The organism is Roseomonas sp. HF4, from assembly GCF_005222755.1.
Taxonomy (GTDB): domain Bacteria; phylum Pseudomonadota; class Alphaproteobacteria; order Acetobacterales; family Acetobacteraceae; genus Neoroseomonas.
The window spans coordinates 1-53,189 of the sequence record NZ_STGD01000020.1; the positions used below are offsets into that span (position 1 = coordinate 1).

The window sequence follows — 53,189 nt, forward strand, 5'->3', positions numbered from 1 at the left end:
GTGGATGCCGGTGATGATCTCGACGCGCTCGATGGGCTTCGACATAGGCGTGCGCCTAGGCTTCAACCTAGGCCCTCCGGGCTATGCCACCTGTCCGGTCGAATTGGGGGCCGCTCCAATTGCGACGCGCCGACCTGCTTCTTCAAGCTCGGCGCGCCAGGCTCTACGACGTTATCATCCACGCTAACTTCGCGGTTTCTATTGACCCACGATCGACCATAAGGCGGTGGCCACCAACCTAATTTCTGCGGCCTCGAAATGGAATCAGTGTCGCTGATTCAGGCGCGGTTTCGCCAGCGGGCGGCTGCCGTTCTTTGATGCGCGGTAGCGTCACCAGATCACCGCCGCTGGAGGTCATGAAGCCGCGCGGCAGACCGCACAAGGATTCCACGTCCGCAGCCGGAAGTCGGAGGTCATCCAGCAGCTGTTCGCGCGTGCGGATGCCTTCGTCGATCAGCAGCCTCACCGAGCGGCTCAGGAGACGCGGGACTTCGACGGGCATGATGTCATCGAGGGGCTCAGCCTTTCGCCACCCGCGTGAGCTGTAGTGCTTCCACAGCCGCTGTTCGTACTCGTCATTGATCATGCTGAGCGTGCGGCAGCGCTTGATCATCGCGCCCAGCGAAACCTTCCACCTCTCCTTGAGGGGCAAAAAGCCATTCAGCGTCGGCGACCAGACTTCGGCCGCGAAGGTTTCGCCAGGGAGAAGGAAAGCGCCAGCAAACAGAAAGGCCTGCCGTTCAACTTCCTTGAACGCTGCGGCATCGGCGAGGGTCTTCTCCTTGACCCGTGCATGCAGCACCAGATGGCCGAGCTCATGTGCGGCGTCGAGCCGCGAGCGCGCGCATGTGTCCTTGTCCGCAGCAATCAGCACATAGGGCCGATGATCGGCGTCCGACCAATGCGACAGCCCATCCATCGCCGCGCTACCGACCTCCTCCTTCACGACACAGATGCCGGCATTCTCCATCACCAGAAGCACGTCGGAGATCGGACCGCTGCCAAGTCCCCAGGCGCGTCGGCACTCGGTCGCCATCCGCTCGATATCGGCCTCACGAATTTCTCTGTAATCGACCACGTCGAGACGCGGGACGTTAACCGCGGGAAGATCGAGCCACTCCTGAAGGGTCAGCGCAATCTCCTCAGCCCAATGCAGCCGCCCGCAGGTGCGCCGACGCAAGGCCTGCGTCGTGCTCGCCATGGAGCGGAAGAACATCGGATTGTCGCCGTGCTGCAACTTTGGGCGAAGGAAGAAGGAAATCGGCAAATTGAGAGCGCGCGCCAGCGTCTCCAGGGCTTCGGGCTCTGGCGACTGGTTGCCTGACTCCCAGCGCGAGATGCTGGAGCTGGTCCGGTTGATCAGATCGGCAAGCGCGACCTGCGTGAGGCCGCGCGAATCCCTTGCTTCCACCAGCCGTTCCGATTGGAACCCTGGTGTTCCGTTACGCATCTTCTCCCTCCTGTCCCGTTTCGGGGCTTCTGGATTGTTATCCTGCGTCGGGCCGCTTCTTGAGGCGCGGGATGGCCACGTCCTTGACTTCGACCGGCGCCTCGCTGGGCTTGCGAGCAGCAGAATCGGCGTCGTGGTACAGTGCCAGAAGGTCCGTGAGCGCGATAAGGCGAACCCAGTCGGTCAAATCCGCATTGGGAATGCCCAGGCCAACGAATGCGGGGACAGTCGGTTCGCCACGACGCGGATGGGCGGTGATCACCAGCATACCGCACATCCGATCAGTCGATGGCGACCGGATTTCCCGCAGCAAATCCGGCTGCAGCGGGCTCAGCCAGGCGTTGACCTCCGCCCATTGCTGCCGAAAGGCAGTCGCGCGCGGGGGCCCGCAGTGGCGCTGGATATTGCTCCGTATCAAGTAGATGCCACCGGCCTCGACCAGGCTATAACGACCGCCAGCCGGCTCGGTATGGGGCGCAAGAACGGCAAGACCGTTGTCCCTGGCCGCTTTACGGAACCCGGCTTCGCAACGGGCGTGGCGAAGCTGGCCGAGCATGTTAGCCCGTTCCGGCTCCTCCGCGTGACGAGACGCCAGCGCCCATGCCTCGCCGAAGCCCGCGTCGGCGTACTCTAGGCTCTGCCTGAAGAAAGTGGCCGGATAGCTGTCCAGGATGCGGGCGATCGGAGCTAACATGCGCGACCCAATGCGGTTTGCGTTTTACAGCATATAAGCTAGAATTTTTGCGTTATCAAGCAATCTCACGCTTGGGGGATGGCCGGACCTGTGGAACCTCCGAGCCCGATGGTGGCTGTTCCCCTCGCCGATCCGACAGTGACGCGGGTGCATGACATCGAGACAGGCGCGCCCGCTGCGCGCCCCATTCGCCCGGGAGGGGCTCCATCAGCCTTGAAAGGCCCATGGAGTGCGGCTGTCGACCGTTGATGATGCCGTCTGTGATGTCCGGCGCCAGCAAAGGAAGGCGCAGCAGCCGCCCCAAATAGCCCCGGTCCAACCGCTCCGCCCCTGCCATCTCTGTGATGGACTCGTAGAGGCCCTGATCGAGCATACGCTGGTACCGGAACGCCCGAGCCAGCGCCTTCACCAGCGCCGGATCGGCGTGCGTCACGGCAGGCGACACGCCGTTGGTCATCGGCGTCACAATCGTCTTCCTCCCTGGGCGCCGGCGGATCGTCAGCGGCACTCGGACCGTGACGCTGGTCGCGGCCGTCATGCCGCCGCCCTCAGGGCATCCGGCCGGATGGCGGTGAGGTCGTGGACCAGGCCGCCGAGCCCGTCCAGCCGCAGCCGAATGTCGGCGCCGGCCGGGCCGACCACCACCCGCTCCACCAGCGACCGCACAATCCGCGCCTGCTCCGCCGGGAACAGGTGCTCCCACAGCGGGTCAAGGCGATGCAGCGCGTCTTGGACCTCGCCCTCGGTTAGGTCCGGCGCGTCCTTGCGCGCCGCGCGCCAGGTGCCGACCACGATCTCCGGCTGGCGCAGCAGCGCACGGACCTGATCCACCACGGCGGCCTCGATCTCCGCCGCCGAGACCCGGCGCACGATGCTGTCGTCGCCAGCGGCATCGCCCTTCAGCACGCGCTGCGCCACGTAGTATCGGTAGAGCCGGCCATTCTTCCTGGCGTGCGTCGGCGACAGCGCCCGCCCGTCCACCCCAAAGATCAGCCCCTTCAGCAGCGCCGGCGTCTGCGCCCGATTCTGGTTGGCGCGGACCCGAGGGCTGACCTGCAGCACGGCTTGCGCCCTATCCCAGAGCTCTCGCGGCACGATGGCCTGGTGCTCGCCGGGATAGATGTTTCCCTTGTGCGCGACCTCTCCGACATAGGTGCGGTAGCTGAGCAGCTTGTAGACATCGCCCTTGTCCAGCGGCCGGCCCGCCTTGCTGGCGAGGCCCTCCTCACGAAGGCGCTTCACCGTCTCCATGCCCGAGCCCGTTTCGGCGAAGATCTCGAATACGCGGCGCACCCGCGGCGCCTCGTCCTCATTCACCACCAGCTTCCTGGTGACGACATCATAGCCCAGCGGCACCTTGCCCCCCATCCACATGCCTCGCGCGCGCGAGGCGGCGAACTTGTCGCGGATGCGCTCACCAATGACCTCTCGCTCGAACTGGGCAAAGCTGAGCAGGATGTTCAGCGTCAGCCGCCCCATGCTGGTCGTGGTATTGAAGCTCTGCGTCACGCTGACAAACGTCACGCCATGCGCGTCCATCACCTCCACCAGCTTGGCGAAATCCATCAGCGAGCGGGACAGCCGGTCAATCTTGTAGACCACGATGACGTCGACCAGGTCTGCTCGGATGTCGCGCAGCAGGCGCTGCAGCGCCGGCCGCTCCAGGGTCCCGCCGGAGAAGCCGCCATCGTCGTAGCGGTCGCGCACCAGCACCCACCCCTCGGCGCGCTGGCTGGTGATGTACGCTTCGCAGGCGTCGCGCTGTGCGTCGAGCGTGTTGAATTCCTTCTCCAGCCCCTCGTCCGTGGATTTCCGAGTGTAGACCGCGCAGCGCAGCTTCTTCGTGGTGGCCGGCATGGCTGGCTCGATGCGGGCGCGGCGGGTCATGCGTCACCCCGCGCGCGCAGCCCGAAGAACGTCCAGCCATTCCAGCGGGTGCCGGTGATGTGGCGAGCGATGGCGGACAGGGACTGATACGGCCGCCCCTCAAATTCGAAGTCGTTAACGCGCACGGTGACCACGTGCTGCACGCCCTGCCATTCCCGGATGAGGCGCGTGCCGGCCAGTGGGCGACTGTCGGCGCGAATGCGGCGCAGGACGACGTTGCCGCCATCTAGTTGCTCACCTAGCGCCACCAGCCGGTCGACGGTCTCGGGCTTCAGCCCGCCATAGGCCAGCTCCTGGATTCGATACGCCAGCCGGCTCTGGATATAGGCGCGGTTCCAGGGCGGCGGCTCCTTGCCGAACAGTTCCCGCCACTGATCCTTCAGCGTGGCGGTGGGCGCCGCCTGCAGCGCGCCGAGCCGGCTCAGCACCTGCGTCGGCGGGATCTTCGGAATGGTGGGCGCCGGCGGCGCGGTCTCCTGCTGCTTCGCCTTCGTAGTCGATCGTCGGGTCATGCGACTCCCTCTCTCCTGGGGTTCGCATGACGGCGCTGCCTGGCGGTGGAGTGTAGGTGAACGTCTCTCCGCCCCCGGGCCTGTTCCGCGTCGCGCGCGAGATCGTCGGCAGCGCGGCTGCGCAGCCGCAGCAGGCCGCGGGCGAGGAGGTCGCAGACCTCGCGTAGATGGGGTGGGAGATGATGGTTCAGGGCGCGGGGCGATGAATGCTGCACGCGGCGCTGATGGCAGAGGCGGCGCTAGCCGCGCAATGCACTCATTGCAGCGATTTCGGCGTCAGGCCCCGACCTGCCGCCCGAGCCAGGTCACGCGGCCCACCACGGTGATGTCGTCCGGTTGGAGGTCGCTGAAACAGGGGTAGTGCTCGCGATTGTCGGAGATGACGGTGACCAAACCGGTGAGGGGATTCGCAGCCACGCGCTTGGCCTGCAGGCCACCCGCGGTGCGGAGCAGATAGATGCCGTCCTTCTGCTGCGGTCGCCGGCTGCCCATGTCCACCAGGACACGATCGCCATGGCGTAGCGTCGGCTCCATTGCATCGCCGTCGATCACCACGACAATGAGATCACCGATTTCGCCCTGCGAGACCTGACGGAGCCAGTCGACGCGGAACGCGGTCCGATACAGTGGCGCTTCAGGCAGTTCATCATCGCCGGCCACGGGCGACGCGGCGTCGTAGACTGGGATCATCGCGTATCGGTCGCCGCCGATCTGCACGATATCCGGCATCGCTGCCCGGCTTCGACCGGCGGCCGATCCCCCGCCTGATTCGAGATAGGCCAGGATCTGCGGCACCTCGTGCACGCGCAGCGGACGCTTGCCGGTGAGCAGACGGCTCACCGTGCTGTTGTCGACGCCGAGCACCGCGGCGAGCCCCTTCTGGGACTTGCCGGGTCGTGCAAGCCCCTCCTTAATCTGCTCGACCGTGACCAAGGCCGAATAAGGGGCCTCGGGCGCAGGGGCGGGGCGCATTCGGCCCATCGGCTCACTCCATTCTGGCCGCGCGGCGACACGTGTCACCGATGGATGAGAGCAACGATGTTGCGAAAAACGCAACACATGATCTCTCATGCGGAATTATCGAGAATAGTGCATTGCCCAGCGTGCGACGCGCTGGTTAAGCGCAACTCATGATTGAACCCGCAAGCACGATCATCACACGATTTGGTGGGTCCGGACCACTCTCCCGCCGCCTCGGCCTCGACCGCAGTGCGGTCCACCGCTGGGCGCTCCCGCGGCACCGCGGCGGCAGCGACGGCTTGGTGCCGGCGAAGTATCACCAGCGTCTACTGGCCATGGCGACGGCGGAGGGGATCGTCCTCACCGCAGCCGATCTGGTGGGTATGTCCCCTGTCAGCAGCACGCTGCCCAATTCGCGCGCCGACGACGGATAGCCGTCTGGCGCTTCACGCGCCGCTCCCTCGCACATCCCCATCCCGCCACCGCCCGCATCGGAGCATCGACGCATGCTGTCCGCACGATCCTGCATGTCCGAAATCCAACTCGCCGCCGCAGTCATCCATCGCGCGCTGGAGGACGCCATCACGCCCAATGAGCGCCTGGCCAAACCACGCATCATCCAATGCGCGCACGGGCGCCGTCAGGTCTTCACGCCCGGCCTCAAACCCCGCGATCGCGAGGAAGCCGTCCGCTTCCTGCTCGACGACGGCGAAGGCTGGACCGGCGCCCGTGAAGCCTGGTGCGAGCAGGCCGACCTTGATCCGTTGACGCTGCGTCGCCGCGCGCTGCAGCGGATCCCGATCGAGCACATCCCTGCCGAATTGCGCGCGCGACTGCTGTCCATGCCCGCGCCGGCGGGCATGCACCGCCACCCACTTCCGGCGGCAGCCTTCGTCGCATCCGCAACGCCGCCGTCCCTGGAGGCTGCATGATGGCCGCATCCATTCCGAACCGCCTCACCCTTGATGCCGTCCGCCGCCTGCCGGTTGGCGACGTTATGGGCCTACCGTCCGAGCACCTCGCCCTGCTGCAGGCGGATGCGCGCGAGGCGCTGGAGGCTGCCAAGCGCACGGCAGACTGGGTCGAGGGGGCGATCGCGTTGCGGTACCAGCAGCGTGCCGTCGCCGCGCGGGCCGTGGCCGGTAAGGACACCGGGACGGTGCGCTTCGTGGACGGCACCGTCGAGGTCACGGCCGATCTGCCGAAGAAGGTCGAATGGAACCAGCCCCAGCTGGCCACGCTCGCCGAGCAGATCCGCGCCGGCGGCGAGGATCCTGGTGAATATGTCGAGGTCAGCTTCCGGGTCTCGGAGCGCGCCTATGCCGCCTGGCCGGAGCGCATTCGCAGCGCCTTCGAGCCGGCACGGACGGTGCGCACCGGCAAGCCGACCTATCGCCTCGCCATCCTCTCCGACATCGAGCTGCGCGACAGTCCGCATACCGGCGTCCCCGCCGCCTTGGTGAGGAACGGCTGATGGCGCTGCGCATCGTCACCGCCGACGAACGCCTATCGCGCGCGGCCAACAAAACCACCATGGCGCTGTTCGGTCCGAGCGGCGTGGGCAAGACCACGCAGCTCAAGACCCTGCCCGCGGCGGAGACGATCTGCATCGATCTCGAGGCCGGCCTCAAGTCGGTGCAGGATTGGCGCGGCGACAGCATCCCGGTGCGCTGCTTCGAGGATGCGATCGACATCGCCTGCCTGGTCGGGGGCGTGAATCCTGCGGCCGATCCGCAAGGGTTCTTCTCGGAAGGGCACTATCAGCACCTCGCCGCGGCGCATCCGGACCTGGTGCGGCTGATCGCCAGCAAGTCGATCGTCTTCCTCGACAGCATCACGGACCTCACGCGCCAGGCCATGGCCTGGGCCAAGACGCGGCCCGAGGCCTTCTCCGACAAAACCGGGAAGCCCGATACGCGAGGCGCCTATGGCCTGCTCGCCCGCGAGGTCATCGGCCTGCTGAAGCACCTGCAGCACGCGCCGGGCAAGACCACGATCATGGTCGGCATCCTGGAGAAGGTCACGGACGAGTTCGGGAAGGTCACCTGGCAGCCGCAGATGGAAGGCGGCAAGGCCGCGCGCGAGCTCCCCGGCATCGTCGATCAGGTGGTGTCGATGGCGCTGTTCTCCCGCGACGGTGACGCCTGGCGCCACGACCCCGAGCGCGGCAGCGAGCGTCGGCTGGTCTGCCGCGCCGGCAATGCCTGCGGCCTACCAGCGAAGGATCGCTCCGGCCGGCTCGACGAGACCGAGCCGCCGGACCTCGCCGCCCTGCTTCGCAAGATCAACGCCCAAGCCAGCACCCAGGGGTGATGCCCATGTACGACATGAACGATGCCGAACTGCCGCGCGGTTCCGACCTCATCCCGGACGGCAGCTTCGTCAAGGTGACGATGGCCATCCGCAAGGGTGGTCTCGACGGCCAGGGCGAATCGGATCGCGGCCTGCTCAAGGCGACCAAGAGCCCGGGCAGCGACGTGAAGATGTTGGACTGCGAGTTCACGGTGATCGCCGGCCAGCACATTCGCCGCAAGTTCTGGCAGACCTTCACCGTCATCGGCGGGAAGGTCGACGAGCAGGGTGTCTCCATCGGCTGGAAGATCTCGAAGGGCATCTTCCGGGCGATGATCGACAGCGCCCTCAGCCTCGATCCGCAAGATATGGGCGAGGCGACCAAGGCCAAGCGCATGCTGCGGGGCCTCGCCGACCTGCATGGCATCACCTTCGCCGCCAAGGTGCGGGTCGAGCCTGCCGACGACCCGCGTTACAGCGATAGCAACCGCCTGGACCGCGTGGTGCTGCCCGGTGAGCCGGAGTACCGGCGTATCATGGATGGCGAGGCGGTGCCGGCCTCACCCACCCAGCGGGCATCGCGGCCGGCGGCGGCCGCGGTCGCACCAGGCGGCGCGCCTGCCTGGGCCACGCCTGCCGCGTCCCAGGTGCCCGCGGCGGCGACCCGCAGTTGGGAACGTCCGGCGCCAGCCGCCCCCGCCCAGACGGCGCCGCCGCCTGCCCCAGCGCCCATCTCGGGCGGCCCGGCCTGGCTGAACGGCTGATGACGGCATGGCCCGACGACGCTGGGCAGGGGCGCGGCCGACACTGCGCCCCGCGGCAGCAAACCTGCCGCCCCTTCCTGGGTGCACGCCATCTGATCAGGTCCGCCGCCTCACCTGCGCCCTGTGCCGGCGCGAGGCGAAGGGCTTCGGCTATGTGCATGAGCTTCGCGTCGGTCTCCATCCGAAGCTGTCTTTCTGCTCGATGCGCTGCTGCGAAGCCGGCAGCGCTCTGGCGCGGCGGAGCGGCGGCGTGATCGATAAGACCCCGATGGAGGTGCGCGCGGTGAAGGACGCGCGACGCCCGCTCGCCGCTGTGCTGGTGGAGCTGCATCTCATGGCGCCGTTCCATGACCGCAGCGCGATGGAGATCGATCGCATCATCGAGGCCTGTGTCGATGGCTTCCAGGCATCCATGCAGCGTCAGGCCGCCGAGCGGGATCCGCTCGACGACCCGATTCCTTTTAGCTGAGGGAGCATTGCCATGAGCACCGGAGAAGTTTGGCGCGATGTTCCCAGCCTGCCTGGCGTGCTGGCCAGCAGCGAGGGGCGCGTGATGATCACGCCCTACCGCGGGCTCATGCCGAACGGCGGAGAGCGCCCCTATGGCGGCACCCCAACCTTTGGCGTTTGGAACAAGCTCGACGCGCGCTTCGTCACCACCGTCGGCGAACGCACATGGAAGGTGGCGCGCCTCATCGCCGAGGCGTTCCACGGACCGCCGCCATTCGACGGCGCCGTCGTCATGCATCTCGACGAGAACGCGGTGAACAACCGTGCGAGCAATCTGCGGTGGGGAACGCAGAAGGAGAACCTCAACGCGCCTGGCTTCCTCGATTACTGCCGTTCGAGAACCGGCGAGGACAATCCATTTTGGAAGGGTCGGCGGAAGGTCAGCGCCCGATGATCCTCGACCTGAACCACGGCTCCAGGCTGGTCTACGGCCGCGTCGCAGCTGACACCGCCAACACCACTGCGCGCATCAATGTGCACGTCGACGCCGCGCTGGTCGCGCGGAACCGTCAGCAGCGTCCGCGCGACTATCTCGGCGGCAGTCGGGTCGGCGAGGCCTGCGCGCGCAAGCTGGTCTATGAGGTGGCCCACACGCCGAAGGATGCGGGCCGGGACTTCGATGGCAGCATCCTGCGCATCTTCGATGCCGGACACCAGTTCGAGGCGTTGTCCATCCGCTGGCTCCGCCAAGCGGGCTTCGATCTGCGCGATCGCGGTACCGAGGGCGAGCAGTTCGGCTTTGCCGCAGCAGGCGGAAAACTGCGTGGCCATGCCGACGGCGTCATCGTGGCCGGGCCCGATGTCGGCATCCGCTGGCCCTCGCTCTGGGAGCATAAGGCGCTCGGCCAGAAATCGTGGAACGACCTCGTCAAGCACGGGCTGCGCCAGTCCAAGCCGATCTACTTCGCGCAGGTGCAGCTCTACATGGCCTATCTCGAACTCGAGGTGGCGCTGCTCACCGCGCTGAACCGCGACACGCTGGCGCTGCACCACGAGGCGGTGCCCTTCGACGCGGCCGAGGCGCAGCGCCTGTCCGACCGCGCCGTCGACATCCTCCGCGCTGCTGACGGCGGCGAACTCCCGCCGCGCATCGCGCAGGCCCGCGATTTCTACCTTTGCCGCTTCTGTCCCTATGCCGCGCGTTGCTGGGAGGCGCCCGCATGAGCTTCACCCCATCTCCCCAACAAGCGGACGCCATCCGCGCCATCGTGGACTGGTTCCAGAACCGGACGCACCAGCAGCAGGTGTTCCGGCTGTTCGGCTATGCCGGCAGCGGCAAGAGCACCGTGATCACTTACGCCATGCAGGCGATCGGCATCGACGTCGCAGCCAGCGGTGACGAGGAGGATGCGGCACCCCGCCGCATTCTCTTCGCGGCCTTCACCGGCAAGGCGGCGCTGGTCATGACCCGCAAGGGCACGCCTGCCTCCACGATCCACTCGCTGATCTATCGTGTCTCGGAGGCGACGCCCGAGGAGATTGACCGCGTCGAGCGGGACCTCCTCGATCTGCAGCGTGGCCTCGGCCGCATGGCACCCGCCGAACGCGCCTTCGCGGAGATTCAGATCAGCAAGCTGCAACTGCGCCTGGCCGACATCCACAAGCCCACCTTCCTGCTGAACGAGCAATCGCTGGTACGGGATGCCGATCTCATCGTGCTGGACGAGGTGTCGATGGTCGGGCCCGAGATGGCCGCCGATCTGCTGGCCTTCGGCAAACCTATCCTGGTGCTGGGCGATCCCGGGCAGCTGCCCCCCATCAAGGGCACCGGCGCCTTCACGGAGGCAAAGCCGGACATCATGCTCACCGAGATCCACCGCCAGGCCGGCGAGAGCGCGATCATCCGCCTCGCCACCATGGCGCGGCAGGGCATCGACATCCCGCCCGGTGAGCATGATGCGCATGTCTGGAAGCTGCCGCGCAATGCGGTACGACCCGAGCAGATGCTGCGCGGTGGCCAAGTCATCTGCGGCCGCAACGACACGCGGCGCTGGCTCAACAGCCAGATCAAGCAGGCCGCCGGCTTTCCCGCACCCTATCCCGCGGGCCAGGACGAGAAGCTCATCTGCCTGAAGAACCGTCACGACCTGAGCCTGGTCAACGGCATGTTCCTGTCGCTGGCGGAGATCCGGCACGAGAGCGATCTGGCCTTCTCGGCCACCATCACCACGGAGGATGGCGTCGCCATCTCCGGCCGGCACCGCTTCTACAAAGGCCACTACGACGACCACGTCCGTTACGACCGGGAGCGGCTGACCCGCGACTACCGCGAGATGCGCGGGTTGATTGAGAGCAGCTGGGGCTATGCCATCACCTGCCACAAGGCCCAGGGCAGCCAGTGGGAGAACGTCGTCGTCTATGACGATGGGCTGAGCCGCACCGCGGAGGACCGCAACCGCTGGCTCTACACCGCCATCACGCGCGCGGAACGCGGGCTGGTGATCCTTGATTGACCTGAACGACGCGGCGGCGCCCGCGCCCGCCCTTCGCTATGACCTCGACGCCATCGCGGCCAGGCTACGCGACACGGCCCATGCGTGGGTGCCTGGGCTGTTCCCCAATGGGCGGCGCCAGGGCGACGAATGGCGGCTGGCCAATATCCAGGGCGCACCGCCGCGCCAGTCCGGCTCCTGCGTGATCATGCTGGCCGGCGAGCATGCTGGCGACTGGCACGACTTCGATGGTGCTCAGGGCGGTGGGCCGTTCAGCACGCTGGAGCACGGCACCGGCCTGTCCGGGCGCCTGCTATTTGCCGAGGCGGCGGCGCGGGTCGGTTGGACGGGCGAGGCACCCGCGCGGCAGGAGCCACCGCCGCAGCGCAAGGCCGAGCGCGACATGACGCACGAGATCGGCTTCGTGCGGGAGCACGCGGTGCCGATCGCGGGCACGCCCGCCGATCACTACCTTCAGGGCCGCGGCCTGACCGTGCCGCCCGATGCCGACCTGCTGTTTCATCCCGACCTGACGAACTTCGAGACCAAGACCGGCTATCTGGCGATGATCGGCCTGGTGCGTGATGTCGCCGGCGAGGTGATCGCGCTCCATCGCACCTATCTCCAGCAGGATGGCGGCGCTGTCCGCAAGGCCGATGTCCCCAAGCCGCGCATGATGATGGGCAAGGTTGGCGGTGGCGCGGTGCGGCTGGCGCCAATCGGCGCGCACGGCGTGCTCGGGCTCTGCGAGGGTATCGAGACCGGCCTCGCCGCCATGGTCGCCTGCCCCGGCCTGCCCGTCTGGGCCACGCTCTCCACCTCCGGCCTCGAGCAGGTGCAGCTGCCGCCCGAGGCCCGGCGCATCGTGATTCTGGCCGACCATGATATCTCGGGCGCCGGCATGCGCGCCGCCGATGCACTCGCCGGCCGCCTTCGCCGCAATGGCATCATCACCGCCATCGCCATGCCGCCGCAGCAGGGCGACGACTTCAACGACATGCTCGGCCGGGATGGTGCTGAGGCGCTGGCCACTTTGGTCGATGCCGCGCTGCGCGGTGCCGCCACGCCGCCGTCCGCAGCGGAGGACGAGACGGGCCGGCACCTTCCGCTCGGCTTCCTGGAGCCGACGACGGCTTTGCCCGTGCTGCGCGCCGATGAGGGCAATCTCCGCCGCGCCACCGACCACGCCTGGAGCGCAATTCTCGCCTCCAATCGCACGCCCTGGCTATTCCGCCTCGGCGGCCTGCCCAGCTGGGTCACGCCGGATGATGAGGGCCTGCCGGTCGCCGCCACCGTCTCGGAGGAGCGGCTGCGCCACATGCTGGCCAAGCTGGCGGATTGGCGGAAGGTCAACGTCAAGGGCGATGCCATCCCCGCGCCGCCGCCCACCGGCGTGGTGAAATCCCTGCTCGCCACCCCGGATCCCGGCCTGCCCATACTCGCCGGCATCGTCACCACGCCGGTGTTCGGGCGAGGCGGGGTGTTGCTCACCGAACCGGGCTACCACCCGGACGCTCGCCTGCTCTATCGCCCGACCATGGGCTTTCGCCTGCCAGCGGTTCCCGATCGGCCTTCGTCTCAGGACATCACCGCGGCGCGCTCCCTGCTGCTGGATGACCTGCTGGGCGACTTTCCCTTCACCAGCACCGCAGAGCGCGCCCATGCGCTGGCGCTGCTGCTGCTGAGCTTTCTTCGCGCCATGATCGATGGCCCGACGCCGCTGCATCTGATCGAGAAGCCCACGCCCGGCACCGGCGCCACGCTCATGGTGGACGTGATCGCCACCGTGCTGACCGGCGTCGGCGCCTCCGTCATGACCGAAGGCCGCGACGATGAGGAATGGCGCAAGCGCCTCACCGCCAAGCTGCGGCAGATCCCCTCGCTAATCCTGATCGACAATCTGCGCGAGCAGTTGGACAGCTCCGCCCTCGCTGCGGCGCTCACCGCGCCCTTCTGGGAGGATCGCATCCTCGGGCAGTCCGACATGACGCGGCTGCCTATCCGCTGCGTCTGGGTCGCCACCGGCAACAATCCCACCTTCTCGAACGAGATGGCGCGGCGCCTGGTCCGCATCCGGCTCGACGCGCACACCGACCAGCCCTGGCGCCGCGACAGCTTCCGCCACCCCGACCTCATGGTCTGGGTGCGCGCCAATCGCGGCCGGCTCGTCGCGGCCTGTCTCACCCTGTGCCAGGCATGGCTCGTGGCAGGCCGGCCGCGTGGTGGTCGCAGCCTTGGCAGCTATGAAATCTGGGCGCAGACGCTGGGTGGCGTGCTGGAGGTGGCCGGCATCGAGGGCTTCCTCGGCAACCTCGACGAGATGATGGCGGCGTCCGACAGTGAAGGCGGCGCCTGGCGCTCGCTCGTCGCCACCTGGTGGGATCGCTTCGGCACGGCAGAGGTCACCACCAGCGACCTGATCGGTCACGCGCGAAACATCGAACCCGCACTGCCGATCTCCGCCAAGGACGAGCAGGGGCAGAAAATCCGCCTCGGTCGCGGCCTCAGCAAGCTGCGCGATCGTGGCTTCCGCGTCGCCGGCCGGCTCATCCACCTGCGGCAAGGGCAGGTCTCACACGGCGCGCAGCGCTGGAAGCTGGAGGTCGCGCCCCAGGGTGGCCGCGATTCATCCTCCCTTTCCTCCCCGGGTGCCGCTCAGGCGGGGAGGATATTGGGCCCTGAAGGCATATCCTCCCCTTATTCTCCCCGGAACGATCGCGCTGTAAGCCAGGAAAAGCCTGGGGCCGGGGAGGAAGGGGAGAAAGGGGAGGATATTTCCACCCCCTACACATGCGCGCACGCGCGCGCACACATGAAGGGAGAGCCGGGAATTTCCTCCCCTTTCTCCCCTTCCTCCCCAAACGCTGCTGAAAGCTGGGTTTCCGGCGGGGAGGATATGTCGGAGGCAAGAACGCATCCTCCCCATCCTCCCCGACCCCCTTCCTGGCTGGACGGGGTGCCGTAATGCGCCGCCCGCACAGCACCGGCCCACCCGTGATGAGCCCAATCCCGAAAGCCGGGCAGCGACGACGAGCTCCGCCAAGAACCGCGCCGTCGCCGCCCTCACCAGGATCATCCCCTCTCGGAGACCACCATGGCAGTCGCAACTCTCACCATGCCCGCCGCCCATGCAAGCGGCCCGCCCATCACCCTCCCGCCCGCAATAAGCCTCGGACACCACGCCGTGCTCGCCTTGGATCTCGGCACCACCACCGGCTGGGCCCTGCGGTCACACGACGGCGGCATCACCTCCGGCACCATGACCTTCAGGCCGACTCGCTTCGAAGGCGGTGGGATGCGCTTTCTGCGCTTCCGCGGATGGCTGGCCGAGGTCGCCGCTCTGTCCGGCGGCGTGGCGCGGATCGTATTCGAGGAAGTCCGCGCGCATGCCGGCACCGATGCGGCGCACATCTACGGCGGCTTCCTCGGCATGCTGACCGCTTGGTGCGAGGAGCACGACGTCCCCTACGAGGGCGTTCCGGTCGGCACGATCAAGCGCTACGCCACCGGCAAGGGCAACGCCGACAAGGTAAAGATGGTCGCCGCCATCGAGGCGCGCGGCTTCGCGCCAGCCGACGACAATGAAGCGGATGCCATCGCGCTGCTGCTCTGGGCGACCGACCCCACAGGAGGCCGCGCATGAGCATGCACGGCGCACCGCTGCCGCCCCGCTCCTGCCTCGACCGCGGCACGCGCAGCCCCACCAACGATAGCGAAGTGAACGCCATGCGCGCCGCCGCGTGGCATCGGCATGGCGTGGTCGCGCTGCCAGTCGCAGACATCACGGACGATTGGCTGCGTCAGGCCATCACCAACGAAGCCAATCGGCGCTGGGGGCGTCGCAATGGGGAGAACCACCATGGCCGGTAAGCGCAAGCCCAAGGTGCCGAAGCCGAAGCACGACGATCTGGCGACGCCGTCGAAGTGGCGGCTGCAGCATGGCCCGGTGGGCGAGCCTGTGCGCGAAGCCGACCCCGAGACAGGATTGCCGGTCGTGCATAGGCGCGCAATCGACACGCTCGGGCAGATGCTCGCCAACGGCACCATCACCCAGGACATGCACGATGCCGGCGCGGTGTTCCGCTCGCAGTTCCGCATTGCGGCACTGGACGTCGTGCGGTCGATGCCGCTGATCCGCGTACCGGGCAGTGGCGAGGCCATGACGGATCGGCAGATGGTCGCGCGCGAGCGGGTGGCGCGCGCGATGACGGCGTTGGGCGGTTTCGACAGCGCCGCCGGGTCGATCGTCTGGCACGTGGTCGGCCTCGAGTGTTCAGTCCGCGAATGGGCGCAGCGCCAGGGATGGGGTGGGCGCAGCGTCGGCCACGCCCAGGCGCAGGGGATGCTGGTGGCCGCGCTGGGCGTGCTGACTGTGGTGTACGGGCTCGCACCACGGCAGCGGGCTGCTTAGGGCGCTCGTCGCGCGAAGTGATTCACTCCGCCTCGACCCGCGCGAGGCGTATCATGATTCGACCGCAAGGAGATCCACAGCCGTGACGACGCCAAGCGATGCCCCGATCTTCATCGACATCGAGTCCTCAGGGATCGCACGGGGATCCTTCCCGATCGAGATTGGCTGGGCGCAGCCCGTGGTCGAGAACGATGGCCGCATTTTGCTGGACGTCCGCAGCATTCTGGTTCGACCGTCCGAGAACTGGCTGGCAGACCCTGCTCGCTGGGACTCATCCGCTGAGCCAGTCCATGGGTTGTCGCAGGAAATCCTGCTGCGGGACGGGCGCGCATTGAGCGACATCTGCGAGATGCTCGATCAGACCTTCAATGCCGTTGAAGTCGCGAGCGACACCGGCATGGGCGGCTGGGACGATGACTGGCTTCTCGCGCTCTACGAAGAAGCTGGGCGAGCTGGGCGTAATTGGGACCTCGCCGAGAAGCAGTCCGGCGCCGTGGTTGCGCGTCAGTTTCGTGCGCTTGGCCTCGATCCTCGTGTCGTCCGGCCGGCGCTGGCACCATGGCTGCCGCGCCATTCGCACGCTGCGGCGGAGGACGCGCTGCGGTTCGCCTGGGAATGGGGGATGGCGGAACTGCTCGGGCGGTGCGGCCTGGCCGGACGACCCGATGCGGAGCTCCTGGAGATCCTCCGCGATCTGCCTGCCGTGGTGCCGCGTGCGCAGTGGCCTCAGGCCATCAGTCACGAGACCTATCGCCGCCGTGCCGTGACCGCAGCGCAGGACGCCTGACGGATCACTCCGCGCCAAGGACGTAGGCCACCGCCTCGCCGATCAGCGTGAACGGCAGGGCGGGATGGTGCGCCAGGATGGCGTCGTGCACCGCCTGTTTGGTGTTCGACCGGGTGAAAGGGTCCGGCGGCCGCCGTGCCGCCCGGGCTGCGGCCAGGGTTGCCGCGCTTAGCCACGGCGGCGAAGGGCGGGTCTGGTCACCGTCGGGCATGCCCGACGATAGCCGGCCCTATGAGAACAAGACAAGAACATGCTACGAAGCACTATCGAGCAGGAGGGACGGACATGGCGGCAAGGCAGCGGGCGGCGATGCGCCCCCTCGATGCGGCGCTGGTGCGCTTGCAGGCAATGGCAGCGCGCGGGGTTCAGCCCACCCGCATGGCGCGCGAGGTCGAACTCATCGTGGTCGAATGGCTCGGCGACCCCAACGCCGATCCCGACGAGGTGAAGGTCCGCCTCGACGAGCTGCGCGAACAGCTGGCGTCCGGCGTTGTCGATGCCGAGGAGCAGGTGTCCTATGTCGACCCCGACGAAGCCGCGGCGGTGAAGCAGGCCAGCATCACCCTGGTCGCGCTGGTGGCGACGCGGGACGCGGTCGAGCGAGCGCGCGCGGCGCTTTAGCGCCGCGGCTTGCGCAGTACGGGCATGCGGACAAGGGGACTGACAAGCCCCGCAGGCTCCGCTACGGCCGATCATCCGCAATGGAGATCCAGTCTGTGTCGAAGAAGTTCCTGACCGAAGTCATCGCCAACTCGACCGACCTGTCCGGTGTCGCAGCGACCAAGCTGGCCGGCGACATCATCGATGCCATCAAGGCGGAGATCGTGGAGAGCGGTCGTTTCACCATTCCTGACTTCGGCGCCTTCGTCGTGCGCGAGACCCCGAAGCGCACCGGCTTGAACCCGCGGACGGGCGAGAAGGTGCAGATCAAGGCGGGCGCGACGGTGCGCTTCAAGGCCAGCCCGGGGCTCAAGGCAGCCGCGCTCGGTGGCGTGAAGAAGGCCAAGCGCAAGGCCGCGAAGGGCTGAGGCTGGGCCACCCGGGGGAGTGACGACCGTATGGAACATCTCCTGACACCGCGGCTCTGCCGTGAAGCACGCGCGCTGCTGGATCTCGACGCTGCCGAGGTTGCGTTCGTCGCACGCATACCGGTGTCGGTGCTGGAGATGTTCGAGGCGGGGCACGCCACGCCACCGGCGATAGTCCTGGCCAAGCTGCAGCGAATCTTTGAGCGTGGTGGCGTGGCCTTCACGCCGGATACCAGCAGGCGTGGCGTGCAACTCCGGGCCTGCGCATAGCGTGTCGAACGTGCGCAGCGCGCTGTTACAATTCTACCTGTAGCGGCGCGGAATCCGTATCCGATAGACTCTTCCCACGGTGAAGAACTGCGAGCGCAGCCGGGGTGGCTCTGGCTCACCAGCCACAGCGTCGCTCGATCGAGACAGTGGCTCTCGAGCCGATGGTTCCTTCCTGGCCCCGCTGTATGCGGGGGGCGGAAGCGCGCAGCATCGCTAGCGCCAGGCCGGAAATATGGTTTGCAGTTTGCAGCCTTTCCGAGCCGCTTCAGATCGTTACCTGCAAACCGACGCCGGGCCGCTGCCCTGCAAACCACCTGCAAACCGGATGGCCAGATGACGCTCCCCTGGATGGCAGCGAAGATCCTGCTGCGCCCGCTGGCGGAGCTGCGCGCGCATCCCGGCAATGCGCGCGTGCACGGCGCCGCGCAGATCGAGCAGATCAAGGCCAGCATATTGGCCTTCGGCTTCACCAACCCGCTGCTGGTCGATGAGGCGGACGTGCTGATCGCCGGCCATGGTCGGCTTGAGGCCGCGACGGCGCTCGGCATGGCCAAGGTGCCAGTGATCGTGCTGCGGCACCTGTCCGAGGTGCAGAAGGAGGCGCTGCGGCTCGCCGACAATCGCATCGCGGAGAACGCAACCTGGGATCAGGCGCTGCTGCGCGATGCGCTCGCCGCGGTGCAGTCGGCGCAGGACATCGACCTCGCGGCACTCGGCTTCTCAGCGGATGAGCTCGCGGACATCCTCGCGGCGGCTGGAGATGCCGTGTCCGACGGCGACGCGCCCGAGGCCCTGTCCGCGGATCCCGCCGAGGGGGGCGGCGCGGCTGGCGCGGCAGGCACCGAGGATGCGCCGGCGGAAGATCCCGCCGATGCTGATCCGGAGCCGCCGCGCCAGGCCGTCACCCGCCCGGGCGACCTCTGGCTGCTCGGCGAGCATCGCCTGCTCTGCGGCGACAGCACCGATGCTGCCTCGGTCGCTCGCGTGATGGGCGATGACCGCGCAGCGCTGCTGTTCACCAGCCCGCCCTACGGGAACCAGCGTGCCTACACCACCGGCGGCGTGTCCGATTGGGATGCACTGATGCAGGGCGTGTTCCAGCATCTCGACGGCGCGCTGCGGCGCGACGGGCAGGTGCTGGTGAACCTCGGCCTGATCCACCGCGACAGCGAGTGGCAGCCCTACTGGTCCGGCTGGCTCGATTGGATGCGCGCGCAGGGCTGGCGGCGCTTCGGGCTCTATGCATGGGACCAGGGGCCCGGTCTGCCCGGTGACTGGAACGGCCGCCTCGCACCCGCGTTCGAGTTCGTCTTCCACTTCAACCGCGAGGCCCGCGCGCCGAACAAGATCGTGCCCTGCAAATGGGCGGGCACGCCAAACAAGGGCAGCGGGCTGCGCGCCGCCGACGGCGAGGTAAAGGCCTACACCCATATCGGCCTGCCCGTGCAGGAGATGCGCATTCCCGACAGCGTGCTACGCATCACCCGCCACAAGGGGCGCGGCATCGAGACCGAGCACCCGGCGGTTTTCCCCGTAGCGCTGCCGGAGTTCCTGATGCAGACCTACGCCAACCTCGGCGACGCGGTGTTCGAGCCATTTGCCGGCTCCGGCACCACCATCCTGGCAGGCCAGCGCACCGGGCGCCGCGTGCGCGCCATCGAGCTGGCGCCGGCCTATGTCGACCTGGCGGTCGCGCGGTGGCGGATGCTGCACCCCGAACTGCCGGTCACGCTCGCCGATGATGGCCGCGATCACGACGCCGTGGCCGCGGCGCGGACGGAGGTCACCGCGAATGCAGCCTGATCTTGTCGTCTCCACCCTGGCGGTGACGGCGCTGGTCCCATACGCCGAAAACGCGCGCACGCATTCGCCGTCGCAGGTGGCGCAGATCGCCGCCTCCATCGCCGAGTTTGGCTTCGTGAACCCGGTCCTGGTCGACGCCGAGGGCGTGCTGATCGCCGGCCACGGTCGCGTCATGGCGGCGAAGCAGCTCGGGCTCGCCTCGGTGCCGGTGCTGCGGATCGGCCATCTCTCTCCCGCGCAGGCGCGCGCCCTGCGCTTGGCCGACAACCAGATTGCCCTGAACTCCGGCTGGGACGAGGCGCTGCTGGCCGACGAGATCGCGCGCATCCGCGACGAGGCGGTGGTCGACCTGGACGTGCTCGGCTTCTCCGGCATGGAGCTCGACCGGCTGTTGGCCGCGGCCGACGCCGGTCTCAGCGACGATGCCGACGAGGCGCCGCCGCCGCCCGCGGTGCCCGTCACCCGCACGGGCGATCTCTGGCGCTGCGGCGTCCACCGGTTGCTGTGCGGCGACGCGACGCAGCTGGCCGACGTGCAGCGCGCGCTCGGCGCCGGCCATTTGGCCGACATGGGCTTCGTCGATCCGCCCTACAACGTGGCCTACGAGGGCGGCACCGCGGCTAAGATGACCATCGCGAACGACGCGCTCGGCGGCGGCTTTCCCGAGTTCCTCCGTCCTGCGCTGGCCAACCTGCTCTCGGTGACGAAGGGCGCCTGCTACGTCTGCATGTCCTCCTCCGAATGGCCGACGCTGCATCGCGTCTGGCAGGAGGCGGGCGGGAAGTGGTCGAGCACGATCATCTGGGCGAAGAACACCTTCGCGCTCGGCCGCGCCGACTACCACCAGCAGTTCGAGGCCATGCTCTACGGCTGGAAGGCGGGCGCGCATCACTACTGGTGCGGCGCGCGCGACCAGGGAAATGTCTGGCACTTCGACAAGCCGGCCTGCAACGACCTGCACCCCACCATGAAGCCGGTGGCGCTGGTCGAGCGCGCGATCCGCAACAGCAGCAAGCCGCGCGACACGGTACTGGACTGCTTCGGCGGCTCGGGCACGACGATGATCGCCGCGGAGCGCACGGGGCGGCGCGCCGTGCTGCTGGAGATCGATCCCGCCTATGCCGATGTGATCGTGCGGCGCTGGCAGGAGGCCACCGGCGAGGCCGCGGTGCTGGAGGGTGATGATCGCATCTTTGAGGATGTCGCCGCGGCACGCGGCGTGGTCTTTTCACGCGACGGCGTCGCAGCGTAGTTCAAACCGGCATTCGGGATATCCGGCCGCAGCGCAAGCCACCTCCTGGCAGACGGGTTCACCCCCGCGCCCTGCCATCTCCAGCACGTAGCGCATCCCGCCCACGAAGCTGCCCTCGAACATGTAGCAGACGTGTCGCCCCGTCTCGGGGCCGTAGCCGAGCGCGAAGGCAGAGTGGCGCACCGTGACGGTCGCCGTACCGGCGGTCTCGTCGAGCGCAGTGATCTCGAGCTGACCGTAGCCGCGTTGGGACAATCGCCTGAGGTAGTGACGGAAGGTCTCAACGGGCGCTAGGCCATGCGTCTTCGCCTCCGCCCGGCACCACTGCAGGGCGGAGAGGTCGCTCGATGCGTACAGGATCTCGCGGTAGGCCGCGGGACCGATGGCGGCCTCGATGCCCTTCTGCATGTTCACCAGGAAGTGCCGCGGCACGTAGATCATCGGCAGTCCATCGGTGCGCCAGATCCCCGTGTCGGGCTCGACGTCGATAGGGACTTGCGGCTGGGCCATGGCTTCTCCTGTCAGCGGCTGGCCCGAGGGCCGTGGTGGCGATCGTGATGTGATCCAGACCGCCGAAACATAGCAATTTCGTGCCGCTGCATCTTGCTTGGCTCGTGCGCGGCACAGCGCGAATGGTCCGTCACACGCAGGGGATGCCCTGCACCACGACGGAGACGATCATGACCGACCGCACCGCCCGCGCCGCCCGCAACCAGGAATGCAGCCTGGCCGCCTTCCTCGCGAAGAAGGCCGAATTCGACGCCCTCCTCGCGGAACTCACGCAGGCCAGCGCGGACCATTTCGGCGCGGATCCCGAGACGGTGCTTTGGGGCGAAGCGGCCTGGCTTTCGGATGCGACGGCGAAGCTGAAGGACATCGCGGACCAGCATTCCCGCCGCGGCGAATACGAAGCCTGACGCGGACCACTTCCGCACCGCCCCGACCGGCCACGCCGGCGGGGCTCCCGGCAGTAGGGGCCGATGACCGGCACCCGGAACCGGAGACCACCACGATGACCAAGCTTTCCGACAGCCAGCGCGTGATCCTGAGCGCCGCCGCGCAGCACGAGATGGGCCTCGCCCGCGCGCCGAAAACGCTCCCGGCCGCCGCGCGCAACGCGGTCTTCCGCAGCCTGATCAAGAACAACCTGCTGACCGAGATCAACGCGCCACGGGAGCATGTCGGGCTGGGCTGGCGCCAGGATGATGACGGCACCTGGATCGTGGCGCGCATCACCGACGAGGGGCTGCGTGCCATCGGCATCGACCCGAACGAGGGCGACGCGGGGGCCGGCGAGCCCGACTGCTCGGGCATCGAGGGCCGCGTGCCCGACACGGCGCCCACGGGCGCGGAGGAGACGGCGCCGCGGGGTGACGACGCCCCGCCGCCCGAAGCCGCCCAGGCCGCGCCCCTGGCGGAGGAAGTCGCCGTGCTCGACCAGGCCCTCGCGGCGCGCGCCTCCACGCCGCGGACCAGCCTGCGCGACGCCGCCGCGGCGATCCTCGCCGCCTGGGATGACGAGGCCAACCGCGAAGGCGACATGATCGGTGCCCTCGATGGGCCGATGGAGGCCCTGCGCACCATGCTCGCCGGCAAGCCCGCCCGCGCCCCGCGGGACGCCAACGCCCCGCGGAAGCCGCGCGAGGGCACGAAGCAGGAGCAGGTGCTGGCCATGCTGCGCCGGCCCGAGGGCGCGACGGTGGCGCAGATCGCCGACGCCACCGGCTGGGCGCAGCACACGGTCCGCGGCTTCTTCGCCGGGCTGAAGAAGAAGGGCCACGCGGTCGAGGTGAAGTCGCGCGAGCGGATGGTCGGGCCGAACAAGACCGGCGCGAAGGGCTCCTTCACCATCTACGCCTTGGCGGAGTGACCGATTAGGTTGGCGCCAGTGTGAAGCACATGGCGCCTTCCCGATGGCCGCGACAGCCTCGTCGGCAGGGCGCATAGCCAAGCCGGCAGGCCACAAAGACAAGTCGATGTCGACCCTGCCCCCCCGACAGTAGAGTTGCCATCGGGCACATCACCCGTGCCGTTCAGCGTGAGGCGTCGGCACCCCCGCGGCCCTGCAGCAGGCGTCCGATGATCACGATCACGGCCCAGAGCAGCCAGCCCACGCCGATCACGATCATCGCCTCCTGCACATCCGCCCAGCGCGCGCCCGCGAGCGAGGGCATGCCGCCATTCGGCCCCGCGCCGCGCCCCGCCACGCCCATGGGAAGGGTGACGACCAGGATGAGGCCGGCGATCATGACGCCGACCGGCGTTGCCTTATGCGAGGCCCCGATCGTGATCATCAAGGACGGCACGACGGCAAAGGCGATCGCGACAAACACGATGCCGCTGTTGACCTCAGCGTGCCGTATTGCGAGCGCCATGAGACAGGGCAGCGTGAGCGCGGCAATGCCCAGCAGGATTTCCCGATGCAGGGGAACCGCCGAGTCGCCAATTCCATCCGTGAGCCGGTCGAGACGCGCCGCGATCCAGGAATGGCGGGACAGGACCACCAGCGCCAGGCTGAGCAGCGCAGCCGCGAACAACCACAGGAGCGGCATCGCGGCATCGAGCCTGGCCCAGCGCGGATCCGCCACCCAGCGCCCGACGACGATGTGCGGCGTTGCCGTCCATCCCGCCTCCCGCAGCGCTTCCTGCACGGCGAAATCCCGCAGCGGCTCCGGCAGCAACCGCAGCACGCCGCGCCCCGCATCCCAGGGCGCGCCCGGCACCTCGTGGGTTATGCCATCCGGCCCGTGCTCCAGCACCGCAACCACCGGCACCGACTGCGCCGGCGTCCAGTCCGGGTCGACGACCGGCACCACCGTGAAGCGACCGCGCAGCCTGCTGGGGCTGGTGGAGCGCCCCCGCATGTCTCTGCGCGGCAGAGCGACGCGAACCTCGACTTCCCGGGCGAGATCGGCGCGCGGCGCAGCCTGGGGCAGCAGGAAGCCGGCGGCGGCGGGGCGGGAGGGAGCGGCCGCCGCATCCAGGCTAGGCACGTTCCCGAAGATGCGCGCCTCGGTCAGGCCGATCGAGAGAAAGGCTGCACCGATCACGATGCACATGGCGTAGCCCATGCGCAGCATGGTCTGGCCGGCACAGAAGAAGGCCGCGCCGCTAGCGGGGAGGAGCGAGAGGAGGAACACGACGAAGAGGGGCGTCGTTCCCTCGCCCCAGACCGGCAGCAGGATGGCATGAAGCAGCATTGGCAGCGCGATGCCGATCGCACCGACCAGCAGCATCCGACCGATCAGCAGCCTCCGGGAGATGCGGCCCGGCGGCGGCGGAGAGGCGGGCAGTGAAGCAGCCGTCTTTGCCGGACGTAGGTGGCCGTACTTTCTCATGCTCATCTAGACAGACCGGCAAGGCCGGCTCTGCTGATTAGGCGCTGCAGTCCAAACCGGCCCACCTGGTCGTGTCCCCGTTGGTTGGTCGAGGGCCAAGGGAGACGGGGGTGTTGTCTCAGCGGCAGCGGCAACTGCCGCCGACGTCGGAGCGCAGGTTCTGTCGGACCCAAGTGACGCCATCTGGCTGGAAGTCAAAGGAAGGGCCGATGATGCAGATTTCCGAAGAGCCGCGGCCGCTCTGCATTTGCGACATTGTGGCGCGTTCGACCATGATCCGATTATTCACACAGTAAACGACCGCAGGCGTGCTCTGCGCCATGGCAGCGGATGCTGCCATGGCTCCCAGAGCAACAGCGCCGGCTATAAAACAACGCATCGTGGCGCCTCTCCCATCCTCGTTAAAGGGACAGCCTGTAGGCTACCCGGGCAGCACGCAAACGCAATGAGCAAGCGTTGCTACCGGTTCACCGACGCTCTCACCTCGCTGCAGATGCTCGGCGACGCCGTCACATTCGATGGGCCCGCTGCCATCAACGCCTTTGAAGCCGCCCGTCAGCACGCACTGCGCGCCCGGTAACTATGCGCGCACTCTATCCTCGTGCGGCGGGAGGTCGCCGCCATGCCGGAAAAGACCGCCTCCACGCGCGAGGCCGCGCGGCGCCTCGGCGTCAGCGACACCGCTATCCACAAGGCCGAGCGTGCGGGTCGCATCGCCCGCGAGCCGGATGGTAGTTGGGACATCGACAAGACCCGACGCCGCCTCGTGGAGACCGCAGACCCAACCCGCTCGCCGCTGGCCAGTGGCGGCGGCGCGGATGGCACGCCCTTCGCCCGGCTGAAGGTCGCGCAGCTCGCCCTCAAGATCGAGGCACAGCGCCTTTCGCTCGACGAGACCAAGCGCCGTCTGGTCGACGTCACTGAGGCCAACGCTGCGCTCGACGAGATCGGCAGCACGATGCGCGACGCGCTGCTGAACTGGCCCGCCCGGGTCTCGGGCCTGATCGCGGCCGAGATCAACGTCGACCCGCATCTGCTGCAGACCATCCTGCAAAGCCACATCAACGACCTGCTGACGGAGGCGGCCGATCGCTTCGATCCAGCAGGCCTCGGAGGGGACCGGTCTCCGCAGCCGTGAGCATGTGCGCCGGCGTGTCGGCGCCATGCTGCGCCCGCCGCCGCAGCTCACCGTCTCGGAATGGGCCGAGCGGCATCGGATGCTCGGCAGCCGGGCCTCGGCCGAGCCAGGGCCATGGCGCACCAGCCGCACGCCCTATCTGAAGGACGTGATGGACGCGCTGTCGGCGGTGCATCCCGCCCGGCGCGTCGTGTTCATGAAGGGCGCGCAGGTCGGCGCCACGGAATGCGGAAACAACTGGCTCGGCTATATCATGCATCACGTGCCGGCGCCGGCGCTGGCCGTGCAGCCGACCGTGGAACTTGCCAAGCGCTTCTCGCGCCAGCGCATCGACCCGCTGCTGGAGGAGACGTCCGCGCTGCGGGAACGTGTCGCGCCGGCGCGGGCCCGCGACAGCGGCAACACCATGCTGTCGAAAGAGTTCCCGGGCGGCATCCTGGTCCTGACGGGTGCCAACAGCGCCGTCGGGCTGCGCTCGATGACCGCGCGGTTCCTCTTCCTCGACGAGGTGGACGCCTATCCCGGCGACGTCGCCGGCGAGGGTGATCCGATCGCCCTGGCCGAGGCCCGCGCGCGGACCTTCGGCTGGCGGCGCAAGGTCTTCCTGGTTTCGACGCCGACCATCGCCGGCCGCAGCCGCATCGAGCGGGAGTACCTGGCCTCCGACCAGCGGCGCTTCTTCGTCCCCTGTCCCGAATGCGGGGAGATGCAGTGGCTGCGCTTTGAGCGGCTGCTCTGGGACAAGGGTGCGCCGGAGACGGCGCGGTATCACTGCACCGCCTGCGACCACCCAATGCAGGAGCACGACAAGACCGCGATGCTCGGCGGCGGGGAGTGGCGTGCTACGGCCGAGGGTCAGGATCCGCACACCGTCGGCTTCCATATCTCAGCGCTCTACTCCCCGGTGGGCTGGCTCTCCTGGGGGCAGATCGCCCGGGATTGGGAGGCCGCCCAGGATAAGCCGGAGGACATCAAGACCTTCAAGAACACGGTGCTGGGAGAGACCTGGCAGGAGCAGGGCGAGGCGCCGGATTGGGAGCGGCTGGTCGAGCGCCGCGAGGATTTTCCGATGGGCGTCGTGCCCACGGGCGCGCTGGTGCTGACGGCGGGCGTGGACGTGCAGGACGATCGCCTGGAATGCGATGTGTGGGGCTGGGCGGAGGGGTTCTCGTCCTGGCTGGTGGACCATGTGGTGATCCCGGGCAGCCCGCGGGACCGGGAGCCCTGGGACGAACTCGCCCGGGTGCTGGCGCGCGACTGGCCGCGCCAGGGCGGTGGCGCCATGCGCATCGCACGGCTCTGCGTCGACACCGGCGGCCGCGACACGGCCGCCGTCTATGGCCATCTGCGCCGGCTGCGGGATCCGCGGATCGCGCCGACCAAAGGTATCGATGGCTGGAACCGCGCCCAGCCCGTGCAGGGCCCGACGCCAGTGGACGCGCTGGTCGATGGCCGCAAGCTGCGGCGCGGCCTGAAGCTGTGGACCGTGTCGGTCTCGACCTGGAAGGCCGATCTGTACCGTCGGCTGTGGCTCAGCCGAGGCGACGCGGAGGAGGTGCCGCCTGGCTGGGTGCATCTGCCGCGGGGCATCGAGGCGGAGTGGGTCAAGCAGCTGGTCGCCGAGCAGCTGCGCACCACCAAGGATCGCCGCGGCTTTGCCCGGCAGGAATGGGCGAAGCTCAGGGAACGCAATGAAGCGCTGGACTGCGCCGTGCTCGCCCGCGCCGCGTTGTGGCTGCTCGGCGCCGACCGCTACGGCGAGCGCTTCTGGCAGCAGCTGCGGGACCAGATCGCCGATGCCCCGCTGCGGCCGAGCGAGCTTCCTGCCGCCGGGAATGTCGCCCACCCACCGGCGTCACCGCAGGCCGAACTGGCGACGCCCGCAACACCACCCAACGCCCATCGCCCGCGTGGTTGGCTCGCCCCGCGCCAGGGCTGGCTGCGCTGATCCTGGAGATTCTGATGACCGCGATCGTGCCCGTGCGCACCAGAATCGCCGCCGGCCAGGCGCTGAGCGGACCCGTCGCCAGCGTCGGCTACGGCGTCTGCCTGCTGTTGCTGCCGGCCGCCTGGAACGATGCGCCGCTCACCCTGCAGGGCTCGCTCGACGAGGGCGAGCCTGCGGCCTGGTCGGATCTCTACGACCATCTCGGCAACGAGGTGGTGCTGACAGCGACTGCCGGCCGCGCCCTCACCCTGCCGCCAACGCTGCTGCTCGGCTGGCGCTGGCTGCGCCTGCGCTCGGGCCTTGCCGCCGCGCCGGTGAACCAGGCGGCGGAGCGCCTGCTCACCCTCGGCATCCGACCCCTCGCATGACCGCGCTGTTCCAGCACTACATGCCGCCGGCGCCGGCGATGCTGCCCTACGTCTCGGGGCGCTTCTACGCCTCGCAGCATGCGCGCGCGGTCGGCGGCGCGGTCGCGATGACGGCGAACCGGCTCTATTGCGTACCCTACGTGCTGGCGCGGCCCGGCCTGTTCTCGGCCATGGCGGTGAGCGTGACGACCGGCGCGGTGGGCGTCCTGCGCATGGCCTTGGCTGCCGACGATGGCACTGGGCATCCGGGGCGCCTCGTCGAAGAGCCGCTGACGGACGCCGACACCGCTTCTGCCGGCAGCGCGATCTGTGGCTTTGCGCAGCCGCGCTGGATCTCGGCCGGCGTCTGGTGGCTGCTGCTGTGCTTTTCGGGGGCGCCCTCGGCGCGCGGCACCAGCACCCAGGCCTTCAGCGGCGGCAACACGCTGTTGCTCGGCTCGGCCGCGGCGGATGGCGGCGCCGGTGGCGGTACCACGGGCAGCGAGAACGGCTTCTTTGCGGCGCTGACGCATCAGGCTGGCGTGCCGATCATGCCCAACCCGCCGAACGGGCTGTCCTATCTCGTCAACGCGGCGACGCCGCTGCCGACGCTCAGGGCCGCGTGATGGACCCCGCTATTCTCGCCTGGGCACTCGCGCAGCCGGTGGGCAGCCGCGCGGCAGTGCTGGCCGCGGCGTATACGGGCGGCAGCACGCGCGTGAGCTTCGATGGGCGTACCGTCGAGTACCGCAGCCTCGACGAACTCGGCCGCGCGCTCGCCGTCCTCCGCAGCGCCGAGACGACGGCAGCGCGCAGGCCGACGGCAACGTTCGCATCCTTCTCGCGGGGCAACGGCACGTGATCGAGCGAGTGATCCGAGCGTGGCAGGCCTTCCGTGGCTACGCCGCCGCGCAGGACGGGCGCGCCTCCGCTTGGGCGCCCTCGGGCGGCAGCGCGAATGCCGAGGTAGGCCTGGCCGCGGCCACCGTGGCGCGCCGTGCCCGCGATGCCGTCCGCAACGATCCCTATGCCAGCCGCATCGTCGATCTGTGGACCGGCAATGCGGTCGGCGCCGGCATCACGACGCGCTGGCCCGACGACGCGCACGGCCGCGCCTGGCAGCGCTGGGCGGAGAGCACCGCCTGCGACGCCGAGGGACGGCTCGACCTCTACGGCCTGCAGGCGCTGGCGATGCGGGCGGTCGTGGAGAGCGGCGAATGCTTCGTCCGCTTCCTGATGGTGCAGCCCTCACCGGCGAACCCGATCGGCCTCCGCCTGCAGGTGTTGGAGAGCGATCACCTCGACACGGCACGCACCGGCATGGTGGACGGCACTGCGACCATCCAGGGCATCGCCCTTGGCGAGGCGGGCGAACCGATCGCCTACTGGCTGCACCGGGTGCATCCCGGCGCGGCCTGGATCCTGCCGGGTGCGACCTGGCAGGGCAGCCAGCGCATCCCCGCGTCAGAGGTGCTGCACGTCTACCGCAAGCGCCGGCCCGGGCAGCTCCGCGACGTCTCCTGGCTGGCGCCGGTGCTGCTGCGCCTGCGGGACCTCGGCGACTACGAGTCTGCGCTACTGATGAAGGCCAAGATCGAGGCCTGCCTCGCCGCGCTCGTGACCGAGGAGGGCGACGAGGCCCTGACGGGTGCGGCGGCGGGCCTGCTCCGCGACGCGCAGGGCCGCACGGTCGAGAGCTTCGAGCCGGGGATGATCCTGTATCGCCGCGGCATGGGCTCCGTGGAGGTGGTGAACCCCTCGGGTGGCGGCAGCCATGCAGCCTTCGCCCGCCGCGCCCTCGAGGCCGCCGCGGTCGGCGCCGGCCTGACCTACGACCAGGTCTCCGGCGACCTGACCCAGGCGAACTACTCCTCGCTGCGCGCCGGCAAGATCGAGTTCCGCCGGCTCTGCGAGCAGGTCCAGTACGGCATGCTCATCCCGATGCTGGTGCGCCCGATCGCGGAGCGCTTCCACGCGCAGGGAACGCTACTCGGGCTGTGGGGCCCGGAGGTGCCGGACGGCGTCAGCCACGTCCCACCAGCGCACGAGATGATCGACCCGCTCAAGGACACCACCGCCTTGATCGCCCAGGTGCGCGCCGGCTTCGTTCCGCAGCCGGAGGCGGCCGGGGCCTTCGGCTACGACTTCCGCGCGGCGGTGGAGATGATCCGCGAGGCCAATGCCCTGCTCGACGAGGCCGGCATCTCGCTCGACACCGATCCGCGCCGCGTCGCGAAGTCCGGCGCAGCGCAGGACGCCGCGCAGATGGCTGCCGTCGAGATCGCGGCGACCGGCGCCGCCACCACGCTCAATGAGGAGCGGTCCTCGCAGGGTTAATGGTGTGGTGTCGCGATTCCCGATCGGCGTGCTGGTGCTGTTCTACCGGATCGGATCCAGGAATGGCGTGTCTGGTTCCGCCACATAGAAGATTACAACCTTCGTCGGCTCGGTTGCGCTTCGGTTGTAGCCAGTCATGCGGACATTCGGCGGTTCCACCATGGATTGGCCGGCCCGTACCGTGATCGCCTCGCGCCCCTCCATCTCGAGAGTGAAGGCCCCCTCCAGGATGTAGACCGTCACTGGAAAGCGGTGCGTATGGAAGACCGTGCTCTGGCCGGGGTTGATGGTCGCCGTCATCACGCTGACCTGCTGGCGCTCGCCGCGCGGCATTCCCTGGACTGTTTCCTGCAGCAGAAGATTGGGCCGCGCAGGCGGCTGCTGCGCCAGCGCCGGATAACAGGCGATCAGGGTTGCGACGGTGCAGGTCAGGCCGGTTCGGTGCTGCATCTTGCTCACTCCTAGCCGAAGGCCAGAACGCTAGCACGCGCATCCAACCGTCTGCATCGGAATCGGTGCGTACCAGCGAACGCTGACATCCCCCGGCAATTCGGTGGGTCGGGGTCACAGGGCCGCTCAGACGAGGATTACAGCATGACGACCTTGGCCGACCCGAGCGGCAGCGATGCCGCGCCGGAACACGCCGCTATGCTCGATCAAACGCCCACCGCTGTGCAGTCGCTCGTGGCGCAGCGCGCCATCACCGCGCCTGCCACCGTCGATCGCGCTGCGCGCACCGTCGAGGTGGTGTGGAGCACCGGCGCGCGGGCCCGCAACTTCGTCCCGGCCCTCGGCCTGATCACCGAGGAACTGGAGATGTCGCCGAACGCGGTGCGGATGGAGGCGCTGCGCTCCGGCCGCGCCCCGGTGCTCGACACCCATCGCCGCGGCGGCGCGCGCGACGTGCTGGGTCGGGTGGTGGCAGCCCGCCTCGAGCGCGGCCGCGGCTATGCCACGCTGCAGTTTAGCTCCGCGGCTGACGTCGAGCCTGTTTGGCAGCGCATCGCCGACGGCACGCTGCGGGCCGTCAGTGTCGGCTACCGCGTGCATCGCTACGAGCCGTGGCCTGACGCCGCCAGCGGCGAGACCGTCCACCGCGCGGTGGATTGGGAGCCCTTCGAGATCTCCGTCGTGCCGGTCCCCGTGGACCGCGACGCCGCAGTCCGCGCGCAGGGGGAGCAGGGCCTCCCCGCGCCAGCGATCGAGCCCGCCCTGCCTGATGAGGATCCACCCATGCCCGAGACGACGCCGGAGACCCCGGCTGCTGCCCCGTCGGCGCCGCCCTCCGCCGCGCCGTCCACCACCCCGCCCCAGGAGACCACCGTGACCACCACGCTCAGCGCCCCGGCGCGCGAGCCGACTCGCGCCGCACCGGACCTCGACGCGGTCCGCGCGGAGGCGCAGCGCGCCGAGCGCGAGCGCATCGCCGGCATCGACACCGCCGTGGAGGCCGCCCGCGCCTTGCTGCCGGCGGACCGCATCGCCCCGGTGCGTGCCGAAGCCATCGCCCAGGGCTGGACCGGCGACCAGGCCCGCCGAGCCCTGTTCGACGCCTTGGTGACGCAGGGACCGCGTCCCTCCATTCCCGCCCGCCCCGAGACCGGCGCCAGCCACGATGACCCGGCGCAGATCCTCGACGCCATGGCCGAGGCGCTCGCCGCCCGCGCCATGCCCGGCTACCAGCCGCAGGGGGAGAGTGGTCGCTCGGGCCGCCACGCCGAGTTCATGGGCTGGCGTCCCTCCGACATGATCGGCGAGCTGCTGCGCGCCCGCGGCGAACGCAGCGTGCCGCGCAACCCGACGCTCCTGGCCGAGCGCGCCTTCCACACCACCTCCGACTTCCCGCTGCTGCTCGCGGCGGCAGCCAACAAGATGCTGCTTGCCGCCTACCAGCCGGCGCAGCCGACCTACCGGCAGATCTTCCTCCGCCGCGATTTTCGGGACTTCAAGCCGCACCGGCACCTGCGCATCGGTGACTTCCCGACCCTGCTGCCGCTCGCCGAGAACGGCGAGATCCAGGTCGGCACCATGTCGGAAAGCCAGGAGATCGTGCTGCTGCAGACCTTCGCGCGGCGCATCCGCGTCACGCGGCCGATGCTGGTTAATGACGACCTCGGCGCCTTCACTGACTTTGCCGCCGCCATCGGCCGTCGCGTCGCCGAGTTCGAGAATGCCACCGCCTACAATCTGCTGAACTCGGCCAATGGCGACGGCCCGACGCTGACCACCGGCAGCGCCGCCGTGTTCGCCACCGGCGCCGCGCGCGCCAACAAGGCTAGCACCGGCACCGTGCTCGACACCGACACCATCGGCGCCGGCCGCACTGCCATCATGAAGCAGCGCACGCTGGACGGGCTGCCGATCTCGATGGGCCAGACCATGCGGCTGCTGGTCGGGCCGAACCAGGAGCTGGCGGCGCGGCGCGCGACCATCAACGTCGCCGCGAGTGAGATCGGCAAGGCGAATGTCTTTGCCGGCTTCGTGCAGCCGCTGATCGAGCCGCTGATCCAGGCGAACCGCTGGTACCTGTTCTCCGACCCGGTCGCGGCACCCGTCTATGTCTACGGCTACCTCAACGGCGCCGAGGGGCCGCAGGTCACCACCGGACCGGTGCAGGGCGCAGACGGAGTCGAGGTCAGCGTGATCTTCGACTTCGGCGTCGGCGCCATCGACTGGCGCGGCGCCTGGTTCAATCCGGGCACCTAAGGACAAGGTAGTCGGGTGCTGCTGCGTGCGCTGACGATGGGCGAGGATTGTGGCGATCTCGCCCATCGCTAAGGTGCGAAAAGCAATCTTGGATTCGGCCGCAATGCGTGTCGCCACTTGGAATATCAGGCATGGCGGCGCCGCCGGTGACGGACATCGCCGCGTTGTCGGCACGCTGCTGGGATTTGATGCCGACGTCCTCGTTGTTACGGAATTTCGTACGAACGACCGTGGTGCGGCGATCGTCGTGGCTCTGCAGAAGGCGGGGTACTACACCACCAACCCCGGCTCGCCTCCCAACCGAAACTCGGTCCTCATCGCCAGCCGAACGCCGATCACGACAACCCAGTCGCTTGTGTCCTCGCTTTCCGATCCCTGGCGGCTGTGGATGGCGGACCTCGGATGGGGCCGTGTGACGGGTGTCTACATGCCGAACCAGGAACGTAAGCTGCCGTACTGGGACAGTGTTATCAGTGCCGCATCCGGCCCCAGCGCACCATGCCTCCTCATCGGTGACTTCAACACCGGGCGCAACGATTTGGATAAGGCGGACAACGCGACCGCCCTCATCGGGGCCGAGTACATGGATCGCATCGGCGAGGTGGGCCTCATCGATCTCTGGCGATCCCGTCATCTCGACCGGCGCGAGTACTCTTGGTTTAGCACGCCGTGGAACAACGGCTTCCGGCTCGACCACGCCCTTGGGACCAGTCGCATCGCCGCGATGGTCACCGACTGCCGATACGATCACGCACCGCGTCTGGAGCGAGTTTCCGACCACTCGGCGCTGATCTTGGAGTTGGCGCTGACTGGACCAGCAACCAACGCGCGCTGAACGACGAACCGGCGCCATGGCGGCGCCGGCCATATCAAGACATCGCAGAACCATCCACGGGGCGCCCTTTCGGGCGCCCTTCGTGTTTCCGAGGAGGTTTCGTCACCATGCGCAACTGTATCCGTCCCGACGCGCGCTCCATCCCGATGGTGGTGCCCTATGCCGGCGGGATCCTCTCGGGCCAGGGCATGCTGGTCGGCGCCTTCTTCGGGGTCGCGGCGTCCGACGCCGCGCAGAACGCCAGCGTCGACTGCGAGACCCGCGGCGAGTTCGAGCTGACCAAGGAGCCCGCTCTGGCCATCAGCCAGGGCGCGCGCGTGTTCTGGGACGACACCAACCGCCGCATCACCACCACCGCGACCGGCAACTTTCAGGTCGGCCTCTGCACTGTCGCCGCGCTGGCGGCCGATGCCACGGTGCGCGTGATGCTGGCCCGTGTGCCGGCCTCGGGGGCGTGATGAGCGCGCTGCTGCCGCGCGACCGCGCGCGCCTCGAGGGCGTGCACCGCGACCTGGTGCGCGTCGTCGAACGGGCCCGCCCGGCGGTACCCTTCATCGTCACGGAGGGGCTGCGCTCCCGCGAGCGCCAGGCCCGGCTGGTAGCCATCGGGGCGTCACGCACCATGAACAGCCGGCACCTCACCGGCCATGCCGTCGATCTCGCCTACTGGCGCGACGACGGCGACGGTGCGGTGGAGCAGGGCGAGATCCGCTGGGATTGGCCGCTGTATGAGCAGATCGGCGCGGCAATGAAGGCTGCGGCGAAGGAGCTCGTCGTGCCGATCGTCTGGGGCGGCGACTGGGCTTCCTTCCGCGACGGGCCGCATTTCGAGCTCGACCGCAAGGCGTACCCGTGACCGGCGCGGCCATCCTGTCGCTGCTCGGCCGGCATGCGCTGCCGATTGGGCTCGCGGCAGCCGTCCTGCTCTACGCCACGGCCGCCTGGCACTTCCGCGCCCAGCGCGACGCCGCCCGCCTGGACGCAGCGACGGCCAGCCGCACGGCGGAGGCGAATGCCGCTGCGCTCGCCCAGGTCACCGCCGAGCACGCGCGCCACATCGCCGCGCTCACCGGCGAGGCCGAGCGCGCCCGCGCCCTGGCCAAGCGCCTTGGTGCCAATCTGGAGGCCCTCCGCCGTGACCCGAGCCACGCTACCGGCGCTGCCCCTGTGCTGCGCGATGCTGTTGACCGCCTGCGCGCCGGCCGCACCGCCGGAGATCCGGCTGCTGCCGCTCCGTCTCCCTGACGCGCTGCTGGTCTGCGCGGAGGCACCTGTCCTACCGGCCACGCACGACTTGACTCAGGGACAGGTGGCGGAGCTGTTGCTGGCTTACGACGCCGCCCATGCCGACTGCGCCGGGCGGCTGGCCGCGGTGCGCCGGCTCAACCCCGCCGACGGGGGCGAGTAGTGAGCGCCTTCGCCGATGCGATGAGGGCGCTGGTCGCCGATCCGAACCTGGGCGCCGAGGCAGCCTATCGGCAGGGCGGCACCGGCCCGGCAGTTCCGGTCCGCGTCCTGCGGTCTTCGCCCGACCGCGTGGCTGATGCCTTCGGGACCGAGATCGTCGCGGCGACCGACATCCTCTCCGTCGCAATCGCCGTGCTCCCCGACCTCGCCGCCGGCGACAGCTTCGCCCTCGGCTCCGACCTTCTCACCGTCACCCACGCCGAGCGCGACGCCTCCGGCACCGCCTGGCGCGCGCTCTGCCAGCGATAGGAGTTCGCCATGCCGCAGAACGCTCTCACCCTGCTGGAGATGTTGCGCGACCTGCTGCTCGGCGCCGCAGCCGGCCTCGCCGGCGGCTTCGTGCGCTGGAACAATCCGGAGCGCCGGCGCTTCGGCTGGTGCCTGGCCTGGGAGGTCCCCTCCGCAGCCCTGGTCGGCAGCGCCGGCTATGCGCTCGGGGGCTTTCTCGAGTTCAACGAGTACGGCCGATTCCTCTTTGCCTTCGTGTTCGGCTACCTCGGCCAGGCAGCGTTGCACGATCTTGCCGTCGCCATCATCCGCCACCGCACCGGCCTGCCGCCCGGCGGCGGCACGCCGTGAGGCTGGCCGCCCGTATCGTCGGCGACCTGTGGCAGGTGCTCGCGGCCGAGGTCCGGGCCGGCGAGCGCGCGGCGATGACGGCGATCCGCGCCGAGACCGAGCAGGTCAAGCAGGAGCTGCGCCGGCAGGTGACCAGCAGCTTCGGTGGCAATGCGCGGGGGATCGCCAATGCCTGGCGCTCGCAGGTGTTTCCCCGATCCGGCCAGTCGCTGCGACCCGCCGGGCTGGTCTGGACCAAGGTGCCCAACGTGATCGACGCCTTCGAGCGCGGCGCGCTGATCCGCGCCAAGGGCGGCCGGAAGTTCCTGGCGATCCCGACCGGCTTCAACGCGGCGCGGGGGCGCCGCGGCCGTGGCGAGAAAGGCATGCGCGTCACCCCGGCGCAGATGGTCGCGTCCGGCCAGGCATTCCTGCGGCCGTTCCAGTCGGGACGGGGCTTCGTGTGGTGCCTGCCGCTGCGCCAGGGGACACAGACCGAACGGCGGCGACGCACCCGGCTCATTGCCGGCGGGCTCGCCGAGATCGGCACTGGCAATCGCAAGGGCCGCGAGGCCTGGGCGCGCGGCATGCTCGCCCGCGGCATGGTGCCGATGTTCCTGCTGCTGCCGCAGGTGAAGCTGGCCAAGCGGCTGGACGTGAAGGATGCCGCCGAGCGCGGCCTGCGTCGGCTGCCCGGGCGCTTTGTCGCAGCCTGGGAGCGCGAGAGCGGGAGGCCGGCGCCATGAGTATGCGCGAGACCGCGATCGCGGCGCTGCACGGTCGGCTGGCAGCGGCGCTGGGATCGAGAAATCCCGCACCCTTGGTCCTGCGCGGCGAGACGGTGCCGCAGCGCCTGCGGCCGGGCGGGCTGGTTGTCATCCGCGACGGCGAGACGGTGGAGGAGACGGCGATCCTGTCGCCGCTCGCCTGGGCCATCGAGCACCGCGCCGAGGTCGAGGTCACCGTTGGTGGCGCGACGCCGGCTGCGCGCACCGCGCTGCTCGACGCGCTGCTGGTGGACATCGCCGCCGCCATCACCGCCGAACGCACCCTCGGCGGCGCCGTGGAATGGGCGCAGCCCGGTGCGCCCGACTTCGAGGATGTCGAATTCGAGGGCGCCGCCGCCGCCCGCGCTGCCTCGGCCCCCGTCACGCTGTTCTTCACCGTCGCCGGCTCGACGCTGGCCTGACGCTTCTTCCTCCCCGCTGATCCCGGAGACCTCCGATGCCCCGTGCCATCGGCGCCAATTGCCGCCTGCTCATGATCCCCGAGGCGACCTACGGCACCGCGCCCGCGGGCGACTGGCTGCGCATGCCGTTCCTCTCCTGCGACCTTGGCGCCGAGCAGCCACTGCTCGATGCTGATGTGATCGGCGTCGGCAGCAGCCGTGATCCGGCGGCACCCTTCCTCGACACTGTCACCGTGCAGGGGCAGGCGGTGGTCCCGGTGGATCTGGTCAACATCGGCCACTGGCTGCGCCTGCTGCTCGGCGCGCCGACCACCATCGGCACCAGCCCGAACTTCATCCACAGCTTCGGCTCCGGTGCCGCGGCGCTGCCCTCGAACAGCGTCGAGATCGGCTACCCCGACGTGCCGAACTACGATCTTTGCACCGGCGTGCGCGCCGACACGCTGGAGATCGACTTCTCGCCGACCGGCCCCGCCACGGCGACCTTCGGGCTGATGGGGCAGGGCTCGACGCGCGGCGCCTCGAGTTCGGGTGGCACGCCGACCTCCGCCGCCTACACCGCCTTCAACAAGGCGCAGGGCGCGATCAGCCGGAACGGCGCCGCGCTCGCGCAAGTGACCGGGGCGCGACTCACCTATGCCAACGGCATGGAGATGGTCCGCACCATCCGCGCCGACCGGCAGGTCGAGGGTGTGGATCCCGGCATCGCGCGCGCCACCGGCCAGATCACCGCGCGCTTCGCGGACACCACGCTGCTGACCCAGGCGCAGGACAACACGCCGGCGGAGTTCGCCTTCAGCTACACGATCGACGCGAACCGCAGCCTGACCTTCACGCTGCACGAGGTCTACCTGGCGCTGGCCAAGACCCCGGTCGAAGGTCCGGGCGGCGTCGAGGCGAGCTTCGAGTTCCGCGCGGCCTTCAACGCCACGGCGACGTGCATGATGACAGCGGTGCTGAAGAACCAGCAGGCGGGGACGGGGTATGCGTGATCGCGCCAGACAACGATGCGAGTCTGCGTTGGGCGGCGAGCGGACGCTCTCGGGTCCGCTCCCGACTGTTCAGCCGGAGACCTCCACCCTCGGTGGCAACCACCTCCGCTCGACGAGCGCCGCTTTGCGCCCATCGGCGTTGCAAGCCCTGGGACTACGTGGCCGACCGGGTCCCGATTGCACCGGCATTCACAGGTCTGCCGCGGCCTTGGCCGTTGCCATCACCCGTTGGTGCAACGGAGGTCCGAAACTAGCGAGTACCCTGGCGCCGGCTCCAGTCCGCGTCGACCGTGCTCCAGCCCTGCCGGGGGCTGCCGTTGCAGGACTGAAGCACCAGCTCCGCCGCGGGGCGGAAGGAAACGCGCTCCGCGCCCGGCGGCACCGCGGCGGCCAAGCAGGTGCCAGTCCCGCGGTTCCGCATCGCGGTCCACCGGTCGCTCGTCGGCGGCTGCGCCGTGATGTCCCAGGCGTGCGCCGGGTTCGCCGCGTCGCACGGGCCGAATCGCACCTGATCCAGCCCCGACGCGACCGCGCAGCGGCCTGACGGCAGGTGCACGAGCCAGCCTCGCGCTGAGACGAAGCCCCACACCTCGAAGGCGTTCTCGACAGGACAGCTCGGCGCCGGCGCGCTTGGCGTGAACACGACAGCGCCTGCGACGCAGGTCACGAAGCGCAGCGGAGCGCCCATCGGCCCGTCCGCCGGCGGCACCAGCGGCCGGTCCAGGGCAAGATTGTAGAGGGCGCGGCGGCGGTCCATGCCCCCCGGCGGGAAGCTGGTGCCAAAGGAAACCTGCTCCTCAGCGGCCGGCCACTGATCGGCAATGATCGCCGCGATGCGGTCGCGCAGCGGCCCGACTGCCGCAAGGCGGCACGAGACCACTTGGCTGACCCAGGTCCAGCCGGGCGTGTCCTCGTGGCCGTCGAGGCGGCGGGTCATGCAGCTCGAGGCGACACCCACGACTTCGCGCCGGAAGCCGCGCGCGTGGTTGTTCGGGTCCACCCAGACGCGGATGTAGCTCGGGCCGCCGCTGTCCCCGCCCGCGATCGACACGCGGGGCGGGATCGCGAGCGAGAGGGTGCTGGCGTCAGCGCCGGTCACGTCGAAGAAGGCCGTGCGGAACTGACCATCCCCAACCGCCGCCACGTCCGTACCGCCGACGCGCTGCGCGAGTTGATAGATCCCGGCGCCGAAGGTCTCGACCCATTGCACGCGATCGTTCGGCCGGGCGGTCACCTCCGGCAAGTTCGGGTCATTTGGTGTGCGCATCGCAAGCCGAGTGCGGACGAGGGCGGCGTCGATACCGCTTTCGCTGAAGAGCTCGCGCACATCCTGCACGACGAGCGGCCCCGGCTGCCAGGCGCGCGTGACCGTAACCTGCGAGGGGGGCACGGTTGGCGTGGGTAGCGTCAGGTCGCGCACGCAATGCGCCGCCGTCAGCACCCAGTAGGCGTTAAGCGCAACACCGCTGCAAAAACTGCTGTTCACCCGGATTGTGACAAGGCCGAGCTCGCGCAGGATCTGGTCGGGCGTTGTCTCCCCCGCCACGAGCGGCTGCTGCTGGCTGACGGGGTTGGGCGGTTCCTGCTGTGCTGCGGCGTGCGGCGCGGGAAGCACGAGCGAGGCCAGTGCCAGCAGGCCGGCCTTCGTGAGTGTGAGCTGTCGCATCGATCTCTCCTCTCTGAGGACGCGCAGTGTGTCGGCGTGGGTGATGGCGCGCTGTGCGCCAAGCCACAGGTCCGGGCCTTAGGGTGAACCTCCCGACCTGAAACGGGCGGGGCGGTCGCAGGGCGAAGCGGCCTCGTTCTCTCCGTGTTGGCAACGCCCCTGATCTCTGCACGGCCGCGGCCGGCATTGCTTCAAAGTTAGGTCGGGCTACCCCATACTCGCCGTTTGCGTTTCTTGCAGCGGCTGCCACCCCCACGATTACGCAGATAGAGAACCGCATGCTGACCCTCGACCTCCCGGCCGAGCCGTACTGGCTCGACCTGCCGCGCGGCGTCCGCGTGGAGATCCGTTCCGTGACGACCGCGGTCATGGCCGCCGCGCAGGCTGCTGCCGCGCGCCGGCTCGCCGCCATTCGGATCGCGGACCCGGATCTCGACCCCGACATGTCGCGCGGCTTCTCCTTCGCCTTCCTGGTCAAGGCACTCGCGCGGCACGCCGTCACCGCCTGGGAGGGCGTCGGCGACGCCGACGGCAAGCCGCTGCCGCTCTCGCCCGAGGCGGTCGAGCGCCTGATGGACCTCGACGACATCGCCGCGTCCTTCTGGGACCGCGCAACGGCCCCGGTCGCCGCGGTGGCCGCCGAGGGAAACGGCTGAGGGCCCGCGCCGCCTGGCACTTCGGCCGCGGGCCCGAATACTGCCGCGGCTGCGCCGCCCTCGGTCGCGATTGCGTCGATGCCTGCCCCTACGCCGCTCACGCCCCGACCAGCCTCGAAGGCCACGCCTGCTGGGCGGCCGGCACCGCCTGCGCGGAGGTCACCATGGCGGGCCTGACCCTCGACACCGCCGGCGCGCTCGCCGCCACGCGCGACCTCGGCGCCGCCGGCTGGGCCGCCGCCGAACTGCTGCTCGCCATCCGCATCGGCATGGCCGAGGGCAGTGCCGCCCGCCGCGAGGGGGAGACCACCTGACATGGCCGACGCCACCCGACGTGTCTCGGTCCGCCTGTCGCTGGACGACGCCGCGCGCGTCAAAGCCGAGCTGCGCGAGGTCGGCGAGACGGGCCAGCGCTCCCTCGACCAGATCAAGGGCGGCGCCGAGCGCGCCTCGCGCTCGCTGGAACTACTCGACGTCGCCACCCGCGGCATCCAGCTCGCCGGCGTGGCCGTCGCCGCCCGCGCGCTGGTCCAGGCCGGCGATGCGCTGACCCAGAGCCTCTCCCGCCTGCAGAACGCCACCGGCTCGGTCGAGCGCGCCGGCCAAGTCTACGAGGCGCTGTACCGCAACGCGCTCTCGACCGGCGTCGCCGTCTCCGAAAGCGTCGACGCCTTCCAGCGCTTCTCGATCGCCGCGCGCGAGATCGGCGCCACCTCGGACCAGGTGGTCCGCTTGGTCGGCGGGCTGCAGCGGGTCGCCATCGTCTCCGGCGCTTCCACGCAGGAGATCTCCTCGGCCACGCTGCAGCTCGCCCAGGCGCTGGCCTCAGGCGTGCTGCAGGGCGACGAGCTGCGCTCCATCCTCGAGGCGATGCCGCTGCTGGCCGAGGGACTGGCCAAGGAACTCGGCGTCTCGATCGGCGAACTGCGCAAGCTCGGCTCCGAGGGCAAGCTCACCGCCGAGCGGGTCTTCCCTGCTCTGCTGCGCGCCACCGAGCGGCTCGGCGCGGAACTCGACCGCGCCCCACTCTCCCTCGGCCGTGCCTTCGGGCAGCTGAGTGCGGCGACCGAGAACTTCCTTGGCCAGCTCGATCGTGCCATCGGCTTATCGAACGCGCTGGCCCGCGCGCTCTCCGCTGCCGCCCGTGCGGTGGACGGCGTCCGCCAGGGCGCCGGCATGCTCAGCGAGGAGGAACGCTTCGCCGGCATGCGCCGCCAGGCCGAGGCACTGGCGGCGCAGATCGCCCGGCTGGAAAGCCAGCAGGACGGCCGCGCCAGCCTCAGCGCCCCGGTCCGCCGCGGCAGCATCCGTCCCGGCCTGGTCGGCACCGCCGAGCAGCAGGCCGGGGTGGATCGCGCGGCCCGGCTGGAGGAACTGCGCCGGCAATACACGGAGCTCCAGGCCGAGATCACCCGCGGCGAGCAGGCCGCTGGGGAGCGCCAGCGCAGCGAGCAGGAAACCGCTGCCGCCCAGGCTGCCGAGGCGCGCCGGCGTCGCGCCGCCCAGGACGTCCAGGAGCTCACCCGCGACCTCGACGACCGCTTCCGGATCAACCGGGAATACGAGGAGCGGGTCCGCCGGCTGCGCGAGGCCGAGGCCGCCGGCGGCGTCACCGCCGCTGAGCGCACCCGCCTCGAGACCCTGGCGCTGCAGGAGCGCGACGAGGCGCTACGCCGCCTCGAGCCCCGCGTCGCCGCCGTCCGCCGCGCCAGCAATGAGGGCGCGCGGGAGGCGCGGGAGGCGGAGCGGGAGCTGAACGAGCTGCTGCGCGAGCGCGAGCGGCTGATCCAGCAGAACGAGACCGCCTATGAGCGCTACCAGCGCCGGATGGCCACCCTGTCCAGCCTGGTGGAGCGGGCGGAACGGGCCGGCCGGGCGGTGCCCGACGAGACCATCCAGCGCGAGGCGGTCGCGGCGATGGAGGAGCTGGAACGGGCGGAGGAGCGTGTGCAGCGCGGCGCAGAGCGCACCTCTGACACTATCCGCGAGCTGGGCCTGACCTTCTCCAGCGCCTTCGAGGACGCGATCGTCAAGGGCGAGAAGTTCTCCTCCGTGCTGGAGGGCCTGCTGCAGGACATCACCCGCATCCTCGCCCGCAAGGTCATCACCGAGCCGTTGGGCAATGCGGTCTCGGCCGGGCTGTCGGGCATCTCCTTCGACAGCCTGTTCACCGATGTTGGCTCCTGGCTCGGTGGCCTGTTCCGTGCCGAGGGCGGGCCGGTCACCGCCGGCCAGCCCTACGTCGTCGGCGAGCGCGGCCCGGAATGGTTCGTGCCCCGCCAGGCCGGCACGGTGCTGCCGAATGGCACCGCGCCGGGCGGGCCGACCATCCACACCAGCATCAGCATCGACGCCCGCGGCGCCGATTCCGGAGTCGAGGCACGGCTACGCCTGCTCGCCGGGCAGATCGCCCGCCAGGCCTCGGCGATGACGCTGGATGCCATCCGCCGCGGCGGCGCGGCCTACGACACGGTGCGCGGGTAGGGGGAGGCGTCAGCATGAGCGAATACGCCTGGCCCGCCGCGCTGCGGCCGTCGCGGCTGAGCTTCTACCTGCAGCACAATACGCTGCGCTTCGTCTCGCCGGTCAGCCGCGCCACCCAGGTGCTGCGCCGGGACGGCGCGCGCTGGATCGCCGAGGCGAGCTTCGATCCCCTCAACCGCATCCAGGCCGGCGTGCTGGAGGGGCTGCTCGCGGCGCTCGCTGGCTCGGCCAACACGGTGCGCATCTGGGACTGGCGGCGGGAGTACCGCACCGGCGATCCGCGCAGCCAGGGCGAGGTGCCGAGCGGACCCTACTCCTTCTCGGACGCAACCATCTTCACCGATGGCACGGGGCTGGTGGTGGGATCGGGCACGCCGTCGCTGGCGGCCGGTGCCGCGCGCGGCGCCCTCTCCCTGCAAACGCAGGGCTGGTGGCCGAATGCGGTGGCTGTCGGGGCGGGCGACCATGTTGGCCTCGCCGGCCGGCTCTATATGGCGACCGAGACCGTGGTCGCCTCCGGCACCGGCACGGCGACCATCCCGATCGCTCCGCCGCTGCGTGCGGCCGCACCGCTCGCCGAGCCGCTGGTGCTGACCACCCCGACCGTCGCCATGCGCCTCGCCTCCGACGACGAGGGCGCCAACCCGATCCGGCCGGGGCGCTTCACCGCGATCACCATCCGCTTCGAGGAGGCTCTCCCATGAGCGAGGGCATCACCGCCACGCCGCGGCTATCGCCCCAGGCCGCGGCGGCGGCGGCCGCGCCAGTGGCGACGCCGGTGGTGCTGGTCGAGCTCGACTTCGCCTCCGGCCCCATCCGCGCCTGGACCGGCCTCGGGCCGCTCAGTTGGGCTGGGACAGTATACGAGGGCATGGGCACCATCGGCGCCGTCTCCGACATCGAGGAGACCGCCGAACTCAGGGCCGTGCGCATCACCCTGACCCTCTCGCCCGTGCCGCATGAGGTGGTCGATATCGCCCTGGCCGAGCAATCCTTCCGGCTGCGCCCGGCGCGGCTGTGGGGCGCCCTGCTCGATGCCGAGGGCGCCTTCGTCGCCGACCCGTTCCCGCTCTGGGCCGGGCTGATGGACACCATGCAGGTGGTGGACGGAGCGGAACCGCGCATCTCGCTCACCTGCGAGAGCCGGCTCGTCGACCTCGAGCGCGCCGAGGTGCGGCGCTACACCGACGCCGACCAGCAGGCCGAGTATCCGGGGGATCGCTTCTTCGAGTTCGTCCCCGCCCTGCAGGAGGCGGAGATCCGGCTGCCGGCCAGCTGATGGCCCGGCTGCCGGATTGGCCTACGCGGCTGGCAGCCCTGCTCGCCGCGGCCGAGACGCGCCCCTTTGATGCGCATCGCTGGAACTGCGGGCGCTTCGCCCTCGCCGCGGTGCACGCCGCCACCGGCCGCCGGCCGGGCTGGCGCAGCCTTGCTTCACTGGAGGCCACTGCCGACAGCGCCGGCTTCCCGCGCATCCCACCGGCCTTCGCGCGTGCCAGCGATGTCGTCCTCGCCGCCGAGCCACCGCGCCTCGGCGTCGTGGTCGATGGCGGTCGTGCGGCCTTCGTCGGGCCGCGGGGGCTCATCCGGATTTCACTGACCAATTGCGCCACTGCCTGGAGGATTGGCTGATGCCGGCTGCGGTGCCGCTCATTGCAGTGGCTGCCGCCGGCGTCGCCTCCGCCGCCGTCGGTGGCGGGATCATCGGTGCCGTGGTCGGCGCCGGCGCTGCCTTCATCGTCTCAGCCATCGGCCAATCGGTCTTTCCGCAGAAACAGAAAAAGCAGGCCAGCCTCAGCCCACAGGCGGCGGCGATCGCCGGCTTCGACGCCGGCCAGCCCGGCGCCGGGCGCACCCAGGCCTTCCGCCAGCCCGTCACCGAACACCAGCTCGTCCTCGGCCGCTGCAAGGTCTCCGGTCCGATCGTCTTCCTGCACTCGGCCATCGACGATGGGGGGCGCGCGGACGGGTTTCTCTATTCCGTGGTCGTGCTCGCTGCGCACCGGGTCCGCGCCATCGGCGAGGTGTTCCTCGGCGACAAGCTCGAGAGCGATGGATCGCTCGCCGGGCTGGTGCGCATCGATCGCCATCTCGGTGACACCGACCAGGCGGCCGACGCCAACCTGATCGCCGAGACCGGCGGCCAGTGGACCAGCGCGCATCGCGGCCGTGGCCGCGCCTATGTCGCCGTCCGGCTGAAGCTCACCGCCGAGGGCTTCCCCGCCGGCCCGCCCAACATCGCCGCCATCGTCGAGGGCGCCGACACCATCCTCGACCCACGCACGGGGATGGTGGGCTGGTCCGACAACCCCGCCCTGCTGCTCGCCTGGTACCTCACCGCGCCCTTCGGCTGGCGGGCCGCCTGGGCCGACATCGACATCCCCGCCCTGATGGCCGCCGCCAACATCTGCGACGAGTTGGTGGGCACCCGCGCCGGGATCTACGAGCGCCGCTACACCGCCAACGGCGTCCTCTCCCTCGCCGAGGGTAAGATCGCCATCACCCGCAAGCTCGCTGCTGCCATGGCCGGGGCGCTGGTGGTCTCGGGCGGGCGGTTCTTCATCCATGCCGGGGCGCCGGCGCTGCCGGCAGCGACGCTCACCTCCGATGATCTCCGCGGCGACGTCACCATCCAGGGCGCCCGGCCACGACGGGATCTCTTCAACGGGGTCCGCGCCGTCTATGTCGAGCCGGCGGCCAACTGGCAGCCAACCGACGCGCCGCCGCTGCTCGCCTCGAACTACGTCGCCCAGGATGGCGGCGAGATGATCTATCGCGACCTCGAATTCCCGCTCACCACCTCAGTCAGCACGGTGCAGCGGCTAATGAAGGTCGAGCTGGAACGCAACCGCCGCCAGCGCACCGTGGCCTTTCCCGCCAACCTCTCGGCGCTGCGCCTGCGGCCTTGGGAGGCGGCGACGGTCGCCCTCGACCGCCTCACCCCCTTTCCGGCGCGGGTCACCGCCTGGTCGCTGGCCGCCGAGGGCGGTGTGGACCTCACCCTGGAGGAGGAGGACGCCGCGGTGTGGGACTGGAACCCGACGGTCGATGAGCGCGCGACAGGGAGCAACCCCGCCGTGGTGCTGCCGAACCCCGGCGTCATCGCAGCACCCGCCAGCATCGCGGTGGAGACGCCGCAGGCGACCACGTTTGCCGTACTGGCCGTCTCCTGGGCGGCGGTCGGCTCCTCGCACCTCGTCGGCTACCAGGTGGAGTTCCTGCCGGCCTCCGTCGCGGCCTGGCAGGGCTACGGAGGGTCTCTGGGCGCCACGGCGGCCGTCCTCCCCACCGCCGAGCCGACCGGCTTCCGGGTGCGCGCCGTGGCGCGCAGTGGGGCGGTGTCGGGCTGGCGGCAGGCCCTCGTCCCGGCCGCGGTGGCGGCGCCGACAGCGACGGGGATCGCGGGCGGCATCCGCCTCTCCGGCAGCTTCCCGCCGGACGCCACCAGCCTCCAGGTGTTCGAGGCCAGTTCGAACAGCCTCGCTGCCGCGGCCAAGCTGCCGGAGGAGCCGACCAGCCTCTTCTGGGACCGCACCGGCCTCAGCGCCGGCGACACCCGCTGGTACTGGCTGCGCGTCGTGTCGGCCGAGGGCAACGTTTCGGCCCTCGTCGGGCCGGTGACCGCGACTGCGCTGTAGGGAACTCCACCATGCCCGCCCGCATCGACGACCTGCTGGTGCTCGACACCGCGGTCAGCAAGACCGACCTCGCCAAGTACCTGCGCGACCGGGAAACGGTGCTGCCCGCCGACTTCGGCGGATTGGGCGACGGCGTCGCCGACGATCGCGCCGCCATCCAGGCCGCCTTCGATCGCGCTGCGGCCGACCAGAAGTTCGCGGTGATCCCGCCCGGCACCTGGAACGTCTCCGCCGGCGTCACCCTCGGCGGCGGCGCCCGCGGGCTGATCATGCATGGCGTCATCCGCTACACCGGTACCGCCGCGGCGACCGTCCTGACCCTCGGCGATGGCGGTACCACCCGCAATGGCGAGAAGCACTATGCCGGGCTTCAGGTCACCCGGCAGAGCCAGTCCGACTGGCTCGACGAGGCAGATATCGGCATCCTGGTGCGCAACATCGACGCTTCCGTGGTCGAGCTGCGCCTGGTCTCGGGCTTCACCATCGGCCTGCGCACGTTGGGCGACGGCCGCGGCGTCGAGGACAGCACCTTCCACCTCGGCCGCATCCTCAACAACCGCATCGGCCTCGATATCCACTGCGCCACCGCGACCGCCTGGAACACCTCCATCCGCTACTATGGCGGGCACTTCGCCATCGCGACCGGGATCAACCCCAGCATCGACCGCTTTGGGATCCGGCTGTCCAGGGCGGAAGGCGCCTATTCCAACCACAATCGGCACGTCTTCGACGCGCCGAACTTCGAGCTGCGGCAGCTCGATCCGAACGTCGCCATCCCCTTCCTGAACGAGACCAGCGGCTCGGCGATCATCGGCCGGGCACTGCGCATGGAGGCCTGCTCGCCGATCGTCGCCCGGCACACCGCGGCGGCGCAGGATTGCGAATACGAGGTCGCCTGGTCCAACACCTACCAGGTCACCATCGACTACGCCGCGACCGCCACCCGCTGCGGCAACACCGTGCTCAACCGCCATCGTGCCCCGGCGTCGCGCCATCTGCGGCTGCTCGGCTCCGTGCCGAATGTCCGGGCCAAGGCCTTCCGGCACAGCGCGACCGAGATCGGCGTTGAGGGGCTGGCAGTCGTCGCCACCTCGACCACCTCCGCCACGACGCTCGCCGGGCTGTCCTTCAACGGGCTGGACGACATCACGGCGACCTCCCGCGGGCTGCTACTCGCCGCGCAGCGGGGGTTGGCCTTCGTGGTGGAGTGCTCCCAGGCCAAGGAGTTCGCGCTGGTGCATTCGCTCGTCGGTGGCGCCGACGGGGGGCGCATCTTCGTGCGCTGCTTCGATGCGGCGATGAATGTGCGGGAGAACCTCGCCGGCGATGCGCTGGCCTCGATCACCACCCTGCTGTGGAACATCCCGTCCAAGGCCTGGACCGGCGGCGCGGCCATGGCGGACGCCTCGCTGAACAAGCGCATGACGGTGCGGCTCGGGCCGGGGGTCGCTTTTGCGCAGATCGGCATCGTCGGCTTCGACGGGCAGATCGAGGTCGAGGCGCTCCGGCTCTATGGCCTGCCGGAGGCGGCACCGGCGCTGCTCTGCGGCACGCCCGCCCTGCCTGTCGGGCAGCGGGAGTTCGCCGCGGAGGTGTCGTGGGATCTGCCGAGCCTGGCGCCGGGGGCAACCAGCCTGCTCGACGTCACCGTCAACGGTGCTCGGCAGGGGGACCAGGCCCAGGCCGCGCTGGCCTCGTCGACGCGCTTCATCGAGCTCGACGCCGCGGCCTGGTCGAACAACACCGTGCGCATCGTGGCCAGGAACATCGCGCCGGCAACGTTCGACCTGAGCTCGGCAACGCTCTCGGTGCAGGTGACGAAGCGACGCGCCCCATGACCGTTATGCTGCGCCCCGAGCGTGCGGCGTGATCGCGGCGGCGTGGGCGCGCCTGCAGGGGTGGGTGGCACTCGTAGGCTTGGCGATGGACGCGCTCGGTGCCGCGTATCTGACCGGGCGTCGCGACGGCCGCGATTCACGGCACGCCGAAGCTGCGCGCGAAGAACAATGGACGAGGAGGGCGGCGAATGCGGAAGCTCGCAATGCTGAGCGCACTGGCGCTGCTGAGCGGCTGCGGCGCGGCGATTTCTGATCGCCCGTGTCCGCGGGTGACGGAGTTCCCGGCCGAGATTCAGCGGCAGGCGGCGACGAAACTCGCGACCGCGCCGGCGCTGGCGCGCATGATGGACGCAATGGCGGCGGATCGCGCATTCAATCGGGTGATCTGCCGCTGACCATCATCGCGTCGACCGTGCCCGGCGCTCCAGGCGGGTGTGCCGAGCGACAGCAGGCACGGTCGATCGCTGATGATGCAGCCGGCCTTATGACGGCGAGCCTGGTGGGCACCAGCGGGTTAGCCGCCATCCCCATCACCGCCACCGATCCGCCCCACCATGCGGCGTATCCGGCGGTCCCCGCGCTCTCGGGTCCGGGTCCCCAAGTCCATCGGCACCACGATCGCAGCATCATCGAAAGATGACGCCGGCGGCGCCACTGCCGTTCGTATGTCAGCCCCCGGGGCCGTCCCTCATGACGTAACCCATCAGGTCGCCCACGTTGCGCTCCAAATCCCGAATGATGTCCTTGACGACGTCTCCAATCGAAATCACGCCCACGACCTTGCCCGCGTCCAGCACAGGCAGATGGCGAAAGCCGCGCGCCGCCATCATTGCCATGCAGCCTTCCAGCTGGTCCTCCGGCTTGACCGTCACCGGGTTGCCCGTCATCACCTGGCTTACCCGCGTGTGCTTCGCATCGAGCCCGGGCAGCAGCACTTTGATGGCGCAGTCACCCTGGGTCACGATACCGACCAGCACGTCGTCGTCGATAACCAACACCGACCGGACGCGGTTGTCGCGCATCTGGCGCAGAGCCTCGACGACCATGTCGTCGGAACTCACATGGACCAGGGCGCCACGCTTTTGGGCCAAAGTGCCTTTGACTGTATTCATCGATTCCTCTCGTGGGCCCTGTCCTTCCCCGTCTTGGTAGTCTGCATTGAAGGTAAGTGCATCGGCAACGTCGACGTGACGGTGCCGGGCGCGCGGCGGGGCAATTTCGCGGACGCCTCGCTCGACACCAGCAGCATCGCGTTGGTGCTGGATTGCAAGTGTGGTTGAACAACAGCGTGCGGCTTACGGCCCGAAACGTCAGCGCCTCGACGGTTGACCTCGCGGCGGCAGCGCTGTCGGTGCAGGTCGTAGAGTGCAAGATCGTTTGAGCGGCAGCCCCCGGCGTTGATCCAGAGCGATAGGACATCGGGACCAGCCGCATGGGTGCAACCGGTGCTACAGGCGAAGACGCCCTGGCAGGGAGCTGTTGGCGACGAGGTCTACTCCGCTCGTACGCCAGCAGCGCGAGCCGCTGCACCCCATCTCTCCGCCTCTGACCTCACGAAATTGGCCATCTCAGTACGCGTCAGCGAACGGCGCGGCACGCCGCCCAGCCGCGCCGTCAACGCCACCGCGTCTGGGGCTGACATCGCCGCCTCTGATGCGGCGTGCAAACGGTCGACGAGGTCCGCCGCGAGCCCTGCTGGCGCGCAGAGCCCGAACCAGACGGTGGCGACCAGATCGACGCCCTGCTCGCGAAAGGTAGGCACCTCGGGACGCGTCGGAAGCCTCTGCGTCGACGCCATGGCCAGGAAGCGCAGCCGATCGTTCCCGGACAGTTCGCCAAACCCTGCGACCGTTGCGTCGATGCGCCCGGCCACCGTCTCCAATGCCGCAGCCGTGCCGCCGCGAAACGGCACGTGTACCGTCTCCGCTCCGGTAAGCGTGCGCAGCATGTGCAGGCTGACCTGCGCCGCTGTGCCATTGCCCGGCGTGCCAACGTTGAGGGTCGCTGGCCGCGTGCGTGCCGCAGCGAGGAAGGCGTCAAGGTCGCGCCAAGGCCGGTCGGCCGAAATCGCGAGGACCAGCGGGAACTCGCCGAGCAGCGCGATATGCGTGAAGTCCCGTAGTGGGTCGTAAGGGATAGTCGGGTAGACGGCCGGCCCCACAGCATGCGGCGCCAGATTGCTGAGGCCGAGCACATGACCGTCCGGCGCGGATTTCGCGACGATATCGGCACCGATGGTGCCGCCCGCTCCGGGGCGGTTCTCGACAATGACGGGATGGGGCACCGTGGCTGCCATCCGATCAGCGAGGCGCCGGGCCAAAAGGTCAGGCGATCCCCCCGGCGGAAACGGCACGACAAGACGAACTGGGCGAGCAGGCCAGGTATTCGCAAGGCCGGTACGCGACACGGCGAGCGTTGCGGGGGCGCTGAGCGCGAAGATCGTGGTCAGTAGCGGGCGACGTCGCATCAGCATGTCCTCTCGGTGTAGGGCACAGCCTTCCAAAAATCGGCGGCAACGCCTCGGCGATACGCCGATGTCACGGCCGTCCATTTTCGCGCCCGGCTCCTCACCATCACCGTGACCGACAACGCCATTCATCATTCCTCGGGCCTGAAGCCAGTGGCGCGCACGATCGATTCGTAGAGGGCCCGTTCTGCACGCATGCGCGCCGCGAGGTCGTTCGGGGCAAGGACCTGTGGAGCGGTTTCGGTGGTGGCGAGGCGCTGGCGCAGGGGCGCAGCGGCGACCGCTTCGACCACTGCAGCATGCAATGCCATGACGACCCGGTCGGCGGCTCCTGCTGGCAGCATCACGGCGCCAGTCGCCTCGTCCTCGGGAAGCTCGGCAAAACCGGCTTCCATCAGCGCTGGCACATCCGGAAGGCTATCGAGCCGCCGCGAACCGCTGACGGCCAGCATTCGCGCGAGGCCGCCGCGGACCGCCGGGATCCCGTCACCGAGCACACCGATGTAGCTGTCGATCTGGCCCCCGAGCAGATCCTGCAAGGCGGGCGCCGCGCCTCGGTAGGACACAGCCGTAAGCGGAACCCCCGAGCGCTGCGAAACTGCGAGTCCGATCAGGTGCTGTGGGGCACCGACCACCGGCGGAGCGAAGGTTGCGCCGCCGCGTCCACGCGCCCAGGCGAGGAACGCGGGAAGGTCGCGCGCGGGATGATCGGCCCGCACCAGCCAGCAGAAGCGGGTGACGCCGATGGTTGCGACGGGGGTGAAGTCCGTGAAGGGATCGTAGCGGGTGGTGCGCGGCATCGCGACCGGCGTCAGCGTCATAACAGGCAATGGCGTCAGCAGTATCGTGGCGCCGTCCGGCGCTGCTGCCTTCACTGCCTCGGCGGCCAGGCGTACACTGGCGCCCGGCCGGTTCTCGACGATCACCTGCGGCGCCCAGCGGCCACGCAGCTGCTCGGCGAGCAGCCGGGCGAGGGTATCGTAGGGACCGCCCGGCGGAAGCCCGATCACGATCCGCGCCGTCCGATCGAGTGTGGTCGTGGCCTCGGCCGTCCGCGCCATTCCGGCCAGCGCGCCGAGCGCGAGCGCGCCCCGCCTCGTGATGTGCATGTTCCTGATGCCTCGCCATGAAGTCCCGAGGGGAGGCTAGGCGAGCGGAATGCGCATCGTCGTCATGCGGATGCATGACGCGCGGCCGTGCGGGCCGCGCCGGCACGGAAGATCCGCGTAAGCAGCAAGCGAGTCGTTCCTGCAGCGGCGTTGCGCCCGCGATGCATGACCCCGGGACCGAAATGCAGCAATTCGCCCGAGCCGCTGATGCGCCGCTGATCCGCACCCCATTCGCCGTGCTGGCTGCCGTCCAGGACGTAGACGATCTCGTGCAGGTCTGCGTGCCGGTGCAGGGAGGTCGTCCTCCCTGGCGCGAACTCCAGGTGCGAGACACGCGCTTCCTGGCGGCTGGCCTGCGCGAGGTCGCCACGGAACAGGTCAAGGGGCCGCAGCGGCCAGCCTGGCAGTCCCGAGGCGGCCGTCCCCATCGCGAAGCCCGCCGCAAATCCCGCCTGCACGGCCTCGGTGAGGGCCAGCGGCATGAGCAGTCGGATCAGATCGGCCTGGCGATGCGTCCCGGTCTTGTCCATCAGCCGGGACATCAGGGTGCGAACAGTATTCACGCTGACGCCCCGTTGCTCCGCAATCTCGCGAAGCGTGGCGCCCTGGAGTAGGCCGACGGCGACAGCCGCTTCTGCTACGGTCAGCCCGAACGCCTGACGCAGCAGATCCGTCCCTGGTCGCGGCGCAGTTTCCGGATCGTGCAGCAGCACCAACGCGCCGACAGGACCGGTGGCCGTGGTCGCCAACGGCGAGATGGTGGCGATGAGGGGCAAGCCATCGCGCCTCCGAAGCGCCACGGCGCGCAGCGGGGCCAGACGGTCGGTGGGCGTTGCGGCAAGGGCGGCTCCGACGGCCTCGTCCAGCCGGGGGCCACCCCAGCGTCCCGCCAGCCTGCCCGACTGGACCGACACGCCGTCACCGAGGCGCAACATCGCCTCGGCCACATCGGTGACGAAGCCGATGCGGCCTGCGCGATCGAGTACGACAATGCCGGGTGAGGTCATGTCGTTCACCACTGATTCAAGTGTCAAAGGTTGGCGAGCGAGCGGCCCGCTGGTCAAGCGACTTCGATGCGGCAGAGCTCGGGTACTCGCCATTATAGGGGCGGTGTTCCGGAGTGGGCAGCCGCAGTTCCGCTGCGCTAGGCTCCGCCAGAAGCCAATCCGCTGCGAGAGTCATTGGGTATGGTCGACACCGACAGAATCGTGCTCTGGGGCTGCGCGACCCCGCGTACCCTGCGTGCGCATTGGGCGCTGCACGAGTTGGGCCTCGACTACCACTGCGAACCGATCCAGCCACGCGCCGGCGGCGCACCGAACGAAACATTCACCAAGCTCAACCCGCGCGGCAAGGTCCCGGTGCTGCAGCATGGCGACTTCACGCTGACCGAGAGCGCGGCGATCGTGAACTATCTCTACGCG

63 protein-coding genes (1 of these 63 running past the window's edge) are annotated in these 53,189 nt (G+C 69.6%); 47 read left to right on the forward strand and 16 right to left on the reverse strand.

Going from position 1 to position 53,189, the window contains the following annotated elements:
• Positions 1–238 precede the first annotated feature (238 nt).
• The 6 genes from E8M80_RS22695 to E8M80_RS22720 form a co-directional block, all read right to left on the reverse strand.
• On the reverse strand, positions 239–1,450 hold the full coding sequence (locus E8M80_RS22695; RefSeq protein ID WP_137128023.1) for an ImmA/IrrE family metallo-endopeptidase: 1,212 nt from the start codon (positions 1,448–1,450) through the stop codon (positions 239–241).
• A gap of 37 nt (positions 1,451–1,487) precedes the next feature.
• Positions 1,488–2,144, reverse strand: a complete 657-nt coding sequence (locus E8M80_RS22700) for a hypothetical protein (RefSeq protein WP_137128024.1) — start codon at positions 2,142–2,144, stop codon at positions 1,488–1,490.
• Between the two features lie 55 nt (positions 2,145–2,199).
• Positions 2,200–2,682 (reverse strand): hypothetical protein, encoded by a 483-nt coding sequence (locus E8M80_RS22705; protein WP_206035722.1) that lies wholly within the window; start codon positions 2,680–2,682, stop codon positions 2,200–2,202.
• Positions 2,679–4,031: a recombinase family protein gene (locus E8M80_RS22710; protein ID WP_170979581.1), complete on the reverse strand. Its 1,353-nt coding sequence runs from the start codon at positions 4,029–4,031 to the stop codon at positions 2,679–2,681. The genes E8M80_RS22705 and E8M80_RS22710 overlap by 4 nt, the downstream gene beginning before the upstream one ends.
• Positions 4,028–4,543 carry a DUF2924 domain-containing protein gene (locus E8M80_RS22715; protein WP_137128025.1) on the reverse strand — a complete coding sequence of 172 codons (516 nt, stop codon included), beginning with the start codon at positions 4,541–4,543 and terminating at the stop codon, positions 4,028–4,030. The genes E8M80_RS22710 and E8M80_RS22715 overlap by 4 nt, the downstream gene beginning before the upstream one ends.
• 276 nt (positions 4,544–4,819) lie before the next feature.
• Positions 4,820–5,524 (reverse strand): S24 family peptidase, encoded by a 705-nt coding sequence (locus E8M80_RS22720; protein ID WP_206035723.1) that lies wholly within the window; start codon positions 5,522–5,524, stop codon positions 4,820–4,822.
• A 485-nt stretch (positions 5,525–6,009) separates the two neighbouring features.
• Here E8M80_RS22720 and E8M80_RS22725 point away from each other — a divergent pair, with 485 nt between their 5' ends.
• The 13 genes from E8M80_RS22725 (at position 6,010) to E8M80_RS22785 (ending at position 16,699) form a co-directional block, all read left to right on the forward strand.
• Positions 6,010–6,435 carry a hypothetical protein gene (locus E8M80_RS22725; RefSeq protein WP_137128027.1) on the forward strand — a complete coding sequence of 142 codons (426 nt, stop codon included), beginning with the start codon at positions 6,010–6,012 and terminating at the stop codon, positions 6,433–6,435.
• Positions 6,432–6,977, forward strand: a complete 546-nt coding sequence (locus E8M80_RS22730) for a hypothetical protein (protein ID WP_240790176.1) — start codon at positions 6,432–6,434, stop codon at positions 6,975–6,977. Before E8M80_RS22725 ends, E8M80_RS22730 begins: the two co-directional genes overlap by 4 nt.
• On the forward strand, positions 6,977–7,816 hold the full coding sequence (locus E8M80_RS22735; protein WP_137128028.1) for an ATP-binding protein: 840 nt from the start codon (positions 6,977–6,979) through the stop codon (positions 7,814–7,816). Before E8M80_RS22730 ends, E8M80_RS22735 begins: the two co-directional genes overlap by 1 nt.
• Positions 7,817–7,821: 5 nt before the next feature.
• Positions 7,822–8,559, forward strand: a complete 738-nt coding sequence (locus tag E8M80_RS22740) for a hypothetical protein (protein WP_137128029.1) — start codon at positions 7,822–7,824, stop codon at positions 8,557–8,559.
• A 7-nt stretch (positions 8,560–8,566) separates the two neighbouring features.
• Complete coding sequence (locus E8M80_RS26750; protein ID WP_240790177.1) at positions 8,567–9,028, forward strand: DUF6511 domain-containing protein; 462 nt, start codon at positions 8,567–8,569, stop codon at positions 9,026–9,028.
• Positions 9,029–9,040: 12 nt separating this feature from the next.
• Positions 9,041–9,463 (forward strand): HNH endonuclease signature motif containing protein, encoded by a 423-nt coding sequence (locus E8M80_RS22750; protein WP_170979583.1) that lies wholly within the window; start codon positions 9,041–9,043, stop codon positions 9,461–9,463.
• A complete protein-coding gene (locus tag E8M80_RS22755; protein WP_137128030.1) occupies positions 9,460–10,233 on the forward strand; it encodes a hypothetical protein in 774 nt (257 codons plus the stop codon). The genes E8M80_RS22750 and E8M80_RS22755 overlap by 4 nt, the downstream gene beginning before the upstream one ends.
• The gene (locus tag E8M80_RS22760; protein WP_137128031.1) at positions 10,230–11,522 is read left to right on the forward strand and encodes an ATP-dependent RecD-like DNA helicase; all 1,293 of its coding nucleotides are present in this window, start codon (positions 10,230–10,232) and stop codon (positions 11,520–11,522) included. Before E8M80_RS22755 ends, E8M80_RS22760 begins: the two co-directional genes overlap by 4 nt.
• Positions 11,515–14,466 carry a toprim domain-containing protein gene (locus E8M80_RS22765; protein WP_137128032.1) on the forward strand — a complete coding sequence of 984 codons (2,952 nt, stop codon included), beginning with the start codon at positions 11,515–11,517 and terminating at the stop codon, positions 14,464–14,466. The genes E8M80_RS22760 and E8M80_RS22765 overlap by 8 nt, the downstream gene beginning before the upstream one ends.
• Positions 14,467–14,595: 129 nt before the next feature.
• Positions 14,596–15,144: a crossover junction endodeoxyribonuclease RuvC gene (locus E8M80_RS22770; RefSeq protein WP_137128033.1), complete on the forward strand. Its 549-nt coding sequence runs from the start codon at positions 14,596–14,598 to the stop codon at positions 15,142–15,144.
• Positions 15,141–15,371: a hypothetical protein gene (locus E8M80_RS22775; protein WP_137128034.1), complete on the forward strand. Its 231-nt coding sequence runs from the start codon at positions 15,141–15,143 to the stop codon at positions 15,369–15,371. The genes E8M80_RS22770 and E8M80_RS22775 overlap by 4 nt, the downstream gene beginning before the upstream one ends.
• Positions 15,361–15,912: a DUF6456 domain-containing protein gene (locus E8M80_RS22780; RefSeq protein WP_137128035.1), complete on the forward strand. Its 552-nt coding sequence runs from the start codon at positions 15,361–15,363 to the stop codon at positions 15,910–15,912. The genes E8M80_RS22775 and E8M80_RS22780 overlap by 11 nt, the downstream gene beginning before the upstream one ends.
• An 82-nt stretch (positions 15,913–15,994) precedes the next feature.
• The gene (locus E8M80_RS22785; protein WP_137128036.1) at positions 15,995–16,699 is read left to right on the forward strand and encodes a hypothetical protein; all 705 of its coding nucleotides are present in this window, start codon (positions 15,995–15,997) and stop codon (positions 16,697–16,699) included.
• A gap of 4 nt (positions 16,700–16,703) precedes the next feature.
• Here E8M80_RS22785 and E8M80_RS22790 read toward each other — a convergent pair whose 3' ends face one another.
• Positions 16,704–16,910 (reverse strand): hypothetical protein, encoded by a 207-nt coding sequence (locus E8M80_RS22790; RefSeq protein ID WP_137128037.1) that lies wholly within the window; start codon positions 16,908–16,910, stop codon positions 16,704–16,706.
• A 74-nt stretch (positions 16,911–16,984) separates the two neighbouring features.
• Between E8M80_RS22790 and E8M80_RS22795 the strand changes: the two genes are divergently transcribed.
• The 5 genes from E8M80_RS22795 to E8M80_RS22815 all read left to right on the forward strand — a co-directional run bounded on the left by E8M80_RS22795 (position 16,985) and on the right by E8M80_RS22815 (position 21,052).
• Positions 16,985–17,320: a hypothetical protein gene (locus tag E8M80_RS22795; protein ID WP_137128038.1), complete on the forward strand. Its 336-nt coding sequence runs from the start codon at positions 16,985–16,987 to the stop codon at positions 17,318–17,320.
• Between the two features lie 95 nt (positions 17,321–17,415).
• Entirely contained in the window at positions 17,416–17,727 is a 312-nt protein-coding gene (locus E8M80_RS22800) for an HU family DNA-binding protein (RefSeq protein WP_137128039.1), read from the forward strand.
• A gap of 30 nt (positions 17,728–17,757) precedes the next feature.
• Entirely contained in the window at positions 17,758–17,997 is a 240-nt protein-coding gene (locus E8M80_RS22805) for a helix-turn-helix transcriptional regulator (RefSeq protein WP_137128040.1), read from the forward strand.
• Between the two features lie 333 nt (positions 17,998–18,330).
• Positions 18,331–19,800 carry a site-specific DNA-methyltransferase gene (locus E8M80_RS22810; protein ID WP_137128041.1) on the forward strand — a complete coding sequence of 490 codons (1,470 nt, stop codon included), beginning with the start codon at positions 18,331–18,333 and terminating at the stop codon, positions 19,798–19,800.
• Positions 19,790–21,052 (forward strand): site-specific DNA-methyltransferase, encoded by a 1,263-nt coding sequence (locus E8M80_RS22815; RefSeq protein ID WP_137128042.1) that lies wholly within the window; start codon positions 19,790–19,792, stop codon positions 21,050–21,052. Before E8M80_RS22810 ends, E8M80_RS22815 begins: the two co-directional genes overlap by 11 nt.
• Here the strand turns inward: E8M80_RS22815 and E8M80_RS22820 are convergent.
• The gene (locus E8M80_RS22820) at positions 21,029–21,562 is read right to left on the reverse strand and encodes a 4-vinyl reductase (protein WP_137128043.1); all 534 of its coding nucleotides are present in this window, start codon (positions 21,560–21,562) and stop codon (positions 21,029–21,031) included. The genes E8M80_RS22815 and E8M80_RS22820 overlap by 24 nt on opposite strands.
• A gap of 170 nt (positions 21,563–21,732) precedes the next feature.
• On the opposite strand from E8M80_RS22820, the gene E8M80_RS22825 reads away from it, so the two are divergent.
• Both E8M80_RS22825 and E8M80_RS26755 read left to right on the forward strand, forming a co-directional pair.
• The gene (locus E8M80_RS22825) at positions 21,733–21,969 is read left to right on the forward strand and encodes a hypothetical protein (protein WP_137128044.1); all 237 of its coding nucleotides are present in this window, start codon (positions 21,733–21,735) and stop codon (positions 21,967–21,969) included.
• 95 nt (positions 21,970–22,064) lie between these two features.
• Positions 22,065–22,922 (forward strand): DUF3489 domain-containing protein, encoded by an 858-nt coding sequence (locus E8M80_RS26755; RefSeq protein WP_240790178.1) that lies wholly within the window; start codon positions 22,065–22,067, stop codon positions 22,920–22,922.
• Between the two features lie 163 nt (positions 22,923–23,085).
• Here E8M80_RS26755 and E8M80_RS22835 read toward each other — a convergent pair whose 3' ends face one another.
• Both E8M80_RS22835 and E8M80_RS26135 read right to left on the reverse strand, forming a co-directional pair.
• Positions 23,086–24,288, reverse strand: coding sequence for a hypothetical protein (locus E8M80_RS22835; RefSeq protein WP_137128045.1), 1,203 nt, complete (start codon positions 24,286–24,288; stop codon positions 23,086–23,088).
• Positions 24,289–24,508: 220 nt separating this feature from the next.
• On the reverse strand, positions 24,509–24,664 hold the full coding sequence (locus E8M80_RS26135) for a hypothetical protein (RefSeq protein WP_170979584.1): 156 nt from the start codon (positions 24,662–24,664) through the stop codon (positions 24,509–24,511).
• A 348-nt stretch (positions 24,665–25,012) separates the two neighbouring features.
• Between E8M80_RS26135 and E8M80_RS22840 the strand changes: the two genes are divergently transcribed.
• The 6 genes from E8M80_RS22840 to E8M80_RS22865 are packed head-to-tail and all read left to right on the forward strand — an operon-like array spanning position 25,013 to position 30,160.
• On the forward strand, positions 25,013–25,528 hold the full coding sequence (locus tag E8M80_RS22840) for a hypothetical protein (RefSeq protein ID WP_137128046.1): 516 nt from the start codon (positions 25,013–25,015) through the stop codon (positions 25,526–25,528).
• Between the two features lie 25 nt (positions 25,529–25,553).
• Positions 25,554–27,476 carry a phage terminase large subunit family protein gene (locus E8M80_RS22845; protein ID WP_137128047.1) on the forward strand — a complete coding sequence of 641 codons (1,923 nt, stop codon included), beginning with the start codon at positions 25,554–25,556 and terminating at the stop codon, positions 27,474–27,476.
• 14 nt (positions 27,477–27,490) lie between these two features.
• Positions 27,491–27,844: a hypothetical protein gene (locus E8M80_RS22850; RefSeq protein WP_137128048.1), complete on the forward strand. Its 354-nt coding sequence runs from the start codon at positions 27,491–27,493 to the stop codon at positions 27,842–27,844.
• On the forward strand, positions 27,841–28,449 hold the full coding sequence (locus tag E8M80_RS22855) for a hypothetical protein (protein WP_137128049.1): 609 nt from the start codon (positions 27,841–27,843) through the stop codon (positions 28,447–28,449). The genes E8M80_RS22850 and E8M80_RS22855 overlap by 4 nt, the downstream gene beginning before the upstream one ends.
• Positions 28,449–28,685, forward strand: a complete 237-nt coding sequence (locus E8M80_RS22860; RefSeq protein WP_137128050.1) for a phage head-tail joining protein — start codon at positions 28,449–28,451, stop codon at positions 28,683–28,685. The genes E8M80_RS22855 and E8M80_RS22860 overlap by 1 nt, the downstream gene beginning before the upstream one ends.
• On the forward strand, positions 28,682–30,160 hold the full coding sequence (locus tag E8M80_RS22865) for a phage portal protein (RefSeq protein ID WP_240790179.1): 1,479 nt from the start codon (positions 28,682–28,684) through the stop codon (positions 30,158–30,160). Before E8M80_RS22860 ends, E8M80_RS22865 begins: the two co-directional genes overlap by 4 nt.
• A 42-nt stretch (positions 30,161–30,202) precedes the next feature.
• Here the strand turns inward: E8M80_RS22865 and E8M80_RS22870 are convergent, their stop codons facing one another.
• Positions 30,203–30,610, reverse strand: coding sequence for a cupin domain-containing protein (locus tag E8M80_RS22870; RefSeq protein WP_137128051.1), 408 nt, complete (start codon positions 30,608–30,610; stop codon positions 30,203–30,205).
• Positions 30,611–30,754: 144 nt separating this feature from the next.
• On the opposite strand from E8M80_RS22870, the gene E8M80_RS22875 reads away from it, so the two are divergent.
• The 10 genes from E8M80_RS22875 (at position 30,755) to E8M80_RS22920 (ending at position 37,907) form a co-directional block, all read left to right on the forward strand.
• Positions 30,755–32,866, forward strand: coding sequence for a prohead protease/major capsid protein fusion protein (locus E8M80_RS22875; protein WP_137128052.1), 2,112 nt, complete (start codon positions 30,755–30,757; stop codon positions 32,864–32,866).
• A 103-nt stretch (positions 32,867–32,969) separates the two neighbouring features.
• The gene (locus E8M80_RS22880) at positions 32,970–33,701 is read left to right on the forward strand and encodes an endonuclease/exonuclease/phosphatase family protein (RefSeq protein WP_137128053.1); all 732 of its coding nucleotides are present in this window, start codon (positions 32,970–32,972) and stop codon (positions 33,699–33,701) included.
• Positions 33,702–33,808: 107 nt separating this feature from the next.
• Complete coding sequence (locus tag E8M80_RS22885; protein WP_137128054.1) at positions 33,809–34,159, forward strand: DUF2190 family protein; 351 nt, start codon at positions 33,809–33,811, stop codon at positions 34,157–34,159.
• Positions 34,159–34,557 carry a M15 family metallopeptidase gene (locus tag E8M80_RS22890; RefSeq protein WP_137128055.1) on the forward strand — a complete coding sequence of 133 codons (399 nt, stop codon included), beginning with the start codon at positions 34,159–34,161 and terminating at the stop codon, positions 34,555–34,557. The genes E8M80_RS22885 and E8M80_RS22890 overlap by 1 nt, the downstream gene beginning before the upstream one ends.
• Positions 34,554–34,946, forward strand: coding sequence for a hypothetical protein (locus E8M80_RS22895; protein ID WP_137128056.1), 393 nt, complete (start codon positions 34,554–34,556; stop codon positions 34,944–34,946). The genes E8M80_RS22890 and E8M80_RS22895 overlap by 4 nt, the downstream gene beginning before the upstream one ends.
• A 162-nt stretch (positions 34,947–35,108) precedes the next feature.
• Positions 35,109–35,417, forward strand: coding sequence for a hypothetical protein (locus tag E8M80_RS22900; protein ID WP_137128057.1), 309 nt, complete (start codon positions 35,109–35,111; stop codon positions 35,415–35,417).
• A 9-nt stretch (positions 35,418–35,426) separates the two neighbouring features.
• Entirely contained in the window at positions 35,427–35,747 is a 321-nt protein-coding gene (locus E8M80_RS22905) for a phage holin family protein (RefSeq protein ID WP_137128058.1), read from the forward strand.
• Positions 35,744–36,472, forward strand: a complete 729-nt coding sequence (locus tag E8M80_RS22910) for a DUF6441 family protein (protein WP_137128059.1) — start codon at positions 35,744–35,746, stop codon at positions 36,470–36,472. Before E8M80_RS22905 ends, E8M80_RS22910 begins: the two co-directional genes overlap by 4 nt.
• Positions 36,469–36,915: a hypothetical protein gene (locus tag E8M80_RS22915; RefSeq protein ID WP_137128060.1), complete on the forward strand. Its 447-nt coding sequence runs from the start codon at positions 36,469–36,471 to the stop codon at positions 36,913–36,915. Before E8M80_RS22910 ends, E8M80_RS22915 begins: the two co-directional genes overlap by 4 nt.
• Before the next feature lie 35 nt (positions 36,916–36,950).
• The gene (locus E8M80_RS22920; RefSeq protein ID WP_137128061.1) at positions 36,951–37,907 is read left to right on the forward strand and encodes a phage tail tube protein; all 957 of its coding nucleotides are present in this window, start codon (positions 36,951–36,953) and stop codon (positions 37,905–37,907) included.
• 250 nt (positions 37,908–38,157) lie between these two features.
• Here E8M80_RS22920 and E8M80_RS22925 read toward each other — a convergent pair whose 3' ends face one another.
• Positions 38,158–39,573, reverse strand: a complete 1,416-nt coding sequence (locus tag E8M80_RS22925; RefSeq protein WP_137128062.1) for an RICIN domain-containing protein — start codon at positions 39,571–39,573, stop codon at positions 38,158–38,160.
• Between the two features lie 278 nt (positions 39,574–39,851).
• Here E8M80_RS22925 and E8M80_RS22930 point away from each other — a divergent pair, with 278 nt between their 5' ends.
• The 9 genes from E8M80_RS22930 to E8M80_RS22965 all read left to right on the forward strand — a co-directional run bounded on the left by E8M80_RS22930 (position 39,852) and on the right by E8M80_RS22965 (position 48,584).
• Complete coding sequence (locus E8M80_RS22930; RefSeq protein ID WP_137128063.1) at positions 39,852–40,229, forward strand: hypothetical protein; 378 nt, start codon at positions 39,852–39,854, stop codon at positions 40,227–40,229.
• 164 nt (positions 40,230–40,393) lie between these two features.
• Positions 40,394–40,543: a hypothetical protein gene (locus E8M80_RS26140; RefSeq protein ID WP_170979585.1), complete on the forward strand. Its 150-nt coding sequence runs from the start codon at positions 40,394–40,396 to the stop codon at positions 40,541–40,543.
• 1 nt (position 40,544) lies between these two features.
• Positions 40,545–42,713, forward strand: coding sequence for a tape measure protein (locus E8M80_RS22935; protein ID WP_137128064.1), 2,169 nt, complete (start codon positions 40,545–40,547; stop codon positions 42,711–42,713).
• Positions 42,714–42,727: 14 nt separating this feature from the next.
• A complete protein-coding gene (locus tag E8M80_RS22940; protein ID WP_137128065.1) occupies positions 42,728–43,417 on the forward strand; it encodes a hypothetical protein in 690 nt (229 codons plus the stop codon).
• Complete coding sequence (locus E8M80_RS22945; RefSeq protein ID WP_137128066.1) at positions 43,414–43,992, forward strand: hypothetical protein; 579 nt, start codon at positions 43,414–43,416, stop codon at positions 43,990–43,992. Before E8M80_RS22940 ends, E8M80_RS22945 begins: the two co-directional genes overlap by 4 nt.
• On the forward strand, positions 43,992–44,345 hold the full coding sequence (locus E8M80_RS22950) for a DUF6950 family protein (RefSeq protein ID WP_137128067.1): 354 nt from the start codon (positions 43,992–43,994) through the stop codon (positions 44,343–44,345). Before E8M80_RS22945 ends, E8M80_RS22950 begins: the two co-directional genes overlap by 1 nt.
• Complete coding sequence (locus E8M80_RS22955) at positions 44,345–46,351, forward strand: phage tail protein (protein ID WP_137128068.1); 2,007 nt, start codon at positions 44,345–44,347, stop codon at positions 46,349–46,351. The genes E8M80_RS22950 and E8M80_RS22955 overlap by 1 nt, the downstream gene beginning before the upstream one ends.
• An 11-nt stretch (positions 46,352–46,362) precedes the next feature.
• A complete protein-coding gene (locus tag E8M80_RS22960; protein ID WP_137128069.1) occupies positions 46,363–48,189 on the forward strand; it encodes a hypothetical protein in 1,827 nt (608 codons plus the stop codon).
• A 188-nt stretch (positions 48,190–48,377) separates the two neighbouring features.
• Positions 48,378–48,584 (forward strand): hypothetical protein, encoded by a 207-nt coding sequence (locus E8M80_RS22965; protein WP_137128070.1) that lies wholly within the window; start codon positions 48,378–48,380, stop codon positions 48,582–48,584.
• Positions 48,585–48,857: 273 nt separating this feature from the next.
• Here the strand turns inward: E8M80_RS22965 and E8M80_RS22970 are convergent, their stop codons facing one another.
• On the reverse strand, positions 48,858–49,235 hold the full coding sequence (locus E8M80_RS22970; RefSeq protein ID WP_206035725.1) for a CBS domain-containing protein: 378 nt from the start codon (positions 49,233–49,235) through the stop codon (positions 48,858–48,860).
• A gap of 15 nt (positions 49,236–49,250) precedes the next feature.
• On the opposite strand from E8M80_RS22970, the gene E8M80_RS26760 reads away from it, so the two are divergent.
• Positions 49,251–49,469: a hypothetical protein gene (locus tag E8M80_RS26760; RefSeq protein ID WP_240790180.1), complete on the forward strand. Its 219-nt coding sequence runs from the start codon at positions 49,251–49,253 to the stop codon at positions 49,467–49,469.
• Positions 49,470–49,681: 212 nt separating this feature from the next.
• On the opposite strand, the gene E8M80_RS22980 is transcribed toward E8M80_RS26760, so the two are convergent.
• From E8M80_RS22980 to E8M80_RS22990, 3 genes are all read right to left on the reverse strand, one after another.
• Positions 49,682–50,740, reverse strand: coding sequence for a tripartite tricarboxylate transporter substrate binding protein (locus tag E8M80_RS22980; protein WP_170979586.1), 1,059 nt, complete (start codon positions 50,738–50,740; stop codon positions 49,682–49,684).
• Positions 50,741–50,787: 47 nt separating this feature from the next.
• Positions 50,788–51,765, reverse strand: a complete 978-nt coding sequence (locus tag E8M80_RS22985; protein ID WP_137128073.1) for a tripartite tricarboxylate transporter substrate binding protein — start codon at positions 51,763–51,765, stop codon at positions 50,788–50,790.
• 62 nt (positions 51,766–51,827) lie between these two features.
• Positions 51,828–52,772, reverse strand: coding sequence for a cupin domain-containing protein (locus tag E8M80_RS22990; protein ID WP_240790182.1), 945 nt, complete (start codon positions 52,770–52,772; stop codon positions 51,828–51,830).
• 180 nt (positions 52,773–52,952) lie between these two features.
• On the opposite strand from E8M80_RS22990, the gene E8M80_RS22995 reads away from it, so the two are divergent.
• Positions 52,953–53,189 carry the start of a glutathione S-transferase family protein gene (locus E8M80_RS22995; RefSeq protein WP_137128075.1) on the forward strand. It continues 420 nt past the right edge of the window, so only the first 237 of its 657 coding nucleotides appear in the window; the start codon lies at positions 52,953–52,955; the stop codon falls past the right edge of the window.

Bases quoted from the DNA above. Each gene is read 5' to 3' on its own strand.
- E8M80_RS22695 (WP_137128023.1), bottom strand. From the start codon at position 1,450: ATGCGTAACGGAACACCAGGGTTCCAATCGGAACGGCTGGTGGAAGCA.
- E8M80_RS22700 (WP_137128024.1), bottom strand. From the start codon at position 2,144: ATGTTAGCTCCGATCGCCCGCATCCTGGACAGCTATCCGGCCACTTTC.
- E8M80_RS22705 (WP_206035722.1), bottom strand. From the start codon at position 2,682: ATGACGGCCGCGACCAGCGTCACGGTCCGAGTGCCGCTGACGATCCGC.
- E8M80_RS22710 (WP_170979581.1), bottom strand. From the start codon at position 4,031: ATGACCCGCCGCGCCCGCATCGAGCCAGCCATGCCGGCCACCACGAAG.
- E8M80_RS22715 (WP_137128025.1), bottom strand. From the start codon at position 4,543: ATGACCCGACGATCGACTACGAAGGCGAAGCAGCAGGAGACCGCGCCG.
- E8M80_RS22720 (WP_206035723.1), bottom strand. From the start codon at position 5,524: ATGGGCCGAATGCGCCCCGCCCCTGCGCCCGAGGCCCCTTATTCGGCC.
- E8M80_RS22725 (WP_137128027.1), top strand. From the start codon at position 6,010: ATGCTGTCCGCACGATCCTGCATGTCCGAAATCCAACTCGCCGCCGCA.
- E8M80_RS22730 (WP_240790176.1), top strand. From the start codon at position 6,432: ATGATGGCCGCATCCATTCCGAACCGCCTCACCCTTGATGCCGTCCGC.
- E8M80_RS22735 (WP_137128028.1), top strand. From the start codon at position 6,977: ATGGCGCTGCGCATCGTCACCGCCGACGAACGCCTATCGCGCGCGGCC.
- E8M80_RS22740 (WP_137128029.1), top strand. From the start codon at position 7,822: ATGTACGACATGAACGATGCCGAACTGCCGCGCGGTTCCGACCTCATC.
- E8M80_RS26750 (WP_240790177.1), top strand. From the start codon at position 8,567: ATGGCCCGACGACGCTGGGCAGGGGCGCGGCCGACACTGCGCCCCGCG.
- E8M80_RS22750 (WP_170979583.1), top strand. From the start codon at position 9,041: ATGAGCACCGGAGAAGTTTGGCGCGATGTTCCCAGCCTGCCTGGCGTG.
- E8M80_RS22755 (WP_137128030.1), top strand. From the start codon at position 9,460: ATGATCCTCGACCTGAACCACGGCTCCAGGCTGGTCTACGGCCGCGTC.
- E8M80_RS22760 (WP_137128031.1), top strand. From the start codon at position 10,230: ATGAGCTTCACCCCATCTCCCCAACAAGCGGACGCCATCCGCGCCATC.
- E8M80_RS22770 (WP_137128033.1), top strand. From the start codon at position 14,596: ATGGCAGTCGCAACTCTCACCATGCCCGCCGCCCATGCAAGCGGCCCG.
- E8M80_RS22775 (WP_137128034.1), top strand. From the start codon at position 15,141: ATGAGCATGCACGGCGCACCGCTGCCGCCCCGCTCCTGCCTCGACCGC.
- E8M80_RS22780 (WP_137128035.1), top strand. From the start codon at position 15,361: ATGGCCGGTAAGCGCAAGCCCAAGGTGCCGAAGCCGAAGCACGACGAT.
- E8M80_RS22790 (WP_137128037.1), bottom strand. From the start codon at position 16,910: ATGCCCGACGGTGACCAGACCCGCCCTTCGCCGCCGTGGCTAAGCGCG.
- E8M80_RS22795 (WP_137128038.1), top strand. From the start codon at position 16,985: ATGGCGGCAAGGCAGCGGGCGGCGATGCGCCCCCTCGATGCGGCGCTG.
- E8M80_RS22805 (WP_137128040.1), top strand. From the start codon at position 17,758: ATGGAACATCTCCTGACACCGCGGCTCTGCCGTGAAGCACGCGCGCTG.
- E8M80_RS22810 (WP_137128041.1), top strand. From the start codon at position 18,331: ATGACGCTCCCCTGGATGGCAGCGAAGATCCTGCTGCGCCCGCTGGCG.
- E8M80_RS22815 (WP_137128042.1), top strand. From the start codon at position 19,790: ATGCAGCCTGATCTTGTCGTCTCCACCCTGGCGGTGACGGCGCTGGTC.
- E8M80_RS22820 (WP_137128043.1), bottom strand. From the start codon at position 21,562: ATGGCCCAGCCGCAAGTCCCTATCGACGTCGAGCCCGACACGGGGATC.
- E8M80_RS22825 (WP_137128044.1), top strand. From the start codon at position 21,733: ATGACCGACCGCACCGCCCGCGCCGCCCGCAACCAGGAATGCAGCCTG.
- E8M80_RS26755 (WP_240790178.1), top strand. From the start codon at position 22,065: ATGACCAAGCTTTCCGACAGCCAGCGCGTGATCCTGAGCGCCGCCGCG.
- E8M80_RS22835 (WP_137128045.1), bottom strand. From the start codon at position 24,288: ATGCTGCTGGTCGGTGCGATCGGCATCGCGCTGCCAATGCTGCTTCAT.
- E8M80_RS26135 (WP_170979584.1), bottom strand. From the start codon at position 24,664: ATGGTCGAACGCGCCACAATGTCGCAAATGCAGAGCGGCCGCGGCTCT.
- E8M80_RS22840 (WP_137128046.1), top strand. From the start codon at position 25,013: ATGCCGGAAAAGACCGCCTCCACGCGCGAGGCCGCGCGGCGCCTCGGC.
- E8M80_RS22845 (WP_137128047.1), top strand. From the start codon at position 25,554: ATGCTGCGCCCGCCGCCGCAGCTCACCGTCTCGGAATGGGCCGAGCGG.
- E8M80_RS22850 (WP_137128048.1), top strand. From the start codon at position 27,491: ATGACCGCGATCGTGCCCGTGCGCACCAGAATCGCCGCCGGCCAGGCG.
- E8M80_RS22855 (WP_137128049.1), top strand. From the start codon at position 27,841: ATGACCGCGCTGTTCCAGCACTACATGCCGCCGGCGCCGGCGATGCTG.
- E8M80_RS22860 (WP_137128050.1), top strand. From the start codon at position 28,449: ATGGACCCCGCTATTCTCGCCTGGGCACTCGCGCAGCCGGTGGGCAGC.
- E8M80_RS22870 (WP_137128051.1), bottom strand. From the start codon at position 30,610: ATGCAGCACCGAACCGGCCTGACCTGCACCGTCGCAACCCTGATCGCC.
- E8M80_RS22875 (WP_137128052.1), top strand. From the start codon at position 30,755: ATGACGACCTTGGCCGACCCGAGCGGCAGCGATGCCGCGCCGGAACAC.
- E8M80_RS22880 (WP_137128053.1), top strand. From the start codon at position 32,970: ATGCGTGTCGCCACTTGGAATATCAGGCATGGCGGCGCCGCCGGTGAC.
- E8M80_RS22885 (WP_137128054.1), top strand. From the start codon at position 33,809: ATGCGCAACTGTATCCGTCCCGACGCGCGCTCCATCCCGATGGTGGTG.
- E8M80_RS22890 (WP_137128055.1), top strand. From the start codon at position 34,159: ATGAGCGCGCTGCTGCCGCGCGACCGCGCGCGCCTCGAGGGCGTGCAC.
- E8M80_RS22905 (WP_137128058.1), top strand. From the start codon at position 35,427: ATGCCGCAGAACGCTCTCACCCTGCTGGAGATGTTGCGCGACCTGCTG.
- E8M80_RS22915 (WP_137128060.1), top strand. From the start codon at position 36,469: ATGAGTATGCGCGAGACCGCGATCGCGGCGCTGCACGGTCGGCTGGCA.
- E8M80_RS22920 (WP_137128061.1), top strand. From the start codon at position 36,951: ATGCCCCGTGCCATCGGCGCCAATTGCCGCCTGCTCATGATCCCCGAG.
- E8M80_RS22925 (WP_137128062.1), bottom strand. From the start codon at position 39,573: ATGCGACAGCTCACACTCACGAAGGCCGGCCTGCTGGCACTGGCCTCG.
- E8M80_RS22930 (WP_137128063.1), top strand. From the start codon at position 39,852: ATGCTGACCCTCGACCTCCCGGCCGAGCCGTACTGGCTCGACCTGCCG.
- E8M80_RS26140 (WP_170979585.1), top strand. From the start codon at position 40,394: ATGGCGGGCCTGACCCTCGACACCGCCGGCGCGCTCGCCGCCACGCGC.
- E8M80_RS22935 (WP_137128064.1), top strand. From the start codon at position 40,545: ATGGCCGACGCCACCCGACGTGTCTCGGTCCGCCTGTCGCTGGACGAC.
- E8M80_RS22940 (WP_137128065.1), top strand. From the start codon at position 42,728: ATGAGCGAATACGCCTGGCCCGCCGCGCTGCGGCCGTCGCGGCTGAGC.
- E8M80_RS22945 (WP_137128066.1), top strand. From the start codon at position 43,414: ATGAGCGAGGGCATCACCGCCACGCCGCGGCTATCGCCCCAGGCCGCG.
- E8M80_RS22950 (WP_137128067.1), top strand. From the start codon at position 43,992: ATGGCCCGGCTGCCGGATTGGCCTACGCGGCTGGCAGCCCTGCTCGCC.
- E8M80_RS22955 (WP_137128068.1), top strand. From the start codon at position 44,345: ATGCCGGCTGCGGTGCCGCTCATTGCAGTGGCTGCCGCCGGCGTCGCC.
- E8M80_RS22960 (WP_137128069.1), top strand. From the start codon at position 46,363: ATGCCCGCCCGCATCGACGACCTGCTGGTGCTCGACACCGCGGTCAGC.
- E8M80_RS22965 (WP_137128070.1), top strand. From the start codon at position 48,378: ATGCGGAAGCTCGCAATGCTGAGCGCACTGGCGCTGCTGAGCGGCTGC.
- E8M80_RS22970 (WP_206035725.1), bottom strand. From the start codon at position 49,235: ATGGTCGTCGAGGCTCTGCGCCAGATGCGCGACAACCGCGTCCGGTCG.
- E8M80_RS26760 (WP_240790180.1), top strand. From the start codon at position 49,251: ATGGACCAGGGCGCCACGCTTTTGGGCCAAAGTGCCTTTGACTGTATT.
- E8M80_RS22980 (WP_170979586.1), bottom strand. From the start codon at position 50,740: ATGGACGGCCGTGACATCGGCGTATCGCCGAGGCGTTGCCGCCGATTT.
- E8M80_RS22985 (WP_137128073.1), bottom strand. From the start codon at position 51,765: ATGCACATCACGAGGCGGGGCGCGCTCGCGCTCGGCGCGCTGGCCGGA.
- E8M80_RS22990 (WP_240790182.1), bottom strand. From the start codon at position 52,772: ATGACCTCACCCGGCATTGTCGTACTCGATCGCGCAGGCCGCATCGGC.